We start from the raw sequence: 43,106 nt of genomic DNA, 5'->3' as shown, positions 1-43,106 counted from the left end.
GGGGGCGACGGCGGTCAAGGCCCCAGCGGCGGTGACGGTGGCGCGGGTGGCACGGCAGGAGCCGGTGCCCTCGACGGGTCCGGCGGCACCGGTGGCACCGCCGGCAACGGCGGGCCCGGCGGCACGGCGGTCGGCGCGGGCAGTGCAGGCAGCACCGGCGCGCCGGGCATCCCCGGGACCAATGGCTGAAACGGAGGCAATGTCTGCTTAGAGTCCTGCGGGCCGGACAAGGCAGGATGTAGCCCGTGAGCACCGAACTGTGGACGGCACCGAGCACGACGGAACCGGTCCACGCCACCGTCACGGTGCCGGGCTCCAAATCGCAGACCAACCGCACCCTGATCCTGGCTGCGCTGGCCGCCGCCCAGGGTCAGGGCACCCCGACCATCAGCGGGGCGCTGCGCAGCCGCGACACCAACCTGATGATCGGTGCACTACAGACGCTGGGCCTGTCGATCGACGGCGACGGCACTGAGCTGACCGTCAGCGGAACACTGAACCCCGGCGCGCAGGCCCGCATCGACTGCGGGCTGGCCGGCACGGTGCTGCGGTTCGTACCGCCGCTGGCGGCGCTGAGTTCGGCGGCCGTCGAGTTCGACGGTGACGACCAGGCCCGGGCCCGGCCGATCGCGCCGCTGCTCGACGGATTGCGCGGGCTGGGCGTGGACGTCGAGGGCACCGGGCTGCCCTTCCTGGTGCGCGGTCACGGCGGTGTGCGCGGCGGGACGGTCTACATCGACGCCTCCGCGTCGTCCCAGTTCGTCTCCGGCCTGCTGCTGTCGGGCGCGTCGTTCCGAATCGGCTTGACGCTGGTGCACACCGGGTCGTCGCTGCCGTCTGCCCCGCACATCGCGATGACGGTGGCGATGCTGCGTGAGGCCGGCGTCGAGGTGGACGACACCCAGGACAACGAGTGGCGGGTCTCCCCCGGCGTGGTGGCGGCGCGGCACTGGGACGTCGAACCGGACCTGTCGAATGCGGTGCCGTTCCTGGCGGCCGCGGTGGCCACCGGCGGTACGGTGCGCATCACCGGCTGGCCGAGTGTCAGCGTGCAGCCCGCTGACACCATCCTGTCGATCCTCAAGCTGATGGGATCGACGGTGCACCAAACAGATTCCTCGCTCGAAGTCCGCGGCGCCGGCGACGGCTACCCGGGTTTCGACGTCGACCTCAACGACGTCGGCGAGCTGGCACCGTCGGTGGCGGCCCTGGCCGCGCTGGCCCAACCGGGCTCGGTGTCGCGGCTGACCGGCATCGCGCATCTGCGCGGCCACGAGACCGACCGGCTGGCCGCGCTGAGCGCCGAGATCAACGGCCTGGGCGGAGACTGCACCGAGACCGAGGACGGACTGGTCATCACGGCCCGCCCGCTGCACGGCGGCACCTGGCACTCCTACGCCGACCACCGGATGGCGACAGCCGGGGCGATCGTCGGACTGCGAGCCGCCGGCGTCGAGGTCGAAGACATCGCCACCACCGGCAAGACGTTGCCCGACTTCCCGCGGATGTGGGCCGAGATGCTGGGGCGCGATTGAGACGACACGAGTACGACGAGTCCGACGTCAAGATCAGGTCGGGCCGTGGCTCGCGTCCCCGCACCAAGACCCGCCCCGAGCACGCCGACGCGGAATCGGCCATGGTCGTCACCGTCGACCGCGGCCGCTGGGGCTGTGTGCTCGGCGGTGATCCGGATCGCCCGGTCACCGCGATGCGCGCCCGCGAACTCGGCCGCACCCCGATCGTCGTCGGCGACCAGGTCGACGTCGTCGGTGACCTGTCCGGCCGGCCGGACACGCTGGCCCGCATCGTGCGGCGCGCCGAGCGCCGAACGGTGTTGCGGCGCACCGCCGATGACACCGATCCGACCGAACGCGTGGTGGTGGCCAACGCCGACCAGTTGCTGATCGTGGTGGCCCTGTCGGACCCGCCGCCGCGCACCGGTCTGGTGGACCGCACGCTGATCGCCGCCTACGTCGGCGGTCTGCGGCCGATCCTGTGCCTGACCAAGAGTGACCTCGCACCCGCCGAACCGTTCGCGAGCCAGTTCGCCGACCTGGACCTCACCGTGATCACCGCCGGCCGTGACGACCCGCTCGACGAGGTACTGCCCCTGCTGGCCGGTGAGGTCACGGTTCTGCTGGGCCATTCCGGTGTCGGCAAGTCGACGTTGGTGAACCGGCTTGTCCCGCAAGCGGATCGGGCCACCGGCGAGGTGTCCGGCGTCGGCAAGGGCAAGCACACCTCCACTCAGTCGGTGGCATTGCCCCTGCCCGGCGGCGGCTGGGTGGTCGACACCCCGGGCATCCGCTCGTTCGGGCTGGCCCATGTCGAACCCGATGACGTGCTGGCCGCGTTTTCCGATCTGGCTGATGCGATCGACGACTGCCCCCGTGGCTGCGGGCATCTGGGGCCGCCCGCAGACCCGGAATGCGCGCTGGACGCCCTGACCGGGCCGCAGGCCCGGCGGGTGGCGGCGGCCCGCCGGCTGCTGGCTGCCCTGAGCGAAGCGGCCGCGTACTGACTAGCGTTGTTTGATATCGGCGACAGAGAGGCACACCGCAGTCATGACCGTAAGCTCCCAGGTTCCCCAGCTCACCCTCAACGACGGCACCACCATCCCCCAGTTCGGGTTCGGGGTGTTCCAGATTCCGCCCGATGAGACGGCCGAGGCCGTCCGTACCGCGCTGGAGATCGGCTACCGCCACATCGACACCGCCGAGATGTACCAGAACGAGAAGGGCGTCGGGCAGGGCATCCGCGACTCCGGGATCGACCGCTCCGAGGTGTACATCACCAGCAAGCTCAACAACAGCTTCCACAAGCCTGATGACGCGCGACGGGCGTTCGACGCCACCATCGACGCGCTCGGTTTCGACTACGTCGACCTGTTCCTCATCCACTGGCCGCTGCCGACCCTGTATGACGGCGACTTCGTCTCGACGTGGAAGACGTTGGAGGAGTTCAAGGCCGACGGCCGGGCCCGCAGCATCGGGGTGTCCAACTTCCAGATCCCCCACCTCGAGCAGCTGGCCCGCGACACCGAGACCGTTCCCGCGGTCAACCAGATCGAGGTGCACCCGTACTTCACCAACGATGCGGTGCGCGCCTACGGCATCGAGCACACCATCCTCACCGAGGCCTGGTCGCCGATCGCCCAGGGCGCTGTCCTCGGCGACCCGGTGGTCGGCCAGATCGCGGAGAAGATCGGCAAGAGCCCGGCTCAGGTGGTGCTGCGCTGGCACATCGAGCGCGGCGACATCGTGTTCCCCAAGTCGGTCAGCGTCGAGCGCATCCGGGAGAACTTCGACGTCTTCGACTTCGAGCTCAGCGAGGACCAGATCGAGGAGCTGACCGCCCTGGACAAGGGTGAGGCCGGCCGTCGCGGCCCCAATCCGGACACCTTCGACTGGGTCCCGAAGTAAGTCGCTAGCCGTCCAACTGCACCGGCAGTTTCTTCAGGGCGTTGTTCAGATTGGAGCGCACCCGCACCGGCTCGCCGGCCAGCTCGATCCGCGGGAACGCCGCCAGCAGCTCGCCGAAGAACACCCGGCCCTCCAACCGGGCCAGATGCGCCCCCAGGCAGAAGTGCCCGCCCATCCCGAAGGACAGGTGCGGATTCGGCCGCCGCATGATGTCGAACTCCTGCGGGCGGTCGAAGACCAGCTCGTCACGGTTGGCCGAGGTGTAGTACATCGCCACTTTGTCGCCGGCGGTGATCGGCACCCCGGACAGCTCGGTGTCCACGACGGCAGTCCGCCGGAAGTAGTGCAGCGGGTTGTCGTAGCGGATGATCTCCTCGACGGCCCCGGCCAGCAGATCGGGGTCGGCGCGCAGCGCGGCCAGCTGGTCGGGGTGGCGCAGCAGGGTCAGCAGTCCCGAGGACAGCATGCCCTTGGTGGTGTCGTTGCCCGCAGTGACCAGTTGGACGAAGAAGCCGCCGAACTCGATATCGCTCATCGGCCGGCCGCCGAAGTCGGCCCGCAGGATCTCGTCGGTGAGGTCCTCGGTCGGCTCGGACTGCCGGCGTACCCGAGCGAATTCCATGGCGTAGACGGCCATTTCGGCGCCCGCCTGGCCTTCGGCGACCTCCGGGCTGTACAGGTCGGGATCCTGGCTGGAGGTGGTGATCTCGGCCAGCTTCTGCAGGTAGGCCCAGTCCTGGCGGGGCAGGCCGAACAACTCCCCGATCACCTGGGTGGGCAGCCGGGAGGCGACGTCATGGACGAACTCGACGTCCCGTCGCTCGCGGGCGTCGGCCACGATATCGCGGCAGATCTCACGGACCCGGCCTTCCATGGCTGCCACGATTCTGGGCCGGAAGTGCGGCGAGAGCGGTGCGCGGTGGATGTGATGGCGCGGCGGGTCCATCCCGATCAGCATGTTGCGGACCCGGCCCAGGGTGTCTTCCGGGCAGTCCTCGACCACGATGCCGGCGGCTGAGGAGGAGAAGATCTCCGGGTTGCGGGCGACGTGGACCACGTCGGCGTGGCGCAGCACCGCCCAGAACCCAGGTTCGCCGTCCATCGGCTGCCAGTGCACCGGGTCGGTGCGGCGCAGCTCGGCGAGCGCCTCATGCGGGACGCCGCCGACGAACGTGTCGGGATCGGCGAGATCGACTGGTGCAGTGGCGATATCGGTCATGGCGCTAGCCGATGAGGACGTTGGGGACCGGCAGGTTGGCCGCCTGGCACAGGGCGAGGTAGGTGCTCAGCGCGGTGGAGCCGTCGACGACACTTTCGACCTGACCGTCGATGTCGATGTTGAGGTTGGCGCCGTAGATCTGGAACCAGACGTGGGTGTCATCCTCGAGGACCTGCAGGCTGTGCACCGAACCGGCGGGCTCATAGAGGAATGACCCGGCGCGGTTGACGTAGTCGTATTCCTTGTACTTCCACGCACCGGAGGTGGTGTAGGCGTACACCGGCCCGGTGTGCTTGTGCCGGTGCACCTCGTAGCCCGCGCGGAAGACGTTCTCGACGATCCACAGACCCTCGGCCTCCTTGACCTGGATCACCTTGAGCTGCGAGCCGTCCGGCAGCTCGACGAACGGCAGTTCGTCGGCTCCGATGTGAACGGCGGTGGGGATGTCGAACGTCGTCATTGATGTCGCCTCTCTCGCGGGAACTGCGGATGTGGCCCACATCATACGACGTAGATTTCCGGTATTCAACTACCTGAAACAAATGACCTAAAGTCCGATGATGCCCAGCAGGTCCCGGAAGTCGGTGATCCGATGGTCGGGCTGGCAGCCGTTGTGCTCCTTGGTGCCCTGATCGGAGTCGTACATGACGGTGCGCATCCCGGCCTCCTGGGCGCCGAAGATGTCGCGGTGCATGTCATTGCCCACGTAGAGGGTCTGCTCGGCGGGTACCCCCATGCCGTCGAGCGCGAACTGGAACAGCCGGCGGTCGGGCTTGCGGAACCCGTGGTCACCGGAGACCACGATCGGGTCGAAGAACTCGGTGAGGCCCACCTTGTGCAGTTCTCCGCGGGCGTAGGTGCTCTGGCCGTCGCTGACGATGGCCAGCGGAAAGTGCTGGCGCAGGATGCGCAGCGTGGAGCGCACGTGCGGGTACAGCTTGAGCTTGCGCCGGGTGACGCCGCGATAGATCTCGGCCAGGGTCAGCGGTAGTTCGGCGAGCCGTTGGGGTGGTAGCGCACGGGTGTAGTCGCTGGCGAAGTCCTCGACGATCGAGCGCCAGATCCCGGGCCCGTCGAATTCCGGATGCACCTCCGGGCTGGCGCGCTGCTGAGCCTTGAGCCGGTCGAAGTACAGCTCACTGAGGTGGTGGCGGCGCAGATCGATGCCCTGGTAGGTCAGGTAGTGGCCGACCGCCCGGAAGGCATCCTGCAGGTGGTCGTCGGTGCGGATCTCGATCAACGTGCCGTTGACGTCGAATGCGATGGCGGCGAGGTCCATACCGCTACGGCGCCTGCAGCAGCAGCTTGGCCTTGCGCACCAGCCGCGCGCCGTAGTCCGGGGCGATGTAGTCGTTGCGCGCGATGCGCAGCAGGTTCAGCGCCATGTAGTACGGCAGCCGGGCGGTGATCGAGGCGAACGCGGCGCCGCGGTCCGGGAAGTGGCAGCTGTACTCCCACAGGAAGTGCCCGATGAACGGTTCGGCCCGCTTGCGCGAGCCGGTGGCGAGCATGAACGCATGCTGCAGTTCGCCGGCCACCCGGCCGACGTCGAACATCCGGTCTCCGCGCTTCATCCGCTCCAAATCGATTGCCGCGACGTCCAACCCGTGGCCGAACAGGAAGTTCGCCGGAGTGGCGTCACCGTGCAACCACACCTGGCGGTCCTGCCACATGGCGGGACGGTCCCGCCACAGGCCCTGCAGCCACAGTAGTTCGTCGACGTCCCACTGCCCGATCCGATGGTGGCGGGCCAGCCGGTCGACGATCTGCCCGAAGTAGTGGCAGTCGACGTCGAAATCCACCGACTTTCCGTTCGCGGTCCGATTGTGCAGTGTGGCAAGGAAATACGCGAGCGCCTTCAGCCGCCAGTACAGGTGGGCATGATCGTTGTCGCGGATCGAGCGTTCGATGGCCTGGCTGAACTGCTCACCGGAGTAAAACTCCAGGGCGATCACGCCGTTGATGTCCGGGGCCACGCCGAGGGGACGGATCACATGGTGCGGCGAGCCGACGAGGTCGTAACCCCGCAGCCGCTGCAGGCTGTCGAACTCACGGTAGGCCATGCCCGCGGCCCGGTCCCGGTCCCAGCCGTACCGGGGGCCGTAGAACTTGCAGATCACCCGGGCCCGGCTGTGCTTCTCCTCGTAGCCGTACACCTCGTTGCTGCCGCGCAACCGGAACGCCCGGAACGCCGGCGAGGACGTATGCACGCCAAGGTGATCGCGGACGATTCCGCTCAAGAACCCGTGCAGCCTGTCGTCACGCCGGACGTAGCCGACATATGTTCCGATAACGTCGCCTCCCGATGCCAGACAGCGAGAGACTGTGTTCGCCGGTCAGTCACCAATTGTTCATCAGCGTAATGGCGAACCGTCATCTTGGCGCGGCGAGCGTGAGGTGGGCGAAAGCGACTGTCCCTAAGCGGACCTGGACCGGCGCCACTCCCGGACCGCGCCGATCGCGGTCTTCAGACCACGCTTGCGGCCGGTCTGCGGATCGACGCCGGCATACCCGGGCTCGAGTTCGGCGAACATCCGCTCGCTGCGGGTCTCCGGTGCGTCGTCGGCGGTGTCGCGCAGGAACCGGTCCGGCAGTGACAGTTTCGCGATCGTCCGCCACGACTTGCCGTACTGCACGAGGAACGGCCCGCTGGTGTAGGGCAGGTCGTACTTCTCGCAGAGCTGGCGCACCCGCACCGAGATCTCGGCGAGCCGATTGCTCGGCAGGTCGGGATAGAGGTGGTGCTCGATCTGGTAGGACAGGTTGCCGCTCATGAAGTCCATCACCGGACCGCCGTCGATATTGGCGCTGCCGAGCATCTGGCGCAGGTACCACTGCCCCTTGCTCTCGCCCACCATGTCGGTCTTGGTGAATTTCTCTGCGCCATCGGGGAAATGGCCGCAGAAGATGATGGCATTGGCCCACACGTTGCGGATGACGTTGGCCAGCGCGTTGGCGGTGGCCGTCGAGCGGAAGGTGGCCCGCGGAGACAGCGAGGTGATCGCCGGGAAGGCCACGTAGTCCTTGAACACCTGCGCACCGGCCTTGACGCCGAACTCGCGAACCCGGATCAGCGTGGCCTTGCGGTCATCGCGACCCTTGAAGATCTTGCCGAGTTCTAGGTGCTGCAGGCCCACGCCCCACTCGAAGGCGACGCACAGCAGGGTGTTGAAGAACAGGTTGAAGACGTTGTGCCGCTTCCACTTCTGGTCGCGGGTGACCCGGATGACGCCATAGCCGATGTCGTCGTCCATGCCCAGGATGTTGGTGTACTTGTGGTGCATGAAGTTGTGGGTGAACCGCCAGTGCTTGGACGCCCCGCTCATGTCCCACTCCCACGTCGAGGAGTGAATCTCGGGATCGTTCATCCAGTCCCACTGGCCGTGCATGACGTTGTGGCCGATCTCCATGTTCTCGATGATCTTGGCCACGCCCAGGGTCGTCGCCCCGGCCCACCACGCGGAGCGCTTCGAGCTCGCGGCGAGCATGAGCCGGCCGGCGATCTCCAGGCCACGCTGGGCGGCGATCGTGCGACGGATGTAGCGCGCGTCGCGCTCACCCAGGGAATCTTCGATGTCCTGCCGGATGGTGTCGAGTTCGACGGCCAGGCTCTCGATATCGGCGTCGGTCAGATGCGCGAATACGTCGACGTCGGTGATTGCCATAAGTTCATGCCTCCCTTCAGCTGCCTACGCTACCGTAACCTACGTACCCGTAGGTTACTAGTCAGTAAACCTTAAACGTCCACCACACAGTCGCCGGACGGTGACGACACGCACGTCTGAATCCGGGTTCCGGGCTCGTGTTCGACGCCGGTGCGCAGATCGCGGACATGCCCGTCGACCAGGCTCACCACGCACGACTGACAGATCCCCATCCGGCAGCCGAACGGCATCCGGACCCCGACCTGCTCGCCGGCCTCCATCAGCGACGTCGCCGCGTCGACGGTGGCGGTTTTGCCGCTGCGCTCGAAGGTCACTGTGCCGCCCTCGCCGTGGCCGGCCGCCCGGGAGGCGGCGAACCGCTCCAGATGCAGCCGATCAGCCAGCCCGGCGGCCGCCCACAGGGCGTGGGCGTCGTCGAGCATGCCTTCCGGGCCACACGCCCAGGTCTGGCGCTCACGCCAGTCCGGCACCACTTCGCCGAGACGCTGCAGATCCAGCCGGCCCTCAGTGCGGGTGGTGCGCACCGTCAACCGGTAGGAGTCGTGCTCACGCGCCAGCTGATCCAGCTCCGCGGCGAACATCACGTCGGATTGTGTTGGCGCCGAATGGATGTGGACGATGTCACCGACCTGATGGCGGCGCGCCAGGGTACGCAGCATGGACATCACCGGGGTGATCCCGGAGCCGCCGGTGAGGAACAACACCTGAGCCGGGGCCGGATCGGGCATGACGAAATTGCCCTGCGGGGCGGCCAACCGCACGATCGTGCCGGGGGCGACGCCGCCGACCAGGTGGCTGGACAGGAAGCCCTCGGGCATCGCCTTGACCGTGATGGAGATGGTCCGGCTCGGGCCGGCCGTCACCGGACTCGACGTCAGCGAATAGGACCGCCAGCGCCACCGGCCGTCGATCAGCAGGCCGATTCCGATGTACTGGCCCGGCTCGTAGTCGAAGGTGAAGCCCCAGCCGGGCTTGATCACCAACGTCGCCGAATCCTCGGTCTCCCGCCGGACGTCGACCACCCGGCCGCGCATCTCGCGGGCCGACCACAGCGGATTGGCCAGCTGCAGATAGTCATCCGGAAGCAGTGGGGTGGTGATGCGTCCGACCAGCGCACGGACCGCGTCGAGCGCCGGTCGCCTGCCCGCCCCGGCGACCTGCGGCCGCACCGTGTCGGCCACATGTGCCCTGATCTTGACGTCGTTCTTCGCCATGTCGACTCCTGCCGTGTCCAACCTACGGTACCGTAACTTACGGTTCCGTATCCAGGAGCTCACAGCAGCTCGAGCAGGAACGGCAGCTCTTGAGTGGCGTACCAGGCCAGGTCGTGGTCCTGGGCATCCCCGACGGTCAACTCGGCGTCCTCGTCACCCAGATCCGCGTCGTCGATCACAGCGATGGCCGCCTCGACTGCAGATTCCGCGGCGGCGTTGTCGACGTAGGCGGCCACCACCTGGTCGAGCCCGACCCGTCCGTCGAGGCGCACCACAGCGTCGTCGAGATCGGGGCGGGCCGTCACTGCGGCGTCGGGGGCATCAGCCACCAGGACCGCTCGGCGCAGCGGCAGTCCGGGACCTGAGTCGGACTCGGTGGCCAGCAGCCGCAGCGAGGCCAGGGCTGCCTCACCGAGGGCGACCTCGGCCAGTTCCTCGTCGTCACCCTCGGCGTAGGACTCCCGCAGCGTCGGCGTGACGGCGAAAGCCGTCCCGGACAGCGGCTGCATGGACCCGTCGACGACCAACCGTTGGAGCATGGCCAAGGTGGCCGGGATGTACACCCGCACCCACGCAGATTAGCCGCCGTTCTCCGGATCGCCGATCAGGGTGGACACGTAGTCGGGCACATACGTCGACAACTCCCGCGGCGGCCGGTAGTAGCTGCCGCTGATCACCGGCCGTTCGGGCAGGTCGACCTTGGGCAGCTCGACCTCGGTGTAGTCGATGGTGGACAGCAGGTGGGCCATCATGTTCAGCCGGGCGTGCTTTTTGACGTCGGACTCCACCACGTACCAGGGACTGTTCGGGGTGTCGGTGTGGACCATCATCTGGTCCTTGGCGCGCGAATAGTCCTCCCAGCGGTAGATCGACTCGAGGTCCATCGGTGAGAGTTTCCATTGCCGCACAGGATCATTGAGGCGCGACCGGAACCGGCGCAGCTGTTCTTCGTCGGACACCGAGAACCAGTACTTGCGCAGGATGATGCCTTCGTCGATGAGCATCTGCTCGAAAATCGGCGTCTGCCGCAGGAACAGCGAATGTTCTTGCGGCGTGCAGAATCCCATCACCTTCTCCACACCGGCCCGGTTGTACCAGGACCGGTCGAACAGGGTGATCTCACCCTTGGCGGGCAGGTGCTGGATATAGCGCTGGTAGTACCACTGACCGCGTTCACGTTCGGTCGGTGCGGGCAGGGCCGCGATGCGCACCACGCGCGGGCTCAGATACTCGGTGATGCGCTTGATGGTGCCGCCCTTGCCTGCGGCGTCGCGGCCCTCGAAGATCACCACGATGCGCGCCCCGGTCTGGCGGACCCACTCCTGGAGTTTCACGAACTCGGTTTGCAGCCTGAACAACTCGGCTTCGTAGGCCTCGTTGGGAATCCGGCGAACCGGCTTCTTCTTCGGTTTACCCTTCGGTGGCGAACCGTTGGTCTCGACGTCACCCATCGCCGCATCGTACGACCACGGGCCGTCGTGCGCTGACCAAGTGGATTACTGGGCGGCCTCGAGAAGCTCCTCGAGCGATTCGGCCAGCAGCGCCGGGAACACGTCGACGTCGCTCATGGCCTCACGGTCAGCGTTGATCCCGAAGTAGAGCATGCCGCAGTAGGACGTCACCCCGATGGCGAGCACCTGGTTGTGCAGCAGCGGCGGCACGGCGTAGGTCTCCAGCAGCTTGGTGCCGGCCAGGTACATCTGCGACTGCGGGCCGGGCACGTTGGTGATCAGCAGGTTGAACTGCCGGGCGGAGAACTGCGTGGCCACCCGGGTGCCCATCGCGTGCAGGGTGGGCGGCGCGAACCCGGACAGCGTGACGATGGTGCGGGCGTCGACCAGGCTGGCCGCCGCCGAGTGGGACTCGGTGGCGTGCGCGATCTGCGACAGCCGCACCACCGGATTGCCCTCCCCCACCGGCAGATCCACCAGGAACGGGGCGACCTCACTGATCGCCTGCCCAGGGCCGGAGGCCTCCAGATCCGCCTCGGGATACACCGACGTCGGTGCCATCGCCCGCACGGTGGAGGTGGTGGTCACCGGCTCACCGCGGGACAGCAGCCAGTTGCGCAGCGCACCGGCGACCACGGCCAGCACCACGTCGTTGACGTCGCAGTCATAGCGCGACCGGACCTTGCGGAAGTCGGCCAGCGACCCGCTGGCCACGGTGAACCGGCGGTTGCGCGAGACCTTGGTGTTCAGCGGACTGTCCGGGGCGGTGCCGCGGGCGACGGTGCGGGCGACGTCGGTCAGCCGGCGGGCCAGGTCGGCCAGCTCCGCACTGTTGGTGGCGACGTCGGTGACCGCCGAGCGGACCGCGTCGAGCTGCTGACCGGGCCGGGCCAGCCAGTCCCCGACCGCGCCGAGCAGCAGCTGACGGCTGCTGGGTTCGCGTCCCGGGATCCAGATGTCCTCACCGAAGGCCGGCGGCCGCTGAGTGCGGTCGGCGATCACGTGGCCGATCTCCAAGGCGGTCATCCCGTTGACCAGGGCCTGGTGCGTTTTGGTGTAGATGGCCAGCCGGTTCTTGGCCAGGCCCTCGATCAGGTACATCTCCCACAGTGGCCGGGAGCGGTCCAGCGGCCGGGAGCCCAGCCGGGCGATCAGCTCGTGCAGCTGGGCGTCGCTGCCCGGCGACGGCAGCGCCGAGCGGCGCACGTGATAGGTGATGTCGAAGTCGGGGTCGTCGACCCAGACCGGGCGGGCCAGCCCGAGGGTGACTTCGCGGACCTTCTGCCGGTAGCGCGGAATCTGCGGCAGCCGGTGTTCGATGGTCTCCAGCAGAGTGTCGTAGCTCAGCCCGGCGCGCGGCTTGCGCACGATCGACAGCGAGCCGACGTACATCGGCGTCGCGGTGTTCTCCAGGTGGTAGAACGACGCGTCCGATGCTGACAACCGAGTCACCATCGTTGCGCTATTCCCCTCGTCGGCTCAACCATTCCCGGGGAACTTCCGCCCGCCAAGCACCCGGATCCGTCCCGCCACGGTAACCGCCGTCGCCGCCATCCCGCATGACGGGTGCACACGCGACGGCGCCGACTGTGCCATCATGACGCCAACGGCCCGCTCCTCTCCAGCGGCCGGTCCCTGATCGACCGATCACCGGAGAGTGCCATGCCCAGCGTCGTTCCCGTCGTTCCCGTCATCGACTACGAGCCCCCCACATCCGACGTTGCCGCGGAACCGGTCCGGCTGTCCCGCAGACGAGTACCCGGATCGCCACCGCGGCCGCTGCCGGCGCCGGACGGCGCCCCGATGCGGGCCGCCGGCGGGTTCGCCGACGCCGCGCTGCGCCGGGTTCTGGAAGTCATCGACCGGCGTCGCCCACTGGGGCAACTCCGCCCACTGCTGGCCGGCGGTCTGGTCGACTCGCTGCTACCCGCAGTTCTGCGCCACGACCGTCGCTCCCCGGCCCGACTACGCCGGCTGCGGGTACAGCCGGTCGGTTCCGATGGAACCGCTGCCGAAGTCGCGGCAACCTATACCCGCGATGACCGGGTGCACGCGATCGCCTGCCGGGTGCAGCAGGTAGCAACGCCGACCGGCCTGCGCTGGCAGGTGGTCGCACTGCACATCGGCTGACTAGCCGCGGCGCAGCGTCTTCTGGTCCTTGGCGCGCTGGCGGGCCGCCTCGCGGCGCTCCTTGCGGGTGCCGCCGGCCGCCGCCGCGGCGGCATGCTTGCCGCCGCCGTTGCGCTTGATCTCCGCCGAGCCGTCCTCAGCCGGGCCGGTGTAGGTGAGCTGACGCGAGTCCTCGTCGTCAATTCCCTTGGCACGCAACGCCGGTGCGGCATGACGGCCCTCGGGCTCAGCCTCGGCGGCGCCCAGGTTGGCCAGCCCCTCCGGAACCTGCACGGGTGCCACCGCCGGGGCCTGCTGCGGTACCGCCTCGACCTGGACGTTGAACAGGAAGCCCACCGACTCCTCTTTGAGGCCCTCGAGCATGGCGACGAACATGTCGTAGCCCTCGCGCTGGTACTCGACCAGCGGGTCGCGCTGGGCCATCGCCCGCAGGCCGATGCCCTCCTTGAGGTAGTCCATCTCGTAGAGGTGCTCGCGCCACTTGCGGTCGATCACGTTGAGCAACACGTTGCGCTCGAGCTGACGCATCGCGCCCTCACCGGCCAGCGCGTCGATCTCGGCTTCGCGCTTGGCGTAAGCCTTTTCGGCATCCTCGACCAGGGCGTCGAGCAGCTCTTCGCGGGTCAGTTCGCCCGGCTCGCCGATGGCGTCGGAGTCGATCAGGTCGTGGTGGTCGATGCCCACCGGGTAGAGCTGCTTGAGCGCGGCCCACAGCTGCTCGAGGTCCCAGTCCTCCGAGTAGCCCTCGGCGGTGGCGCCGTCGACGTAGGCGGTGACGACGTCGACGAGCATGTCGTGGGCCTGCTGCTGCAGGTTCTCCCCCTCGAGGATCCGGCGGCGCTCCTCGTAGATGACCTTGCGCTGCTGGTTCATCACCTCGTCGTACTTGAGGACGTTTTTGCGGATCTCGAAGTTTTGCTGCTCGACCTGGGTCTGCGCGCTCTTGATGGCGCGGGTGACCATCTTGGCCTCGATCGGCACATCGTCGGGCAGGTTCAGGCGGGTCAGCAGCGACTCCAGCGTGGCGCCGTTGAAGCGCCGCATGAGCTCGTCGCCCAGCGACAGGTAGAACCGGGACTCACCCGGGTCACCCTGACGGCCGGAGCGGCCGCGCAGCTGATTGTCGATACGGCGGGACTCGTGCCGCTCGGTGCCCAGCACGTAGAGGCCACCGGCCTCGATGACGACTTCGGCCTCCTCGGCGGCTTCGGCCTTGACCTTCGGCAGCTCCTCGTGCCAAGCGGCCTCGTACTCGTCGGGGGTCTCGACCGGGTCCAGGCCGCGCTCGCGCAGCCGCAGGTCCACCAGGAAGTCGACGTTGCCGCCGAGCACGATGTCGGTACCGCGGCCGGCCATGTTGGTGGCCACCGTGATGGCACCCTTGCGGCCTGCTTCGGCGATGATCGCCGCTTCCTGCTCGTGGTACTTGGCGTTGAGGACGTTGTGCGGAACGCGCCGCTTCTGGAACTGGCGCGACAGGTACTCGGAGCGCTCGACGCTGGTGGTGCCGATCAGGACCGGCTGGCCCTTCTCGTAGCGCTCCACCACGTCATCGACGACGGCGATGTACTTGGCTTCCTCGGTCTTGTAGATGAGGTCGGTCTGGTCCTTGCGGATCATCGAGCGGTTGGTCGGGATCTGGACCACGCCGAGCTTGTAGATCTCGTGCAGCTCGGCGGCCTCGGTCTCGGCCGTGCCGGTCATGCCGGAGAGCTTGTCGTAGAGGCGGAAGTAGTTCTGCAGCGTGATCGTGGCCAGGGTCTGGTTCTCGGCCTTGATCTCGACGTTTTCTTTGGCCTCGATGGCCTGGTGCATGCCCTCGTTGTAGCGGCGACCCACCAGCACGCGGCCGGTGAACTCGTCGACGATCAGGACCTCGCCGTTGCGGACGATGTAGTCCTTGTCGCGCTGGAAGAGCTCCTTGGCCTTCAGGCAGTTGTTGAGGTAGCTGACCAGCGGCGAGTTGGCGGCCTCGTAGAGGTTGTCGATGCCCAGCTGGTCCTCGACGAACTCCACGCCCAGCTCGTGCACACCGACGGTGCGCTTGCGGATGTCGACCTCGTAGTGGGTGTCCTTCTCCATCAGCGGGGCGATCCGGGCGAACTCGGTGTACCAGTGCGAGGCGCCGTCGGCCGGGCCGGAGATGATCAGCGGGGTGCGGGCCTCGTCGATCAGGATCGAGTCGACCTCGTCGACGATGGCGAAGTTGTGGCCGCGCTGCACCAGATCGTCCAGCGAGTGCGCCATGTTGTCGCGCAGGTAGTCGAAGCCGAATTCGTTGTTGGTGCCGTAGGTGATGTCGGCGGCGTAGGCGACGCGCCGCTCGTCCGGGGTCATCTGGGCCAGGATCACGCCGACGTCCAGGCCCAGGAAGCGGTGCACCCGGCCCATCCACTCGCTGTCGCGTTTGGCCAGGTAGTCGTTGACGGTGACGACGTGCACGCCGTCACCGGAGAGCGCGTTGAGGTAGGCGGGCAGCACACAGGTCAGGGTCTTGCCCTCACCGGTCTTCATCTCGGCGACGTTGCCGAAGTGCAGCGCCGCGCCGCCCATCACCTGGACGTCGAAGTGACGCTGCGAGAGCACCCGCCAGGCGGCCTCACGGGCCACGGCGAAAGCCTCGGGCAGCAGCGCATCGAGGCTTTCGCCGCCGGCATAGCGCTTCTTGAACTCGTCGGTCTTGGACCGCAGCTCGGCGTCGGTCAGCTTCTCTACGTCGTCGGACAAGGTGTTGACATAGTCAGCCACCCCCTTGAGGCGCTTGACCATGCGACCTTCACCAAGGCGCAGTAACTTCGACAGCACAGTTGTGTTCCCTCGTGGATTGGAGGCGTGAGCGCCCTCCATCCTAGGTGAAGCGCTGTTCGGTCCCCGTCAGCCTGGACCGGGCAGGCCTACGCGAGCCGGATCAACCCGTAGTCGTAGGCGTGCCGACGGTAGACGACCGACGGACGGTCGCTCTCCTTGTCGTGGAACAAGAAGAAGTCGTGGCCGACCAGCTCCATCTCGTAGAGCGCATCGTCGACGGTCATCGGCGTGGCCGGGTGGTCCTTGGTGCGCACGATGCGGCCCGGCTCGTGGTCCTCGACCGCGATCTCCTCGACGGCGGGCGCGGTATCGGCCTTCGGCGTGAATGCGGCGGCGGCGTCGATGACGGCGGTGGCCTCGTGCAGCGAAACCGGGGTCTTGTCGCCGTAGTGCACCTTGCGCCGGTCCTTGCTGCGGCGCAGCCGGTTCTCGAGCTTGTGCACGGCCGCCTCGAAGGCTCCGTAGAAGCTCTCGGCGCAGGCCTCGCCGCGGACGACAGGACCGCGTCCGCGCGCGGTGATCTCGACGTGCTGACAGTTCTTGCGCTGGCGGCGGTTGCGCTCGTGCTCGAGCTCGACATCGAAGCGGTAGATCGAGCGATCGAACCGCTCGAGACGGGCGAGCTTGTTGGAGACGTACACGCGGTAGTGGTCGGGAACCTCGACGTTGCGGCCTGTCACCTGGACTTCGGCGCTGGGCCCGGCTTCGGAGGTTTCATCGGTGTCGGTCAGCTGATCTTCATTCACGGATTGGATTGACATGCTTGACAACTCGTTTCTCTTACGGGTTGCACGCACGGAGCGTGCCCGGCCTGTCATCGATAACTGCGCCGGACAGGAAAGGCACGGACTCTCGCCCGCCGGCGCCAGAGGTCGAAGAAATCACCTCCTACCGTTTCGGCGAAGTGGCGGGCCTGGTCCTAGGCCGCCCCCGTGATGTGTTCACGGTGTGTTGGCCCCGACGGTAGTCCGTGTTCACTCGGTGATGCCACCTTTTCGACGCACCTGTTTCCAGTTCTTAGGACCTTCGTTACAAGGACCAATGACATCGGTGCCTCAGGCGTGCGCGAGGGTGAGCACAGCCGTCACTTGCGCCCCGACGGCGTGCAGGGTGCGCACGGCTTCCCGGGCGGTCGCACCGGTGGTGATGATGTCGTCGATCAGCACGACGGGACCCGTGACGGGGCGGGTGAGGCGGACCCGGCCGCGCAGGTTGTGCTCGCGCGCGGTGCTGGTGAGTCCGACGGAATCACGGACCAGGGCCTTGGTGCGCAGGGCGGCGACGACGGCGAGGTCCGGGTGATGTTCGGTGGCCGCCGCGGCGATGCGGGTGACCGGGTCTCCCCCGCGGCGGCGGGCGGCCCAGGCGCGGGTCGGTGCGGGGACGAGGGTCAGCGGGGTGTCGAGGATGCCCCAGACAGTCAGGTGGTGAAGGCCGAGGGCCAGCGCCCGGGCCAGGGGTGCGACGAGGTCGCGGCGGCCGTGTTCCTTGACCGCGACGATGGCCTGGCGGCGGGCGCCCGCGTAGCGGCCGAGCGCGAAGACGGGCACCTCGGGGTCGACGCGCGGGGTGACCAGGTGCGGCTCGTCGGACTGGACATCGAGGGCGGTGGCGCAGGTGTCACACCAGGTGGTCGACGGTGCACCGCAGCCGCCGCACTCCCGCGGCAGGACCAGGTCGAGCATGGTCGGCAGTGTGCCGCGGGGGTGTGACAGGTCTACAGACCGGCCGAGCGCCTCTCCACGTCGGCGGCGGCGCCGATCCAGACGGCGTAGGCCGCCGAGGTGGCGATCTGGTCGACGGTGTCCTCGTTGCCGCCGAGTTCACGCACCTGATCGCCGATCGCGTAGCGGATGATGTCCACCGATGTCATCAACGGGCTCATGGGTTGCCTCCTCGTTGCCCCCGTACAACGCCACGGTAGGCCGAGAAATTTAGCTCAGCTAGGTGATTCGCTGCCGGGTGCGGCGGACGTGTGACGAGGGTTACGGTCGCAACATGGCCGACGAGCTCAATTACATCGACGCAAACGGACTCAGGTTTGCCTATCTCGACGAGGGCTCGGGCCCGCTCGTGCTGTTGCTCCACGGGTTCCCGGACACCGCACATACGTGGGACGATCTTCGCTCCCGGCTCGCCACAAAGGGCTATCGCGCCGTCAGCCCGTTCATGCGCGGATATCACCCGACCGGCGTCCCGAACGCAGACCCAGATCAGGAGACCTTGGCGCGCGACGTCCTCGCACTGATACCCGCCCTGGGGGCGCAGGAGGCCATCGTCGTCGGCCACGATTGGGGCGCCGCGGCCGCCTACGGTGCCGCAGCGCTCGGTCCGCACCGAGTCGCGAAGCTGATCACAATCGCCATTCCGCACCCGGGAGCCTTGAAACCGTCGTTGCGAAAACTTTGGGGCATACGTCATTTCGCGACATACAAACTCCCGGGAGCCCCGAAACGCTTCGCACGTAACGATTTTGCGGCGCTACCCGCGATCTATCGGCGGTGGTCGCCCACGTGGAGTCCCGCCCCGGGCGAGTTCGACGCCATCCGAGCGTGCTTCTCGAGTCCCGGCAGCCTGAATGCCGCTTTCGGCTACTACCGGAAACTCTCGCCCATCCCTTCGGCATCACTGAAAGCGCGGATCACCGTGCCGACTGTGGTCTTCGCCGGAAGCGATGACCCTGTTGCCGAGCCATCGGACTTTCGAGCCGCCGCCCTTAAGTTCGACGGCGACTACATCGTCGAGGACTTTCCTGGCGGACATTTCCTGCACCGCGAACATCCTGAGGAATTCGCGCAGCGCATCCTGAACCACCTCTAGTCGAGCGCGGTTATCCCATCAGGGAACGGATCGGGTCGCTGCCGTCCCAATCGGCGGCGGCCGAACGCACGAACTCGGCCAGCCATGCCGAGGACTCGGTGAGCTCCATCAGCTCCACGATCGTCGCCGTTCCCGCCGGCGGCACGAAGTAGGCGTAGCGCGCCGACTGCTCGTCCCCGCCCGACCACACCACCGGCCAGCCGGCGGCCTGCCCCGCGGCCAGCGCCTCGTCGAAGTTCTCCGCCCAGTACGCCAGCTGGTGATAGCCGTCGCCGCCGGCATCGGTGAATTCCGAATAGATCGACGGAGTGTCATCGTCCTGGTGGATGACCTCGATCTGCATGTCGCCACTGTTGGCGAAGCCGATTGTCAGCGTCACCGTGCACGGCTCACCCCGGTACACCCCGGTCTGCGTGATGCCCCGCATCACGTACCACGGGCCGACCCCGAGCTGCACCCATTGATTCAGCGTCGCGTCGAAATCGTTGACGATGTAGCCGATCTGGCGGATCGGTCCGGGCAGCACAGGTCCGGGCATCGGAGCTCTCCTTGTCAGCCGGGCAGCACGGGAACGGTACCGGGAACCATGAAAGGCCGTACATCCGACCAGGTTTGGCCGTTCTCCGCATTCGTCCCGGACAGCTGCAGCACACCGCGGGCGTCGGAGACGTAGACCGCAGACGGGTTGGCGGCCACCGCGGTCACCGGCATCGACACGTTGCCGCTGGGCCCGTCGGAGTTCACCCCGTCGAGGTTCACGTACGACACCGGGTGGGCCGGATCGGTGCGGGTCACCACCAGGTCGTCACCGGTACGCCAGGACAGCGACACCACCGAGGACCCCAGGCCGAAGCCCAGGCGGCGCGGATAGGTCAGGGCGAACTCGCCGACCGGGGTCTGCTCCACCCCGGCCAGGATCACCTGCCCGTTGATCACCATCGCGGCGCGGGTCCCGTCCCGGGACAGCTGCAATTCGGTGATGGCACCGGGGAACTTCGAGGTCACCGCCGCGGCATCGACCGGGATGCGAGCCGGCTGGCCGGAGGCCTCCTCCTGGATTACCCGCACCACGCTGTTGCCGTCGACCACCACCCACACCGCGTCGTCCAACGCCCACGACGGCCTGGTCAGCGAGCGTGAATCGGTGGCCTGCGCGGCGGCACCCCCGTTGGGTCCGATCCACAACGAGGACGCCATATCCGGCGCACCCGGCCGCAGCGCCACCACCGAGGCGATGTCCCGTCCGGTGCGCGACAGCGACGCCGACATCTGGTCGCCCATCGCGCCGAACGAACCGGGCACCGGCGTGGCGCGCTGGCCGTCCAGCGACACCATCGACCCGCCGATCAGGGCGTGCACCCCGGCCGACGCGCCGTCGACCACACCGGGATCGGTGGCGGCCACATCGGTGGTGCTCCAGCCGTCGGCGAACCGGTCGTCCAGCGCCGCGCCGTCGGCGTTGATCACATACGGGCCCTTGATGTCGGAGCGGGCCAGCGTCCAGATGATCTGTGCGGCAAGCAGTTGTCTGCTGTGCGGGTCGGTGGTGGTCAGGTTCTCCAGTTCGATGCGTGCGCCGCCGTAGCCCTTGCCGATGCCGGTCTTCCCGCCGTCAGCCCGGCTCACCGGACCGATCATCTTCAGCGGCGCGCCCATCAAGTTGCGCACCGTCTTGGCCATCTCGGGCCGCGGGCCGCCGATGAGTTTGGTCACCAATTCGGTGGCCAGCTGGTCGGAATCGGACACCGCGACGTAGCGCGGGTCGGGCACGACGGTCTTACCGGTGGGATCGACGAAGTACAGCGTGTTGCGCTTGTAGGTGGCCTGGAACTGCTGCCAGTCCAGGAACACCCCGTTGGGCAGCTTGTTGATCCGCCAGCCGTCGGCGGTCTGGATCAGCTCGATGGGCCCGGGGTCGGGCAGCTGGCCGTCGGCGGTCTCGAACACCCCGATATCGGACAGCGAGCCCAGGATGTCGGCCTTCATGGTCACCGAAACCCGGTCCACCGTGCGGGTTTCGACGAACACGACTTTGTCGATCAGCAGGGCGCTGCCCTGGTCGTCCCAGGCGCTGGACGCCGACTCGGTCAGGAACTGGCGCGCGGCCAGGTGCCGGTTGGCCGGGTCGGCGGTGGCCTTGAGGAATTCGCGCAACAGCTGGTCGGGGTCCATACCCGGAGTGGGCTTGGGCAGGTTCTTGGGCTGGGGCCGCTCCACGGTCCCGATCGCTTGCGGCGCCGAGGAATTGGGGACTCCCGCACACGCACCGATCGACAGGGCAACCAGGCCGACCAGAACTGCGGTCAGCAACCGGCGTGTCACACGCTCTCCTGCGCGGGCTCGCGCTGCCGCAGTTGGCGTTGTTCCTTGCGGCCCTCCAGGCGCGGTGTCGCAGTGGGTTTCAGCGGCAGCGGGCTGGTGGTCACCTTGTGGCCGCGCACCAGCGGCAGGGTCAACCGGAAGCAGGCGCCCTTACCGGGCTCTCCCCACGCTTCGAGCCGGCCCTGGTGCAGCCGGGCATCCTCGATGCTGATCGCCAGGCCGAGTCCGGTTCCGCCGGAGCGGCGCACCCGGGACGGGTCGGATCGCCAGAACCGGCTGAACACCAGCTTCTCCTCGCCCGGCCGCAACCCGACGCCGAAGTCGCGGACCGTGACGGCCACGGTGTCCTCGTCGGCGGCCATCCGGATCAGCACCGGCTTGCGCTCGGCGTGGTCGATCGCGTTGGCGATCAGGTTGCGCAGGATGCGTTCGACCCGGCGGGGATCCACCTCGGCGATCACTTCCTGCTCGGGCATCTCGACCTGCAGGTCGACACCGGCGTCGTCGGCCAGATGGCCGACGTTGCCCAGCGCGCTGTTGACCGTGGAGCGCAGGTCGACGGCCTCCACCGACAGCTCGGCGACACCGGCGTCGTGCCGGGAGATCTCCAGCAGGTCGTTGAGCAGCGTCTCGAACCGGTCGAGTTCGTTGACCATCAACTCGATCGAGCGGCGCAGCGCCGGGTCCAGTTCCTCGGAGTGGTCGTAGATCAGATCGGCCGCCATCCGCACCGTCGTCAGCGGTGTACGCAGTTCGTGGCTGACGTCGGAGGTGAAGCGGCGCTGCAAGTTTCCGAACTCTTCGAGTTGGGTGATCTGGCGCTGCAGGCTTTCGGCCATGTCGTTGAACGACACCCCGAGCCGGGCCATGTCGTCCTCGCCGCGCACCGGCATCCGCTCCGAGAGGTGTCCTTCGGCGAAACGTTCGGCGATCCGCGACGCCGAGCGCACCGGCAGCACCACCTGCCGCGAGACCAGCAGCGCGATGCCGGCCAGTAGCACCAGCAGAACCAGGCCACCGGTGGCCATGGTGCCGCGCACCAGCGTGATGGTGCTTTCCTCGCTGTTGAGCGGGAACACCAGGTACAGCTCGAGATTGGGCACCCGCGCGGGCACCGGGGTACCGATCAGCAGCGCCGGGCCGGAGAACGATTCGGTACGCACCGTCGAGTACTGGTAGCTGACCTGTCCGGCTTTGACGAAGTCGCGCAACGACTTCGGAATCTGCTCGACGGGACCTGCCGCCGTCGCCGCCCGCGGCCCGTCACCGGGCACCATCAGTACCGCGTCGAACGTGCCGGCCAGCGCCGCACCCGACGATTGGCCGGTCTTGGAGATCAGAGTGTTGCGGGCCAGCTGCAGGCTGCTGTCCAGGGAGCGGGCCTCTTCACCGCTGACGATGCCGCTGACGGTGTTGCGCGCCCGGTCGATCTCCTCGGTGGCGGCGTGCACCTTCACGTCGAGCACCCGGTTGGTGATCTGACTGGTCAGCACGAATCCGAGCACCAGGATGACGGCCAGCGACAGCCCCAGCGTCAGCACGACGACACGCAATTGCAACGAGCGGCGCCAGATCTGCGCGACCGCCCGGCTCAGCGCGCTCGTGCCCCGAACCAGGGGGCCCGAACGCCCCCAGGGACCGCGAACACGAGCTCGAATCATGCGCGGCTCACGGAGGTCCGGCCTTGTATCCCACTCCTCGAACGGTCAGCACCACCTGCGGGTTCTCCGGGTCCTTCTCGACCTTGGCCCGCAACCGCTGGACATGCACGTTCACCAAACGGGTGTCGGCGGGGTGACGGTAACCCCACACCTGTTCGAGCAGCACATCTCGAGTAAACACCTGCCGCGGTTTGCGTGCCAGCGCCACCAGCAGGTCGAACTCCAGCGGTGTCAGCGAAATCTGCTCACCATTGCGGGTCACCTTATGGGCGGGCACGTCGATGTCGATATCGGCGATCGACAGCATCTCGGCCGGCTCGTCCTCGTTGCGACGCAGCCGCGCACGAACCCGGGCCACCAGCTCCTTCGGCTTGAAGGGCTTCATCACGTAGTCGTCGGCGCCGGACTCCAGGCCCAGCACCACGTCGACAGTGTCGGTCTTGGCGGTCAGCATCACGATCGGCACACCGGAGTCCGCACGCAGCACCCGGCATACGTCGATGCCGTTCATCCCGGGCAGCATGAGGTCCAGTAGCACCAGATCGGGGCGCAGTTCACGCACCGCCGTCAGCGCCTGCGACCCGTCGCCGATCACCGCGGTGTCGAAACCCTCACCCCGCAGCACGATGGTGAGCATCTCGGCCAACGACGGATCGTCGTCGACAACCAGAATCCTTTGCCTCATGGAGTCCATGGTGTCACCGAATCGCGACAAACCCCGGCTACCACACGGGCGCGTCACGACATTTACCCTGCGTGCAATGACCGGGCGAGCTCAATCGGGTTGACGTCGGGGGCGATGACCGACCACGGACCGCCCCAATCGGCGGCAGCCAACTCGGCGTAGACCGCTCCGGTGCGCTGCTGGAGCCCGTCGTCGCGCTCATAGGCGTCACGCGCTCGGTCGGATTCCTGCTCGGCGCGCTGCCGGGCGCGCTGGGCCGCCAGCTCGACGGAGGCGTCGAGAAGCAGCTGCCGGTCCGGCCGGGGCAGGGCGAACCGCCCGTACTCCAGCTCACCCACCCACGACACCACCTCGCCGGTCGCGCCCTGGTGGAGCCGCGCGGCGCTGTAGGCAGCATTGGAGGCGACATAGCGGTCCAGGATGATGACGTCGTAGCGCGCGCCCAGATCCGCGATGAGGTCTTTGGCGCCGGCCCGGTCGAGGGCGAACAGCACGGCCATGGCGTAGACGGACTCGGCCAGGTCGCCGTGCCGGCCGTGCAGGGCCTCGCTGGCCAGATCGGCGTGGATCGAGTCGCCGTAGCGCGGGAACGCCAGCGTGGTCACCGAGCAGCCGTCGGCTTCGAAGGCCTGCTGTAGGCCGCGGGTCAGCGTGCGCTTTCCGGCTCCGTCGAGTCCCTCGATGACGATCAGCACCCCGCGAGCCTAGTGCGTGCCGCCGGTAGAGTTCGGCGCATCGAAGCCCCGGCGAAGGGATGTAGTCCATGACCACAACAGCACCGTCCCATCTCGGTGTGGATCCCTCGGTGACCCAGTTGCGCGCCGCCCTGGACATGCAACGGGCGGCGCACATCGCCGCGGGGTCGCCGAGCGCCCAGGAGCGACTGGACCGCATCGATCGGTTCATGGCCGGTGTTCTGGAGTACGCCGACGACCTGGTCGCCGCGCTCAGCGCCGACTTCGGCAACCGGCCCGCGCTGACGAGCTACTTCGCCGAGATCGTCAGCGTGCTGCCGGAGATCGACGTGATCCGGGCCGGCATCGAGGACTGGATGGCCGATGAGGAACTGCCGGTGGCCACCATGGCCGGCATCCCGGCCTTTGTGCAGACCCGCCCCAAAGGTGTCGTCGGCATCGTCGGGCCGTGGAACTTCCCGGTGCTCTTGGTGATTCAGCCCGCGATCGAGGCACTGGCCGCCGGCAACCGGCTGATGATCAAGTTCTCCGATATCCCCGAGCGCACCGCGGCGGTGTTCGCCGAAGCGGTCAACAGCCGGATGCGCCCAGACGAAGTCGAGGTGGTTCGCGGCGGAATCGACACTGCTGCAGCGTTTTCCGACCTGCCGTTCGACCACCTGATCTTCACCGGGTCACCCTCGGTCGGAGCAATCGTCGCCCAGGCAGCCGGCCGCAACCTGGTGCCGGTGACGCTGGAGTTGGGCGGCAAGAATCCGGTGGTGATCGCCGACGATGCGGATCTGGCGCTGGCCGCCGACCGGATCTCCGGTGTTCGCCTGATGAACGGCGGACAGATCTGCCTGTGCCCGGACTACGTGTTCGTGCCGGCCGCTGCGGTGGAGGAGTTCGTGTCGCTCTACCGCGAGTCCGTCGAGCGCCGCTTCCCCACCTACGTGAACAACGAGAACGTCGTCACCATCGTCAATGACCGCAACTTCGCCCGTGTGGTCGGCCTCGTCGAGGACGCCGCAGCCAAGGGCGCCCGGGTGGTGACGATCGCCCCCGCCGACGAGGCCGAGTCGCTGCCGGATGCGGCCACCCGCCGGATCGCCCCGACGGTGCTGCTCGACGTCACCCCGGATATGCATATCGCGACCGAGGAGATTTTCGGCCCGGTGATCGTCGTGTACCCCTACACCGACCTCGACGAGGCGATCGACTACATCAACTCCTTCCCCAGTCCCCTGGGCGCCTACTTCTTCGGCTCCGACGGCCCGCAGTTCCAGCGGTTCATCGCCCGCACCACCAGTGGTGGGGTCACCCGCAACGACGTCGGCTTCCACTGGTCGACGCCGGGGGCGCCGGCCGGCGGTATCGGCCGCAGCGGGATGGGCGCCTACCACGGCAAGGTCGGCTTCGACGAGTTCAGCCACAAGCGCACCATCGCCGCGAACGCAGGCCCGGCCGGTATGGCGTCGCTGGTGCTGCCGCCCGCCGGCGCACGCGAAACCGAGGCACTACGCGGCATGATCGGTGCGGCCTACCAGACCATCAGCGGCCGAATCGAGAGCTGAGGCTCAGAACTGCCCGCAGTTCGGTGTGGTCGGTTCGCCGTTGAACCGGTCGGCGATCCACTGCATCGCGGCCTCGCCGTCGACCAGCATGGGCAGGGCATGGTTGACCACCGCCTTGTTCAGGAACGGCGGTTCCTCGTTGGTGCGGAACTCGACGTCGGCCCCCTGCGCGCACCAGTCGCGGCCGAGCTGGTTGGCCGCCGCCCACGGCACCAACGGGTCGTAGCGATTGCTGTTGATCAACACGGGCGCATTGGGTTTGAGGCGCCCGATCCGCTGCTCGTCGAACAGGCTGGAGAACGGCTCGGAGTTCACCAGTTCGGTCATGTCGCGGTTGAAGTAGGGCTGTAGGTGCCGAAACATGAACTTGGTCAATGTTTCTGCCACGCACTGGTCGGCGACCTTGGCGAGCAGGTCTTCTCCGCGCGGGGTCAGGGTGGCCCGGATCTCGTCGGCGTGCTCGGGGTAGGCGGCGATCACCGAGTTCAGCGCGTAGCCGACCACCCCCACCAGGGCACTGCCGTCGGCGTAGGGAAACAGTTCCTTCAGGTCGGCGGGCGGCGCACCGGCGTAGCTGCCCACGACGTGCTGCTCGGGGGCGTAGGTCGAGGCCAGCTCGGCCGCCGAGGCCGCCGCCCCGCCCCCTTGCGAGTAGCCCCAAAAGGCCACCGGCCCATGGGGATTCAGTGAGGTGTCGGGAAGCCGCATGGCGGCGCGGGCGCCGTCGAGCATGGCGTGGCCTTCGGAGAGCCGGTTGACGTAGGTGTGCTGCACCCCGATGGTGCCCAGGCCCTCGTAGTCGGTCATGAAGATGGCGAACCCGCGGGCCACCATCGTCGCGACGAACATCTCCTCGTAGTTGAACGTCAGATCCAGGTACGGCGCCCAGTGGATGCCCTGGTTGAACTGCCGCGACGGTGCGCACTGGTCGCCCTGCCCCTGGGTCCCGGGACCGTAGACGATCAGCGGCCGCGGGCCACGGCCCGGCCAGTCGTTGAACGGCTCGAAGTAGGTGCCGGTGACCACGTCCGGGTTACCGCGCCCGTCGGTGCTGCGGTACATGACGCGAGTTCCGGTGGCCATGATCGCGCCGAGCTGCCCGGAGGGTTCGAGCACCAGCCGCGACGGCTCGCTGCGCACCACGTCACCCGGTTGCAACTGCGGCGGGATCGGGTTGGGCGGGGTGTAGAACTCGGTGTACTCGTCTTCGTTGTAGTACGGGTCCCAGTTGCGGTCGGCATGCGCGACCGGCGCGAACAATGTTGCGGCGCAGACAATTACAACGAAAAACCGCAATCCCATGCGGCGCAGATTACGGCATTGAGGCGGCGCACAGATCGAGTTGTCCCATCCGGGCCCGATCCGTGCGCCGCCTCGGCGCGCGCTCTAGTACCGGTAGTGCTCCGGCTTGTACGGGCCCTCGACGTCGACGCCGATGTACTCGGCCTGCTCCTTGGTCAGCCTGGTCAGCGAACCGCCGAGCGCTTCGACGTGGATCTTGGCGACCTTCTCGTCGAGGTGCTTGGGCAGCCGGTAGACCTCGTTGTCGTATTCGTCGTTCTTGGTCCACAACTCGATCTGGGCGATGACCTGGTTCGAGAAGCTGTTGCTCATCACGAACGACGGGTGCCCGGTGGCATTGCCGAGGTTGAGCAGCCGCCCCTCGGACAACACGATGATCGAGTGGCCGTCGGGGAACACGAACTCGTCGACCTGCGGCTTGATGTTGATGCGGCGGATGTCCGGATCGGCCTCGAGCCGAGCCATCTCAATCTCATCGTCGAAGTGGCCGATGTTGCCCAGGATCGCCTGGTGCTTCATCGAGCGCATGTGGTCGAGGGTGATGATGCCCTGGTTGCCGGTCGCGGTGATGACGATGTCGGCCCAGCCGATGGCCTCTTCGACGGTCTTGACCTCGAAGCCGTCCATCAACGCCTGCAGGGCGTTGATCGGATCGATCTCGGTGACTGCGACGCGCGCACCCTGGGCCTTGAGCGCCTCGGCGCAGCCCTTGCCGACGTCGCCGTAGCCACAGACCAGTGCGGCCTTGCCGCCGATCAGCACGTCAGTGCCGCGGTTGATGCCGTCGATCAGCGAGTGCCGGGTGCCGTACTTGTTGTCGAACTTGCTCTTGGTGACCGAGTCGTTGACGTTGATGGCCGGGAACACCAGCTCGCCGGCGGCGGCGAACTGGTACAGCCGCAGCACGCCGGTGGTGGTCTCCTCGGTGACACCCTTGACCGACTCGGCGATCGTCGTCCACTTGGTCTTGTCGGTTTCGAAGCGCTCACGGAGCAGGTTGAGGAACACCTTGTACTCGGCGGAGGCGTCGTCCTCGGCCGGCGGGACCACACCGGCCTTCTCGAACTGGGCGCCGCGCAGCACCAGCATGGTGGCGTCGCCGCCGTCGTCGAGGATCATGTTGGCCGGCTCGCCGGGCCAGGTCAGCATCTGCTCGGCAGCCCACCAGTACTCCTCGAGCGTCTCGCCCTTCCAGGCGAAGATCGGCACGCCTTTGGGTTCCTCGGGGGTGCCGTGCGGGCCGACGACGGTGGCCGCCGCCGCGTGGTCCTGGGTGGAGAAGATGTTGCACGAGGCCCAGCGGACCTCGGCGCCGAGCGCGACCAGTGTCTCGATGAGCACCGCGGTCTGCACGGTCATGTGCAGCGAACCGGAGATGCGCGCACCCTTGAGCGGCAGCACCTCGGCGTATTCGCGACGCAGCGACATCAGGCCGGGCATCTCGTGCTCGGCGAGCCGGATCTCCTTGCGGCCGAACTCGGCCAGGGACAGATCGGCGACCTTGTAGTCGATGCCGTTGCGGGTGTCGACAGTCAGTTCAGACATGTAAGAGCCCTCTTCGTTCGTCATTGCCGGTGTGCGCGCAGACGCGCGCAGGCGACATCCCCAGCCTGCGGGCTCGCGGGACAGGCGCAGTGGGCGCTCTGACAGCTAGGGAATATCGATAACACCGTAGCGTTCGGCGAACGGCGTCATCAAACGGGCTAGGTCAGCGGCCACGTCGTGGTTGGCTTCCGGCGGCATCGAGATGTAGCTCATCGCCAGCCGGACGATCGCGCGGGCCAGGACGCCGGCGTCGGAGTCGCTGGCCCCGACCCAGCTGTTGATGAACGCCTCGGTCAGCCGCTCGGAGGCCCGGGTGATGATCGGGGCGCTGTCGGTGGTGATCATCTGCAGCAGGTCGGGCTTGGCCACCCCGGTGAGCAGGGAGATCACCAGCGGGTCGGCGGCCGACTCGGTGAAGAACACCCGGAAGCCCTCGGAGAAGGCCGCGAAGACGTTGCCGACGTTCGAGGTGATCGCGTCGTCGATGGCGTCGACCAGCCGATCGGTCAGTCTCAAGGCGTATCCCTGCGCCAGGCCCTGCCGGGAGCCGAACTCGTTGTAGATGGTCTGCCGGCTGATGCCGGCGGTGCGGGCGACGTCGGACAGCGTGATCGCCGACCAGTCCTTGGTCAGCAGCTCCTCGCGCATGGCGTCGAGCACCGAATCCCGCAAGAGCGCACGCGAGGCCTCGGGATAGGGAACCCGAGGCCTCGTCACACGCGCGAGCGTAGTCGAAACAGCCGTTGTCACCCGCGCGCGACTTCCACCATCTCGAAGTCCGACTTGGCCGCGCCGCAGTCCGGGCAGCTCCAGTCCTCCGGGATGTCGTCCCACCGGGTGCCGGGGGCGATGCCGTCCTCCGGCCAGCCCTTGGCTTCGTCGTACTCGAATCCGCACTGCACGCAGATGAACAGCTTGTACGCCTGCTCGCTCACTGCTTTACCTCCATGGCTTCGAAGTCGATCTTCTCTCGGACCCCGCAGTCCGGGCAGCACCAGTCGTCGGGGATGTCGGCCCAGGCGGTGCCGGCCGGGAAACCTTCCCGGGCGGCACCTGTGGCCTCGTCGTACACGTAGTCACAGATCGGGCACTTGTAGGCGCTCATGCGTTGGCTCCAGCTGCTCCGTAGCGGGCCAGGATCTTCTCGCGGCGACGCGGGTCGATGTTCACCTTGGTGATATCGCCGTTGTAGTGCTCGAGGACCCGGTGGTCCATCATCTTGCGCCACACCCACGGCAGGTAGGTCACGCCGATCAGGGTCGCGTAGCCGGTCGGCAGCTCGGGAGCACCGTCCATACTGCGCAGCGTCTGGTAGCGCCGGGTGGGGTTGGCGTGGTGATCACTGTGCCGCTGCAGGTGGTACAGGAACAGGTTGGTCACCAGGTGATCAGAGTTCCAGCTGTGCTCCGGGGTGCACCGCTCGTAGCGGCCGTTCTCGTTCTTCTGCCGCAGCAGGCCGTAGTGCTCGAGGTAGTTGACCGACTCCAGCATCGCGAAGCCGAACACCGCCTGGATGATCAGGAACGGGATCAGGGCCGGGCCGAACACCGCGATCAGGGCGCCGAACAGCACGACGGTCATCAGCCACGCGTTGAGGACGTCGTTGCCCAGCCAGGTGCGCGGGTCCCACGGGCTCTTGCCGAGCCGGCGGATGCGGGCGGCCTCGAGCTTGACGGCCGAGCGGGCACTGCCCCACACGCTGCGCGGCAGGAACTCCCAGAACGTCTCACCGAAGCGCGACGATGCGGGGTCTTCCGGAGTGGCGACGCGGACGTGGTGGCCACGGTTGTGCTCGATGTAGAAGTGGCCGTAGGCGGTCTGGGCCAGCGTGATCTTGGACAACCAACGCTCCAGCGACTCCTTCTTGTGGCCGAGTTCGTGGGCGGTGTTAATACCGGTTCCGCCGAGCACGCCGACCGACAGGGCCAGACCGATCTTGGCGAACCAGCTCAGGCCACCCTCGTAGCCCAGCCAGCTCAGGTCCGACGCGGTGAACATGTAGGCACCGAAGATCAGGCTGGCGTACTGGAACGGGATGAAGATGTAGGTGCAGTACCGGTAGTACTTGTCGTTCTCCAGGTACTCCATCACCTCATCGGGCGGGTTCTGCCCGTCGCGGCCGAACTTCAGGTCCAGCGCCGGCAGCAGCATGTAGATCAGGAACGGACCGACCCAGAAGAACACCTGCGACGCAGCGGTCCAACCGAGTTGGTTCATGCCCCAGACGATCGGCAGCACCACGAACAACGCGGTGGGTGCGATCAGACCCATCAGCCACAGGTAGCGCTTCTTGTCACGCCACTGCGTGGGTTCGACCCGGGCCGTGCCGGTATCTAGCTGAGACGTCACGACTATTACCTCCATGTGAGTGCCATCACCGTTGATGAGTTGACTATAGAGGTGAATTTGTCGGTTGTCTAGACAAACAGCATGCTTTTGTAAATCAGCTGCTGGTGGCGGCCTGCCGTTGCCCGAGTACCGAGTGCCTGCGCCCGTAGGCGAGGTAGATGACGACGCCGATGACCATCCAGATGCCGAACCTGATCCAGGTCAGGCCGGTGAGGTTGAGCATCAGCCACACGCACGCGACGATCGACAGGATCGGCAGCACCGGCACGAACGGTGCCTTGAACCCGCGTTCCAGGTCGGGTCGGGTGCGCCGCAGGACGATCACGCCGGCCGACACGAGCACGAACGCGAACAGGGTGCCGACGTTGACCATCTCCTCGAGTTTGGCGATCGGGAAGACGGTGGCCGCCACCGCAATGAGGACGGCGACGATGACGGTGATGCGCACCGGGGTTCCGTGCGACCCGGTGTGGGCCAGCCCCCGCGGCAGCAGGCCGTCCCGCGACATCGCGAACAGGACCCGGGACTGGCCCAGCACCAGCACCATGACGACGGTCGTCAAGCCGGCCAGCGCCCCGATCGAGATCACCTTCGCCGCCCAGTTCACCCCGTTGATCGAGAACGCGGTGGCGAGGTTGGCCTGGCCGTGCCCCCCGGACGCCAGATCCTTGTAATTCACCATCCCGGAGAGCACCACCGAGACCGCGACGTAGAGCACGGTGACGATCGCCAGCGAGGCAAGGATGCCGCGGGCGACGTCGCGCTGCGGATTCTTGGTCTCCTCGGCGGTGGTGGCCACCACGTCGAACCCGATGAACGCGAAGAACACGATCGAGGCACCGGCCAGCAGGCCGTACCAGCCGTAGTGGCTTCCCTCAGCTCCGGTGAGCAAGGAGAACACCGACTGGTTGATCCCGCTGGCGTCGCTGCCCTTGCCGCCCTCGGCGGGCGGGATGAATGGCGAGTAGTTGGCCGTCTTGATGTAGAAGGCGCCGACAACCACGACGAGCAGCACCACCGACACCTTGATCGCGGTCATGGCGAAGGAGAAGTTCGACGACAGTTTGGTGCCCAGGGCCAGCAGGGTGGCCACCGCGGCGATGATCAGCAGGGCGCCCCAGTCGAAGTCGAACGGCCCCACGTCCACCACGCCGCCGGAGAACCCGAAGACCGTGCCCAGATAGCTCGACCAGCCTTTGGCCACCACCGCGGCACCGACCGCGAACTCCAGCACCAGATCCCAGCCAATGATCCACGCGACGAACTCACCGAAGGTGGCATAAGAGAACGTGTAGGCGCTGCCCGCGACCGGCAGAGTGGAGGCGAACTCCGCGTAGCACAGCGCGGCCAGCCCGCAAGTGACCGCGGCGATGATGAACGACACCGAGATCGCGGGGCCGGTGATGTTGCCGAAAGTCGATGCGGTGACGGTGAAAATGCCGGCGCCGACCACGACAGAGACCCCGAAGATGGTCAGATCCCACCAGGTCAGATCTTTGCGTAACCGGGTGCCCGGTTCGTCGGTGTCGAGGATGGATTGCTCCACCGACTTGGTGCGCCAGTTGCGGGTCATCATCGCGTCCCTTCTGTTCACCGGATGAGCCGGTGATGCAGGAGGTTACGTGGATCGGCATGGGCGGACCGGCGAATCCCGCGAAACGACATCAGCCTTCCCGCCGCCGACGCGGATCCCGTTCCCGCGGAATGGTTCCTGCCCGGGTCAGCTCCGAACCGCGCGATCGAGATCCGGTTCCAGGTAGATGACCGCCGCCGCGGGCACCTTGGCCCGCACGGCTGCTTCGGCGTTGTCGATGGTGGCCGCCACGGTCGCCAGATCGGTGTTGGGCGCCAGCGCGATCTTCGCGCCGACGAGCATCTCCTCCGGCCCGAGGTACTGGGTGCGCAGGTGAATCACCCGGTCGACATGCGGTGTCTGTTCCAAGGCGGTCTGGATGGCCTTGCACTCCTCGGCAGTGGCACCCTCGCCGATCAGCAGGCTATGCATCTCGATCATCAGCACCACCGCGATCACGCCGAGCAGTGCGCCGATGAGCAGGGTGCCCACCCCGTCCCAGATCGGGTTGTCGGTCAGCATCGTCAGACCCACGCCGGCCAGGGCGAAGATCAGGCCGATCAGCGCACCGGTGTCCTCCAGCAGCACCACGGGCAGTTCAGGGTTACGCGACCGGCGGATGAACTGCCACCAGGTGCTCGACCCCTTCAGCGGCCGGGATTCCACCATCGCGGTGCGGAAACTATAGGTCTCCAGGGCGATCGCCACCGCCAGGATCCCGACCGCCACCAGCGGTGAAGTCAGCGGCTCGGGGTGCGAAATCTTGTGGTAGCCCTCGTAAAGCGCGAAGATCGCGCCGAGCGAGAACAGCACCAGCGCCACGACGAATGAGTAGAAGTAGCGGCTGCGGCCGTAGCCGAACTGATGCAGACTGTCGGCTTCTTTACGGGCCTGACGCTGGCCGAACAGCAGTAGACCCTGGTTGGAGGTATCGGCCACCGAGTGCACCGACTCGGCCAGCATCGAGGAACTGCCGGTGATCAGGAAGCCGACGAACTTCGCCACCGCGATACCGGCATTGGCGGCCAACGCGGCCAGAATGGCCCGGGTACTGCCCTCGGTCGACATGGCGTCCTCCTTGTTCAGAGGCCAACCGTAGCCCGGAACAGTTTCGAGGGCTCACCCGCCTCGAGCCGGATCGGGCCGTCGTCGGCGGCCACCCAGGCCGAGGATCCGCGATGCAGCGTCACGACATCGGATTTCGCGCGCACCACCACGCTGCCCTCGGTACAGACCAGGATCTGCGGCCCGTCATGGCGCGACGGCGCGTCGACCTCGTGGCCCACCTGCGATTCGTCGAGCACCAGCACCGAGGTGGCGAACTCCGGCGCCGGGGTGTCGTAGACCAGTTCGATTCCGTCGCGGTGGGTGGGCGGATGCAGCGTGGCGTTGTCGGCCGGGGTGAAGTCCAGAACGCGCAACAACTCCGGGACATCGACGTGCTTGGGCGTCAACCCGCCGCGAAGGACGTTGTCGGAGTTGGCCATCACCTCCATGCCGACACCCTGCAGATAACTGTGCAGGTTGCCCGCCGACAGGAAGATCGCCTCGCCGGGGGCCAGGCTGATCCGGTTGAGCAGCAGTGCTGCCAGCACACCGGCATCACCGGGGTAGCGTTCCCCGAGTTCGAGCACCGTCCTGGCTTCGGCAGCGAATTCCGTTGCCCCCGAACGCACATAATTGACGGCACCTTCAAGCACAGCCGGGATCAGGACATCGAGATCCGGCTGCGGGGCGGTGATCCAGGTGGTGAACAGCGCGCGCAGGCCATCGGCGTCGGATTGTCCGGACAGCAGGGCGATATAGGGATCCAGATCCGCCACCCCGAAAGCACGCAGCAACTCCACCGTCCGGGCAGCTGGCCGGAATCCGGCGAGGGCCTCGAATTGGCTTAGTGCCACCAGCAATTCGGGCTTGTGGCTGCGGTCGCGATAGTTGCGCACCGGGGAGTTCAGCGGCACCCCCATCCGGTCTTCCCGCACGTAACCCTCGACCGCCTGCTCGGCGCTCGGGTGGGCCTGCAGCGACAGGGGTTCGTCGGCGGCCAGCACCTTGACCAGGAACGGCAGCACGTCGCCGAAGCGGGCCCGCACCGCCGGGCCGAGCTGACCCTCGGGATCGGACCGCACGGCATCGAGCAGGGACTGCTCACCATCGGCGGTCTCCAGACAGGCCGGATCGCCGGGATGGGCACCCAGCCACAGCTCGGCCTCGGGATGTGCTGTGGGAGAAGGCCTCCCGGTGAAGTCGGCGATGGCTGTGCGCGACCCCCACGCGTACGTGCGTATCGCTCCTCGTAGCAGTTCCACTGCCCCGCTATCCCCCTGCCAATCTCAGGTAGACCGCTGCCATTTCGAACCGGACAGCCAGCGTCGCCAGCTGTTGTTCGGCCCGCCCAGTCGGCACCTGAACGGCACCAGCTTCCCCGATGTCCTCGGCACCCACAACTTGGACGTCGTCCACGCCGGCCACCCGAGCACCTACCACCGCACGCTCGGCGGCCAGCGTCAGGGCGAGTACGCGCATCCGGCTCGGCAGTGGACCGTCGAGTTCCTCGTCGTGGAACAGCGCATCGACCGGGTCGGCGAAACCCCGTGCCGCACCGGCCCGCAGCGCCACCAGCGCATCGGCCAGACCGGCCGCGGCCACCGCGACGTGCCCGACCCGCAGCAGCACCGCGGCGGCATGCCGGGCCAGTGCCAGCGTGGCGGCGCCGTCGCCGGCGATCACGGTCTGCCTGCCGGTGATCCGCTCGGCCAGCGACTTGGCCGGATTGGTGAATACCTCCCGGCCCGCGCTGTTGCGCAGTGCCTCGGCGTCGAGTTCGTCGGCCAGCGCCGACAGGTCGGACTGCAATGCCGGGTCGACGGCGGCGAGCGTGGCCAGCCCGGCGGCCAGATACCGGCACAGCCCGAATTCGTCGGGCACCCAGAGCCGGGGCGCCAGCACGGCGGTACGCCCGGCGGTGGCGTCGCGCAGCGGGCCCTCGTACGGTGCGGCCACCACCACGCGGGCGCCGCGACGCACGGCGGTGGCCGCCGCACTCACCAACGCCGGGTCACCGGGGTCGTCGCCGGCGACGACCAGAACGTCCAACGGCCCGATCCAGGGCGGGGATTCGGCGGCCACCACGATCGGCTCCCCCGCCAGTCCACCCAGGCAGGCGGCCAGCATCGTGCCCGCGGTCTCGGCCGGCCCACGCCCGGCCACCCACACCACGGTGCGGGGTCGGTGATCAGCACTCACCGACTCCAGTGCCCCTTCGTCGACGGCAGCCGCCGTGGCCCGGACCTGCGCCCCGGCCATCGCCGCCGCCCGCAACAATCCGTCGCGGTCGGCTTCCAGCAGCCCTTCGGTGTCGTCGAAGTCCACCGTCGCGTGGGGCGAACTCATGTGACCGTCTCGCTGTGCGCTGATATCTGCTCGCCGACACGGGTGACGATGTCGTCGACCTCCGCGGCCGTGCGCGCCTCGACGTTGAGCCGCAGCAGCGGCTCGGTATTGGAGGTACGGAGGTTGAACCAGGCGCCGTCGCCGAGATCGACCGTCACGCCATCCAGGTGATCCAGTGAGATCACTTGCTCACCAAAGGATTTCAGCACACTCTCGACGCAGGCCGGGGCGTCGTCGACGCGGAAGTTGATCTCGCCGGAGGCGTCGTAGCGCTGATAGTCGGCCATCAGGTCCGATAGCGAGCGGTCCTGTTCACCGAGGGCGGCCAGGACATGCAGAGCGGCCAGCATCCCCGAGTCGGCACCCCAGAAATCGCGGAAGTAGTAGTGCGCCGAATGCTCACCGCCGAAGATCGCGCCGGTGTCGGCCATCAGGGCCTTGATATAGGAGTGGCCGACGCGCGAACGCACCGGCGTGCCGCCGCGCTCGATCACCAGCTCGGGCACCGCACGCGACGTGATCAGGTTGTGGATCACCGTGGCACCGATCTCCCGCGCCAGCTCCCGGCCGGCGACGAGCGCGGTCACCGCCGACGGCGACACCGGTTTTCCCTTTTCGTCGACGACGAAACAGCGGTCGGCGTCACCGTCGAAGGCCAGACCGATATCGGCCTTCGTCTCGACCACGAACTTCTGCAGATCCACCAGGTTGGCCGGCTCCAGCGGATTGGCTTCGTGATTGGGGAACGACCCATCGAGTTCGAAATACAGCGGCAGCAGCGTCAGCGCCTCGATGGGGCCGAGCACCGCGGGCGCAGTGTGGCCGGCCATCCCGTTGCCGGCGTCCACCGCCACCCGCAGCGGCCGCAGCTCGGTGAGGTTCACCAGCGACCGCAGGAACTGGCCGTAGTCGGCCAGCACATCCTGGTCGTGCACCTGCCCGGCGGCACCGTCGTAGGCGGGCACACCGGCGATCAACTCCTCACGGATGATCGACAGCCCGGTGTCGTCCCCGACGGGCTTGGCACCGGCCCGGCACAGCTTGATGCCGTTGTAGGCGGCCGGGTTGTGGCTCGCGGTGAACATCGCGCCGGGGCAGTCAAGGAATCCGGAGGCGAAGTACAGCTGATCGGTGGAGGCCAGTCCGATCCGCACCACATCCAGACCCTGGCTGGTGACACCGTCGGCGAACGCTGCGGCCAGCGCCGGTGAGCTCTCCCGCATGTCATAGCCGATGGCAACCCGCCCGGCCTGGCTGCCCTCGCTGCGCAGCAGCCGCGCGAAGGCCGCACCGACGTCGGCGACAAAGGCCTCGTCGATCTCTTCCCCAACCAGACCACGCACGTCGTAGGCCTTGATGACACGACGTACCGCGGCGGCGGCCCTGGACATGGCGGATCTCCTGACTGAGGCAACTGTTGGCCGCCAGCCTATCTGTTCACACGCCGCGGTAGCGGCGTCCTTATCGCCTCAGTCTGGCGTCAGGCGTGAATCAATCTGCGGGATCGGGCAGTACCCGCAGGTGCCCACGCCGCCGACCCGAGGTGGTGGGCCGCGCAACCGCTGATGGCATCATCCCGGCACCCGGTGCGGTGGCGTGCGCGGCGCCGCTGGGGTCGGAGAACCCTGCGATCGGCGGCCCCGACGGCAGCTCACGGCCCTCTCGGACGGCATCGGCCAGGGCGACCAGATCGTCGTCTTCCAGATATTCCGGCAGCGGGGCGGCGTGGCGCACCAGCTCCCACCCGCGCGGCGCGGTGATCCGGTTGGCGTGGGTGATGCACAGATCCCACGAGTGCGGCTCGCGGTTGATCGCCAGCGGTCCGACGACTGCTGTGGAGTCGGAGTAGACGAACGTCAATGTCGCCACCGCGTAATGGGGGCACGCGGGCCTGCAGCAGCGACGGGGAACATTCACGCGTGTGAGGCTATCGCGCGGCAATTGCAGGTGAGCGGCGGACACGCGCAGCAGCGGAGCCGTCGATTCCCAACCGTTACGATCGCTCGGTGGCCGATTCCCGCAGTTCCCGGCGAGGTGGTCGATCCGGGGGCGCCGCCGGCTCCCGCCGTGGGCGCGAGATGCGCGGCCCGTTGCTGCCGCCGACGGTTCCGGGCTGGCGCAGCCGGGCCGAGCGGTTCGACATGGCCGTGCTGGAGGCTTACGAACCTATCGAGCGGCGCTGGCAACAACGACTGGCCATCTTGGATGTCGCGGTCGACGAGATCCCCCGGATCGCGCCGAAGGACCCGGACAGTGTGCAGTGGCCACCGGAAGTAGTGGCTGACGGGCCGATTGCGCTGGCTCGATTGATCCCAGCCGGTGTCGACGTGCGCGGCAACTCGACGCGAGCCCGAATTGTGCTGTTCCGCAAGCCGATCGAGCGTCGAGCCAAAGACTCGATCGACCTGACCGATCTGTTGCATGACATCCTGGTGGCACAGGTGGCCACGTATCTCGGGGTCGAACCGTCGGTGATCGACCCGAGCCTGGAAGAGGATTAGCGCGTCAGATGATGCCGCGCTTGAGGCGACGGCGCTCCCGTTCGGAGAGCCCGCCCCAGATGCCGAACCGCTCGTCATGCGCAAGCGCATAGTCGAGGCACGCATCCTTCACCTCGCAGCCCAAGCAGATTCGCTTGGCCTCACGGGTGGAGCCGCCCTTCTCCGGGAAGAACGCCTCAGGGTCAGTCTGGGCGCACAGCGCCTTCTCCTGCCACTGCTCGTCCCCCGGTTCCATCGGTGTCACATCGACGGGATCAGGCACCAGACTCAGGTGAGCGCGCGCCGTTACCCCCGTGTTCTCCGAGCCGGTAATGGTGTGCGGCGCCCCGAGCGCTCCAATGAAGTGCTGATAGGACATGTCCGCCTCCTCACCTGGTTTCGTAGATCTCTATGTCGCCCACTATTCGAGTGTGGCCATCCCAATTCGAACATTTGGTCGAATCTCGGTCTGCGACACCGAAAACGGCAGGTGGACCGCGAAATGACACTGATGTGATTAGACACGCCTGGGCCGGTGCGGTCAAGCGAAAGAACAGAAATTGATACCACTTTCCTCTGACATTTCGGCGAGTCGATGCCCCGGCGTGTCTCGGGGGTGACGCGATCGTGACCGCGTGCACGCCCGAACAGCCGACCGCCTAGTGTCGATCGGTGTGAAGATCACCGTTCTGGTCGGCGGCGTGGGAGGCGCCCGATTCCTGCTCGGGGTGCAACGACTGCTCGGTTTGGGTCAGTTCGCCGGCCAGATATCCGGGGCCGCAGGCGATCTTGATCATGAGCTGACCGCCGTGGTCAACATCGGCGACGACGCCTGGATGCACGGCGTGCGAATCTGCCCCGATCTCGACACCTGCATGTACACCCTGGGCGGTGGAATCGACCCCGAACGCGGCTGGGGGCATCGCAACGAGACCTGGAACGCCAAAGAGGAACTCGCAGCCTATGGCGTGCAGCCGGATTGGTTCGGCTTGGGCGACCGCGACCTGGCCACCCATCTGGTGCGCAGCCAGATGCTGCGGGCGGGATACCCGCTGTCCCAGGTGACCGACGCGCTCTGCGACCGCTGGTCGCCCGGCGCGCGACTGCTGCCGGCCAGCGACGATCGCTGCGAGACGCATGTGGTGATCGACGACCCGCAGACCGGCGACCGCGCGGCAATCCACTTCCAGGAGTGGTGGGTCCGCTATCGCGCCCAGGTGCCCACCCACAGTTTCGCGTTCGTCGGCGCCGAAACCGCCAAGGCCGGACCGGGTGTGGCCGACGCGATCACCGAGGCCGACGTCGTCATGCTGGCACCGTCGAACCCGGTCGTGAGCATCGGCGCGATCCTCAACATCCCGGGTATCCGCGCCGCATTGCGCTCCACCGGCGCGCCGGTGGTGGGCTACTCCCCCATCATCGCCGGAAAGCCGTTGCGGGGCATGGCTGACGAATGCCTGTCGGTGATCGGTGTCGAGACCTCCTCGCAAGCTGTCGGCCGGCACTACGGTGCGCGCTCGGCAACCGGCATCCTCGACTACTGGCTGGTCTCCGAGACCGACCACGCCGAAATCCCCGGTGTCACGGTGGCATCCATCCCGCTGCTGATGTCGGACCCGGACGCCAGTGCCCAGATGGTGCGCGCCGGACTGGAACTCGCGGGCGTGACCCCGTGAGCCTGGAGCACGGCAGTGCCGCACCGATCGAAATCCTGCCCGTCACCGGGCTTCCCGAGTTCCGGCCCGGCGACGACCTGGCCGCCGCCGTGGCCGACGCCGCGCCGTGGCTGCGCGACGGCGACATCCTGGTGGTCACCAGCAAGGTGGTCTCCAAGTGTGAGGGCCGGATCGTGGCCGCGCCTGCTGACCCCGAGGAGCGGGACGCGCTGCGCCGCAGGCTGATCGACGAGGAGGCCGTGCGGGTGCTCGCCCGCAAGGGCAAGACCTTGATCACCGAGAACCGCAACGGTCTGGTGCAGGCCGCCGCCGGGGTGGACGGGTCCAACATCGGGACAACGGAATTGGCGCTACTTCCGGTGGATCCGGACGCCAGCGCAGCCGCCCTGCGGTCGGCGCTGCGGGAGCGGTTGGGCGTCGACGTCGGCGTGCTGATCACCGACACCATGGGCCGCGCGTGGCGCAACGGGCAGACCGACGCCGCCATCGGCGCGGCCGGCCTGCCGGTGCTGTATGCCTATGCCGGCGCGGTGGACACCCACGGAAACGAGTTGCTGGTCACCGAAGTCGCCGTCGCCGACGAGATCGCGGCAGCCGCTGATCTGGTCAAGGGCAAGCTGACCGCCGTGCCGATCGCGGTGGTCCGCGGACTTCACCTGGCCGACGACGGGTCCACCGCGGCCCGACTGCTGCGCGGCGGCGAGGACGATCTGTTCTGGCTCGGTACGGCCGAGTCGATCGAGCTGGGCCGCCGCCAGGCCCAACTCCTGCGCCGCTCGGTGCGCCGGTTCAGTGAGGAAGCGGTCGATCCGCTGCTCATCGAGGAGGCGGTCGCTGAGGCCCTCACCGCCCCGGCACCGCACCACACCCGCCCGGTGCGTTTCGTCTGGATTCAGGACCACGGCAGACGGATCACGCTGCTGGACCGGATGAAAGATGCCTGGCGCGCCGATCTGACCGGTGACGGGCGATCCGCCGAGAGCGTCGAGAAGCGGGTGGCCCGCGGCCAGATCCTCTACGACGCTCCCGAGGTCGTCATCCCGTTCCTGGTTCCCGAAGGCGCACACAGCTATCCGGACCCGGTGCGGACCGCCGCCGAGCACACCATGTTCACCGTCGCGGTCGGGGCGGCCGTGCAAGGACTCTTGGTGGCGTTGGCGGTTCGCGGGGTGGGCAGCTGCTGGATCGGCTCGACGATCTTCGCTCCCGATCTGGTCCGCGAGATCCTCGATCTGCCCGCCGACTGGGAACCGTTGGGCGCCATCGCCATCGGATATCCCGTCGAATCCCCGGAGCCGCGCAACCCGGCGGCAGTCGGCGATCTGCTGGTACGCCGATGAGCGTCCGGGACTCCACGATCGAGCTGTTGACCGACTGGCAGGCCCCCAGCGATGAGCAGGACGCGCTGCGGCAGGCCGTGCTGGCCTTCGTGCTCGCCCGGCCTGATGCCTGCCAACGCAGTTGCGTGCCCGGGCATATCACCGCCTCGGCATTGGTGGTCGCCGATTCCGGGGATCAGGTTCTGCTGACCCTGCATCCGCGGCTGGGGCGATGGGTGCAACTCGGCGGGCATTGCGAGGATGAGGATTCCGACATCATGGCGGCCGCCTTCCGGGAAGCCACCGAAGAGTCCGGGATCGACGGGCTGACCATCGACGCTCATCTCGGGCGCATCCACGTGCATGCGTTGACCTGCTCACTGGGCGTGCCGACCCGTCATCTCGATCTGCAGTTCATCGCCCGCGCGCCTAAGGACGCCGAGATCGCGATCAGCGACGAATCGTTGGATCTGCGGTGGTGGCCGGCCACCGAACTGCCGCCCGGCACCGACAGCGCACTGGCGCACCTGGTGAGCGCGGCCCTGACTTCTCCGCCGAGTGGCCACTTATGACACGAGTTTGCGCGAAAACCGTGGCGTAAGTGGCCACTCGATCGGGCAGCCCGCCGCGATCAGCGCAGCCACGACGCGGTCGACGATCACTCCGGGGGCGTTGCGCAAGAGGTCGTTGCTCACCCGGATGACGCGCCACCCACACGACTCCAACTCAGCCAGGCGATTGATGTCGCGCGCCCGCTGCGCCGGGTCGGTCCAGTGCTGGGCGCCGTCGAACTCCACCGCAACCTTCCACTGTTCCCAGCCCATATCGACCCGCGCGATGAAGTGACCGCACTCGTCAAAGATTTTGATCTGCGTCGTCGGTTCCGGCAGCCCGGAACGAATCAGCAGCAGCCTGGTCCGGGTCTCTTGTGGTGACTCCGCTCCGCCGTCCACCAGACCGAGAACTTGCCGAAGCTGGGTGAGGCCCCGAGCACCAGGATGACAGGCAACGACCTCGTCGATGGCTGCCCGCCGCAGACCGGTGGCGTTGCACAACGCATCGAGGCGGAACACCGCGGTGTCGATGCCCCGCCGACGACCAAGGTCGAACGCTGTGCGCGCGGGCGTGGTCACCGCGACGTCCCCCACGCGCAGAACCTCATCGCCCCGAAGCTCGTCACGATGGATGACGATGCCTGCCACCGGCTTGCCGTTGCGGCGAATGAGCTCGGCTGGGTGGTGATCGTCGATCCAGCGACTTCCGAGCAACGCAGCCGCCGAGAGCCCGGCCACCGTCGCTGTACCTCCCGACCACATGAACGCGGCCCGCGCCTTGACCGCAGGTGTCACCACGCAGTCGCGGGGTAGGTACACATCGCGATGGATCGCCCGGTAGTCACGAGCCAGCGAGCGTCGGTTGAGCAGCCCGGCAGCCAGCGCCGCCGATCCCCGAAACGGGCCGTCGAGTTCTGCCACGACGGCACCCTGTCACGTGAGTGCCCGATGACGTGTCCACCATCCACAGCCCGCCACGAGTGGCCACTTATGCCACGGAATCGGCCAGAAAGCGTGACGTAAGTGGCCGCTCGAACGAGCTAGATGTCCGATGAGTAGCGGATGCCGCAGTCCGGGATCAGCACGCCGGGCCACACCCGCGCCCCGCGCAGCAGTTCGCAGCGCGCTCCGATGTCGGCGCCGTCGCCGATGATGCCGTCGCGCACGAGCGCCCGCGGCCCGATCCGCGCACCGAACCCGATGATGGAGCGTTCCACCACCGACCCGGCCTCGATCTTGGCGCCGTCGAAGATCACCGCGCCGTCCA

General features: G+C 67.5%; 44 protein-coding genes (1 of these 44 cut by a window edge). 11 read left to right on the top strand and 33 right to left on the bottom strand.

Annotation, left to right across the window (positions count from 1 at the left end; all coding sequences use genetic code 11):
- From BN3385_RS28555 to BN3385_RS09290, 4 genes are all read left to right on the top strand, one after another.
- Positions 1-189 (top strand): hypothetical protein (locus tag BN3385_RS28555; protein WP_197415151.1); only part of this gene is annotated, 189 nt, incomplete at its 5' end.
- Between the two features lie 56 nt (positions 190-245).
- Positions 246-1,535 (top strand): 3-phosphoshikimate 1-carboxyvinyltransferase, encoded by a 1,290-nt coding sequence (gene aroA, locus BN3385_RS09300; RefSeq protein ID WP_059016237.1) that lies wholly within the window; start codon positions 246-248, stop codon positions 1,533-1,535.
- Positions 1,532-2,521 carry a ribosome small subunit-dependent GTPase A gene (gene rsgA, locus BN3385_RS09295; RefSeq protein ID WP_059016236.1) on the top strand — a complete coding sequence of 330 codons (990 nt, stop codon included), beginning with the start codon at positions 1,532-1,534 and terminating at the stop codon, positions 2,519-2,521. Before aroA ends, rsgA begins: the two co-directional genes overlap by 4 nt.
- 43 nt (positions 2,522-2,564) lie before the next feature.
- Positions 2,565-3,422: an aldo/keto reductase gene (locus BN3385_RS09290; protein WP_059016235.1), complete on the top strand. Its 858-nt coding sequence runs from the start codon at positions 2,565-2,567 to the stop codon at positions 3,420-3,422.
- Positions 3,423-3,426: 4 nt separating this feature from the next.
- Here the strand turns inward: BN3385_RS09290 and BN3385_RS09285 are convergent, their stop codons facing one another.
- From BN3385_RS09285 to BN3385_RS09245, 9 genes are all read right to left on the bottom strand, one after another.
- A complete protein-coding gene (locus tag BN3385_RS09285) occupies positions 3,427-4,641 on the bottom strand; it encodes a cytochrome P450 (RefSeq protein WP_059016234.1) in 1,215 nt (404 codons plus the stop codon).
- A gap of 4 nt (positions 4,642-4,645) precedes the next feature.
- Positions 4,646-5,101, bottom strand: coding sequence for a 2,4'-dihydroxyacetophenone dioxygenase family protein (locus BN3385_RS09280; RefSeq protein ID WP_059016233.1), 456 nt, complete (start codon positions 5,099-5,101; stop codon positions 4,646-4,648).
- An 87-nt stretch (positions 5,102-5,188) separates the two neighbouring features.
- Positions 5,189-5,920 (bottom strand): HAD family hydrolase, encoded by a 732-nt coding sequence (locus BN3385_RS09275; protein WP_059016232.1) that lies wholly within the window; start codon positions 5,918-5,920, stop codon positions 5,189-5,191.
- Positions 5,921-5,924: 4 nt separating this feature from the next.
- A complete protein-coding gene (locus BN3385_RS09270) occupies positions 5,925-6,881 on the bottom strand; it encodes a phosphotransferase (RefSeq protein ID WP_231748671.1) in 957 nt (318 codons plus the stop codon).
- Positions 6,882-7,058: 177 nt separating this feature from the next.
- Complete coding sequence (locus BN3385_RS09265; protein WP_059016230.1) at positions 7,059-8,306, bottom strand: fatty acid desaturase family protein; 1,248 nt, start codon at positions 8,304-8,306, stop codon at positions 7,059-7,061.
- 71 nt (positions 8,307-8,377) lie between these two features.
- Complete coding sequence (locus BN3385_RS09260) at positions 8,378-9,520, bottom strand: ferredoxin reductase (RefSeq protein WP_059016229.1); 1,143 nt, start codon at positions 9,518-9,520, stop codon at positions 8,378-8,380.
- Between the two features lie 59 nt (positions 9,521-9,579).
- Positions 9,580-10,089 (bottom strand): DUF6912 family protein, encoded by a 510-nt coding sequence (locus BN3385_RS09255; protein WP_059016228.1) that lies wholly within the window; start codon positions 10,087-10,089, stop codon positions 9,580-9,582.
- Positions 10,090-10,098: 9 nt separating this feature from the next.
- Positions 10,099-10,971 (bottom strand): polyphosphate kinase 2, encoded by an 873-nt coding sequence (gene ppk2, locus BN3385_RS09250; protein WP_059016227.1) that lies wholly within the window; start codon positions 10,969-10,971, stop codon positions 10,099-10,101.
- Between the two features lie 45 nt (positions 10,972-11,016).
- On the bottom strand, positions 11,017-12,426 hold the full coding sequence (locus BN3385_RS09245; protein WP_059016226.1) for a WS/DGAT/MGAT family O-acyltransferase: 1,410 nt from the start codon (positions 12,424-12,426) through the stop codon (positions 11,017-11,019).
- A 207-nt stretch (positions 12,427-12,633) separates the two neighbouring features.
- Between BN3385_RS09245 and BN3385_RS09240 the strand changes: the two genes are divergently transcribed.
- Positions 12,634-13,101, top strand: a complete 468-nt coding sequence (locus BN3385_RS09240; RefSeq protein WP_059016225.1) for an Rv3235 family protein — start codon at positions 12,634-12,636, stop codon at positions 13,099-13,101.
- Here the strand turns inward: BN3385_RS09240 and secA are convergent, their stop codons facing one another.
- From secA to BN3385_RS28550, 4 genes are all read right to left on the bottom strand, one after another.
- The gene (gene secA, locus BN3385_RS09235; RefSeq protein WP_059016224.1) at positions 13,102-15,906 is read right to left on the bottom strand and encodes a preprotein translocase subunit SecA; all 2,805 of its coding nucleotides are present in this window, start codon (positions 15,904-15,906) and stop codon (positions 13,102-13,104) included.
- An 89-nt stretch (positions 15,907-15,995) separates the two neighbouring features.
- Positions 15,996-16,670: a ribosome hibernation-promoting factor, HPF/YfiA family gene (gene hpf / locus BN3385_RS09230; protein ID WP_156432648.1), complete on the bottom strand. Its 675-nt coding sequence runs from the start codon at positions 16,668-16,670 to the stop codon at positions 15,996-15,998.
- Between the two features lie 294 nt (positions 16,671-16,964).
- Complete coding sequence (locus BN3385_RS09225) at positions 16,965-17,594, bottom strand: ComF family protein (RefSeq protein WP_059016223.1); 630 nt, start codon at positions 17,592-17,594, stop codon at positions 16,965-16,967.
- 32 nt (positions 17,595-17,626) lie between these two features.
- Positions 17,627-17,794, bottom strand: coding sequence for a hypothetical protein (locus BN3385_RS28550; protein ID WP_197415150.1), 168 nt, complete (start codon positions 17,792-17,794; stop codon positions 17,627-17,629).
- 113 nt (positions 17,795-17,907) lie between these two features.
- Between BN3385_RS28550 and BN3385_RS09220 the strand changes: the two genes are divergently transcribed.
- Entirely contained in the window at positions 17,908-18,729 is an 822-nt protein-coding gene (locus BN3385_RS09220; protein ID WP_059016222.1) for an alpha/beta fold hydrolase, read from the top strand.
- 10 nt (positions 18,730-18,739) lie between these two features.
- Here BN3385_RS09220 and BN3385_RS09215 read toward each other — a convergent pair whose 3' ends face one another.
- Genes BN3385_RS09215 through BN3385_RS09195 form a run of 5 tightly spaced genes read right to left on the bottom strand, consistent with a single transcriptional unit; the run spans position 18,740 to position 24,092 of the window.
- Positions 18,740-19,267: a VOC family protein gene (locus tag BN3385_RS09215; RefSeq protein ID WP_059016221.1), complete on the bottom strand. Its 528-nt coding sequence runs from the start codon at positions 19,265-19,267 to the stop codon at positions 18,740-18,742.
- 14 nt (positions 19,268-19,281) lie between these two features.
- Positions 19,282-21,036, bottom strand: a complete 1,755-nt coding sequence (lpqB, locus tag BN3385_RS09210) for an MtrAB system accessory lipoprotein LpqB (RefSeq protein ID WP_197415185.1) — start codon at positions 21,034-21,036, stop codon at positions 19,282-19,284.
- A gap of 11 nt (positions 21,037-21,047) precedes the next feature.
- Positions 21,048-22,712 (bottom strand): MtrAB system histidine kinase MtrB, encoded by a 1,665-nt coding sequence (mtrB, locus tag BN3385_RS09205; RefSeq protein WP_059016219.1) that lies wholly within the window; start codon positions 22,710-22,712, stop codon positions 21,048-21,050.
- 7 nt (positions 22,713-22,719) lie between these two features.
- Positions 22,720-23,406 (bottom strand): two-component system response regulator MtrA, encoded by a 687-nt coding sequence (mtrA, locus tag BN3385_RS09200; RefSeq protein ID WP_059016521.1) that lies wholly within the window; start codon positions 23,404-23,406, stop codon positions 22,720-22,722.
- Between the two features lie 53 nt (positions 23,407-23,459).
- Positions 23,460-24,092 carry a dTMP kinase gene (locus BN3385_RS09195; protein ID WP_059016218.1) on the bottom strand — a complete coding sequence of 211 codons (633 nt, stop codon included), beginning with the start codon at positions 24,090-24,092 and terminating at the stop codon, positions 23,460-23,462.
- A gap of 68 nt (positions 24,093-24,160) precedes the next feature.
- Between BN3385_RS09195 and BN3385_RS09190 the strand changes: the two genes are divergently transcribed.
- Positions 24,161-25,648 carry an aldehyde dehydrogenase family protein gene (locus tag BN3385_RS09190; protein ID WP_059016217.1) on the top strand — a complete coding sequence of 496 codons (1,488 nt, stop codon included), beginning with the start codon at positions 24,161-24,163 and terminating at the stop codon, positions 25,646-25,648.
- A 3-nt stretch (positions 25,649-25,651) separates the two neighbouring features.
- On the opposite strand, the gene BN3385_RS09185 is transcribed toward BN3385_RS09190, so the two are convergent.
- The 12 genes from BN3385_RS09185 to BN3385_RS09130 form a co-directional block, all read right to left on the bottom strand.
- A complete protein-coding gene (locus BN3385_RS09185; RefSeq protein WP_059016216.1) occupies positions 25,652-26,950 on the bottom strand; it encodes a lipase family protein in 1,299 nt (432 codons plus the stop codon).
- Between the two features lie 84 nt (positions 26,951-27,034).
- The gene (ahcY, locus tag BN3385_RS09180) at positions 27,035-28,495 is read right to left on the bottom strand and encodes an adenosylhomocysteinase (RefSeq protein WP_059016215.1); all 1,461 of its coding nucleotides are present in this window, start codon (positions 28,493-28,495) and stop codon (positions 27,035-27,037) included.
- Positions 28,496-28,600: 105 nt separating this feature from the next.
- Positions 28,601-29,245, bottom strand: a complete 645-nt coding sequence (gene alkX / locus BN3385_RS09175; protein ID WP_197415149.1) for a TetR family transcriptional regulator AlkX — start codon at positions 29,243-29,245, stop codon at positions 28,601-28,603.
- Positions 29,242-29,430 carry a rubredoxin gene (locus BN3385_RS09170; RefSeq protein ID WP_059016213.1) on the bottom strand — a complete coding sequence of 63 codons (189 nt, stop codon included), beginning with the start codon at positions 29,428-29,430 and terminating at the stop codon, positions 29,242-29,244. Before BN3385_RS09170 ends, alkX begins: the two co-directional genes overlap by 4 nt.
- Positions 29,427-29,600 carry a rubredoxin gene (locus BN3385_RS09165; protein ID WP_059016212.1) on the bottom strand — a complete coding sequence of 58 codons (174 nt, stop codon included), beginning with the start codon at positions 29,598-29,600 and terminating at the stop codon, positions 29,427-29,429. The genes BN3385_RS09170 and BN3385_RS09165 overlap by 4 nt, the downstream gene beginning before the upstream one ends.
- Complete coding sequence (locus tag BN3385_RS09160; RefSeq protein ID WP_231748709.1) at positions 29,597-30,766, bottom strand: alkane 1-monooxygenase; 1,170 nt, start codon at positions 30,764-30,766, stop codon at positions 29,597-29,599. Before BN3385_RS09160 ends, BN3385_RS09165 begins: the two co-directional genes overlap by 4 nt.
- Positions 30,767-30,938: 172 nt before the next feature.
- Positions 30,939-32,417 carry an amino acid permease gene (locus BN3385_RS09155; protein ID WP_059016520.1) on the bottom strand — a complete coding sequence of 493 codons (1,479 nt, stop codon included), beginning with the start codon at positions 32,415-32,417 and terminating at the stop codon, positions 30,939-30,941.
- Between the two features lie 147 nt (positions 32,418-32,564).
- Positions 32,565-33,485: a cation diffusion facilitator family transporter gene (locus tag BN3385_RS09150; protein ID WP_059016210.1), complete on the bottom strand. Its 921-nt coding sequence runs from the start codon at positions 33,483-33,485 to the stop codon at positions 32,565-32,567.
- A gap of 14 nt (positions 33,486-33,499) precedes the next feature.
- Positions 33,500-34,726 (bottom strand): mannose-6-phosphate isomerase, class I, encoded by a 1,227-nt coding sequence (gene manA / locus BN3385_RS09145; protein ID WP_059016209.1) that lies wholly within the window; start codon positions 34,724-34,726, stop codon positions 33,500-33,502.
- Between the two features lie 7 nt (positions 34,727-34,733).
- Positions 34,734-35,810, bottom strand: coding sequence for a hypothetical protein (locus BN3385_RS09140; RefSeq protein WP_059016208.1), 1,077 nt, complete (start codon positions 35,808-35,810; stop codon positions 34,734-34,736).
- Positions 35,807-37,201, bottom strand: a complete 1,395-nt coding sequence (locus tag BN3385_RS09135) for a phosphomannomutase/phosphoglucomutase (RefSeq protein WP_059016207.1) — start codon at positions 37,199-37,201, stop codon at positions 35,807-35,809. Before BN3385_RS09135 ends, BN3385_RS09140 begins: the two co-directional genes overlap by 4 nt.
- A gap of 100 nt (positions 37,202-37,301) precedes the next feature.
- A complete protein-coding gene (locus BN3385_RS09130) occupies positions 37,302-37,727 on the bottom strand; it encodes a DUF3499 domain-containing protein (protein ID WP_059016519.1) in 426 nt (141 codons plus the stop codon).
- Between the two features lie 161 nt (positions 37,728-37,888).
- Here BN3385_RS09130 and BN3385_RS09125 point away from each other — a divergent pair, with 161 nt between their 5' ends.
- The gene (locus BN3385_RS09125) at positions 37,889-38,311 is read left to right on the top strand and encodes a metallopeptidase family protein (RefSeq protein WP_059016206.1); all 423 of its coding nucleotides are present in this window, start codon (positions 37,889-37,891) and stop codon (positions 38,309-38,311) included.
- A gap of 4 nt (positions 38,312-38,315) precedes the next feature.
- Here BN3385_RS09125 and BN3385_RS09120 read toward each other — a convergent pair whose 3' ends face one another.
- A complete protein-coding gene (locus BN3385_RS09120) occupies positions 38,316-38,669 on the bottom strand; it encodes a WhiB family transcriptional regulator (RefSeq protein WP_059016205.1) in 354 nt (117 codons plus the stop codon).
- 295 nt (positions 38,670-38,964) lie between these two features.
- Between BN3385_RS09120 and cofD the strand changes: the two genes are divergently transcribed.
- The 3 genes from cofD to BN3385_RS09105 are packed head-to-tail and all read left to right on the top strand — an operon-like array spanning position 38,965 to position 41,857.
- Positions 38,965-39,966, top strand: a complete 1,002-nt coding sequence (cofD, locus tag BN3385_RS09115; protein WP_059016518.1) for a 2-phospho-L-lactate transferase — start codon at positions 38,965-38,967, stop codon at positions 39,964-39,966.
- Complete coding sequence (locus tag BN3385_RS09110; protein WP_059016204.1) at positions 39,963-41,306, top strand: coenzyme F420-0:L-glutamate ligase; 1,344 nt, start codon at positions 39,963-39,965, stop codon at positions 41,304-41,306. Before cofD ends, BN3385_RS09110 begins: the two co-directional genes overlap by 4 nt.
- A complete protein-coding gene (locus tag BN3385_RS09105) occupies positions 41,303-41,857 on the top strand; it encodes an NUDIX hydrolase (protein WP_059016203.1) in 555 nt (184 codons plus the stop codon). The genes BN3385_RS09110 and BN3385_RS09105 overlap by 4 nt, the downstream gene beginning before the upstream one ends.
- On the opposite strand, the gene BN3385_RS09100 is transcribed toward BN3385_RS09105, so the two are convergent.
- Entirely contained in the window at positions 41,852-42,760 is a 909-nt protein-coding gene (locus tag BN3385_RS09100) for an endonuclease domain-containing protein (protein WP_059016202.1), read from the bottom strand. The two genes, BN3385_RS09105 and BN3385_RS09100, sit on opposite strands and share 6 nt — an antisense overlap.
- A gap of 119 nt (positions 42,761-42,879) precedes the next feature.
- Positions 42,880-43,106: the end of a mannose-1-phosphate guanylyltransferase gene (gene manB, locus BN3385_RS09095; protein ID WP_059016201.1), read on the bottom strand. It continues 859 nt past the right edge of the window; the window shows 227 of its 1,086 coding nt (coding positions 860-1,086); the start codon falls outside the window, past its right edge; the stop codon is at positions 42,880-42,882.

The organism is Mycobacterium sp. M26 (assembly GCF_001494595.1).
Lineage (GTDB): Bacteria > Actinomycetota > Actinomycetes > Mycobacteriales > Mycobacteriaceae > Mycobacterium.
The sequence above is the reverse complement of the archived record's forward strand: the minus strand, read 5'-3'. Positions and strand labels throughout refer to the sequence as shown.

Excerpts from the sequence above, each read along its gene's own strand:
- BN3385_RS09290 (WP_059016235.1), top strand. The coding sequence starts at position 2,565 with ATGACCGTAAGCTCCCAGGTTCCCCAGCTCACCCTCAACGACGGCACC.
- BN3385_RS09285 (WP_059016234.1), bottom strand. The coding sequence starts at position 4,641 with ATGACCGATATCGCCACTGCACCAGTCGATCTCGCCGATCCCGACACG.
- BN3385_RS09280 (WP_059016233.1), bottom strand. The coding sequence starts at position 5,101 with ATGACGACGTTCGACATCCCCACCGCCGTTCACATCGGAGCCGACGAA.
- BN3385_RS09275 (WP_059016232.1), bottom strand. The coding sequence starts at position 5,920 with ATGGACCTCGCCGCCATCGCATTCGACGTCAACGGCACGTTGATCGAG.
- BN3385_RS09265 (WP_059016230.1), bottom strand. The coding sequence starts at position 8,306 with ATGGCAATCACCGACGTCGACGTATTCGCGCATCTGACCGACGCCGAT.
- BN3385_RS09260 (WP_059016229.1), bottom strand. The coding sequence starts at position 9,520 with ATGGCGAAGAACGACGTCAAGATCAGGGCACATGTGGCCGACACGGTG.
- ppk2 (WP_059016227.1), bottom strand. The coding sequence starts at position 10,971 with ATGGGTGACGTCGAGACCAACGGTTCGCCACCGAAGGGTAAACCGAAG.
- BN3385_RS09245 (WP_059016226.1), bottom strand. The coding sequence starts at position 12,426 with ATGGTGACTCGGTTGTCAGCATCGGACGCGTCGTTCTACCACCTGGAG.
- BN3385_RS09240 (WP_059016225.1), top strand. The coding sequence starts at position 12,634 with ATGCCCAGCGTCGTTCCCGTCGTTCCCGTCATCGACTACGAGCCCCCC.
- hpf (WP_156432648.1), bottom strand. The coding sequence starts at position 16,670 with ATGTCAATCCAATCCGTGAATGAAGATCAGCTGACCGACACCGATGAA.
- BN3385_RS09225 (WP_059016223.1), bottom strand. The coding sequence starts at position 17,594 with ATGCTCGACCTGGTCCTGCCGCGGGAGTGCGGCGGCTGCGGTGCACCG.
- BN3385_RS28550 (WP_197415150.1), bottom strand. The coding sequence starts at position 17,794 with ATGAGCCCGTTGATGACATCGGTGGACATCATCCGCTACGCGATCGGC.
- BN3385_RS09220 (WP_059016222.1), top strand. The coding sequence starts at position 17,908 with ATGGCCGACGAGCTCAATTACATCGACGCAAACGGACTCAGGTTTGCC.
- BN3385_RS09215 (WP_059016221.1), bottom strand. The coding sequence starts at position 19,267 with ATGCCCGGACCTGTGCTGCCCGGACCGATCCGCCAGATCGGCTACATC.
- mtrB (WP_059016219.1), bottom strand. The coding sequence starts at position 22,712 with ATGATTCGAGCTCGTGTTCGCGGTCCCTGGGGGCGTTCGGGCCCCCTG.
- mtrA (WP_059016521.1), bottom strand. The coding sequence starts at position 23,406 with ATGGACTCCATGAGGCAAAGGATTCTGGTTGTCGACGACGATCCGTCG.
- BN3385_RS09190 (WP_059016217.1), top strand. The coding sequence starts at position 24,161 with ATGACCACAACAGCACCGTCCCATCTCGGTGTGGATCCCTCGGTGACC.
- BN3385_RS09185 (WP_059016216.1), bottom strand. The coding sequence starts at position 26,950 with ATGGGATTGCGGTTTTTCGTTGTAATTGTCTGCGCCGCAACATTGTTC.
- ahcY (WP_059016215.1), bottom strand. The coding sequence starts at position 28,495 with ATGTCTGAACTGACTGTCGACACCCGCAACGGCATCGACTACAAGGTC.
- BN3385_RS09165 (WP_059016212.1), bottom strand. The coding sequence starts at position 29,600 with ATGAGCGCCTACAAGTGCCCGATCTGTGACTACGTGTACGACGAGGCC.
- BN3385_RS09160 (WP_231748709.1), bottom strand. The coding sequence starts at position 30,766 with ATGGGTCTGATCGCACCCACCGCGTTGTTCGTGGTGCTGCCGATCGTC.
- BN3385_RS09155 (WP_059016520.1), bottom strand. The coding sequence starts at position 32,417 with ATGACCCGCAACTGGCGCACCAAGTCGGTGGAGCAATCCATCCTCGAC.
- BN3385_RS09150 (WP_059016210.1), bottom strand. The coding sequence starts at position 33,485 with ATGTCGACCGAGGGCAGTACCCGGGCCATTCTGGCCGCGTTGGCCGCC.
- BN3385_RS09140 (WP_059016208.1), bottom strand. The coding sequence starts at position 35,810 with ATGAGTTCGCCCCACGCGACGGTGGACTTCGACGACACCGAAGGGCTG.
- BN3385_RS09135 (WP_059016207.1), bottom strand. The coding sequence starts at position 37,201 with ATGTCCAGGGCCGCCGCCGCGGTACGTCGTGTCATCAAGGCCTACGAC.
- BN3385_RS09125 (WP_059016206.1), top strand. The coding sequence starts at position 37,889 with ATGCGCGGCCCGTTGCTGCCGCCGACGGTTCCGGGCTGGCGCAGCCGG.
- BN3385_RS09120 (WP_059016205.1), bottom strand. The coding sequence starts at position 38,669 with ATGTCCTATCAGCACTTCATTGGAGCGCTCGGGGCGCCGCACACCATT.
- BN3385_RS09105 (WP_059016203.1), top strand. The coding sequence starts at position 41,303 with ATGAGCGTCCGGGACTCCACGATCGAGCTGTTGACCGACTGGCAGGCC.